General features: G+C 43.5%; 49 protein-coding genes and 1 riboswitch (1 of these 50 only partly in view). Of the genes, 25 read left to right on the top strand and 24 right to left on the bottom strand.

The features are described 5' to 3' along the window. The 6 genes from SY85_RS19400 to SY85_RS19425 all read right to left on the bottom strand — a co-directional run. A protein-coding gene (locus SY85_RS19400; RefSeq protein ID WP_066406659.1) for an MBL fold metallo-hydrolase crosses the window boundary here: on the bottom strand, positions 1–64 show its 5' portion. It extends 797 nt beyond the left edge of the window; the window shows 64 of its 861 coding nt (coding positions 1–64); the start codon lies at positions 62–64; the stop codon falls past the left edge of the window. A 56-nt stretch (positions 65–120) separates the two neighbouring features. Continuing rightward, a complete protein-coding gene (locus tag SY85_RS19405; RefSeq protein WP_066406661.1) occupies positions 121–1,446 on the bottom strand; it encodes an MFS transporter in 1,326 nt (441 codons plus the stop codon). A 188-nt stretch (positions 1,447–1,634) separates the two neighbouring features. Next, positions 1,635–2,048, bottom strand: coding sequence for a hypothetical protein (locus tag SY85_RS19410; RefSeq protein ID WP_066406663.1), 414 nt, complete (start codon positions 2,046–2,048; stop codon positions 1,635–1,637). 19 nt (positions 2,049–2,067) lie between these two features. Continuing rightward, entirely contained in the window at positions 2,068–2,934 is an 867-nt protein-coding gene (locus tag SY85_RS19415; RefSeq protein ID WP_066406664.1) for an undecaprenyl-diphosphate phosphatase, read from the bottom strand. Between the two features lie 18 nt (positions 2,935–2,952). Further along, on the bottom strand, positions 2,953–3,231 hold the full coding sequence (locus SY85_RS19420) for a DUF3098 domain-containing protein (protein ID WP_082886616.1): 279 nt from the start codon (positions 3,229–3,231) through the stop codon (positions 2,953–2,955). A 116-nt stretch (positions 3,232–3,347) separates the two neighbouring features. Beyond that, positions 3,348–4,172 carry a cell division protein FtsX gene (locus SY85_RS19425; protein ID WP_158513008.1) on the bottom strand — a complete coding sequence of 275 codons (825 nt, stop codon included), beginning with the start codon at positions 4,170–4,172 and terminating at the stop codon, positions 3,348–3,350. 375 nt (positions 4,173–4,547) lie between these two features. On the opposite strand from SY85_RS19425, the gene leuS reads away from it, so the two are divergent. Continuing rightward, positions 4,548–7,322, top strand: a complete 2,775-nt coding sequence (leuS, locus tag SY85_RS19430; protein ID WP_066406676.1) for a leucine--tRNA ligase — start codon at positions 4,548–4,550, stop codon at positions 7,320–7,322. An 83-nt stretch (positions 7,323–7,405) separates the two neighbouring features. On the opposite strand, the gene SY85_RS19435 is transcribed toward leuS, so the two are convergent. Next, positions 7,406–8,755 carry a TolB family protein gene (locus SY85_RS19435; protein ID WP_066406678.1) on the bottom strand — a complete coding sequence of 450 codons (1,350 nt, stop codon included), beginning with the start codon at positions 8,753–8,755 and terminating at the stop codon, positions 7,406–7,408. A gap of 295 nt (positions 8,756–9,050) precedes the next feature. Between SY85_RS19435 and SY85_RS19440 the strand changes: the two genes are divergently transcribed. The 4 genes from SY85_RS19440 (at position 9,051) to SY85_RS19455 (ending at position 14,759) form a co-directional block, all read left to right on the top strand. Next, complete coding sequence (locus tag SY85_RS19440; protein WP_226998904.1) at positions 9,051–10,010, top strand: sterol desaturase family protein; 960 nt, start codon at positions 9,051–9,053, stop codon at positions 10,008–10,010. A gap of 175 nt (positions 10,011–10,185) precedes the next feature. Then, on the top strand, positions 10,186–10,542 hold the full coding sequence (locus SY85_RS19445) for a hypothetical protein (protein ID WP_066406680.1): 357 nt from the start codon (positions 10,186–10,188) through the stop codon (positions 10,540–10,542). Between the two features lie 265 nt (positions 10,543–10,807). Further along, complete coding sequence (locus SY85_RS19450) at positions 10,808–13,036, top strand: cation:proton antiporter (protein ID WP_066406682.1); 2,229 nt, start codon at positions 10,808–10,810, stop codon at positions 13,034–13,036. A gap of 271 nt (positions 13,037–13,307) precedes the next feature. Then, positions 13,308–14,759: a S41 family peptidase gene (locus tag SY85_RS19455; RefSeq protein WP_066406684.1), complete on the top strand. Its 1,452-nt coding sequence runs from the start codon at positions 13,308–13,310 to the stop codon at positions 14,757–14,759. A gap of 75 nt (positions 14,760–14,834) precedes the next feature. On the opposite strand, the gene SY85_RS19460 is transcribed toward SY85_RS19455, so the two are convergent. After that, a complete protein-coding gene (locus tag SY85_RS19460; RefSeq protein WP_148661241.1) occupies positions 14,835–15,854 on the bottom strand; it encodes a hypothetical protein in 1,020 nt (339 codons plus the stop codon). Between the two features lie 859 nt (positions 15,855–16,713). Here SY85_RS19460 and SY85_RS19465 point away from each other — a divergent pair. The 4 genes from SY85_RS19465 to SY85_RS19480 all read left to right on the top strand — a co-directional run bounded on the left by SY85_RS19465 (position 16,714) and on the right by SY85_RS19480 (position 24,233). After that, a complete protein-coding gene (locus tag SY85_RS19465; RefSeq protein WP_066406688.1) occupies positions 16,714–19,668 on the top strand; it encodes a glycoside hydrolase family 9 protein in 2,955 nt (984 codons plus the stop codon). Positions 19,669–19,824: 156 nt separating this feature from the next. Further along, positions 19,825–20,223 carry a VOC family protein gene (locus SY85_RS19470; RefSeq protein ID WP_066406689.1) on the top strand — a complete coding sequence of 133 codons (399 nt, stop codon included), beginning with the start codon at positions 19,825–19,827 and terminating at the stop codon, positions 20,221–20,223. A 209-nt stretch (positions 20,224–20,432) separates the two neighbouring features. Further along, positions 20,433–20,621: riboswitch (cobalamin riboswitch) on the top strand. A gap of 109 nt (positions 20,622–20,730) precedes the next feature. Continuing rightward, complete coding sequence (locus SY85_RS19475) at positions 20,731–21,702, top strand: ribonucleoside-diphosphate reductase small subunit (protein ID WP_066406691.1); 972 nt, start codon at positions 20,731–20,733, stop codon at positions 21,700–21,702. Positions 21,703–21,848: 146 nt separating this feature from the next. After that, on the top strand, positions 21,849–24,233 hold the full coding sequence (locus SY85_RS19480) for a ribonucleoside-diphosphate reductase subunit alpha (protein ID WP_066406697.1): 2,385 nt from the start codon (positions 21,849–21,851) through the stop codon (positions 24,231–24,233). Between the two features lie 69 nt (positions 24,234–24,302). On the opposite strand, the gene SY85_RS19485 is transcribed toward SY85_RS19480, so the two are convergent. Beyond that, positions 24,303–24,923, bottom strand: a complete 621-nt coding sequence (locus tag SY85_RS19485) for an HAD family hydrolase (RefSeq protein ID WP_066406699.1) — start codon at positions 24,921–24,923, stop codon at positions 24,303–24,305. A gap of 139 nt (positions 24,924–25,062) precedes the next feature. Here SY85_RS19485 and SY85_RS19490 point away from each other — a divergent pair, with 139 nt between their 5' ends. The 4 genes from SY85_RS19490 (at position 25,063) to SY85_RS19505 (ending at position 27,983) form a co-directional block, all read left to right on the top strand. Continuing rightward, positions 25,063–25,578 carry a GNAT family N-acetyltransferase gene (locus tag SY85_RS19490; protein ID WP_066406700.1) on the top strand — a complete coding sequence of 172 codons (516 nt, stop codon included), beginning with the start codon at positions 25,063–25,065 and terminating at the stop codon, positions 25,576–25,578. 168 nt (positions 25,579–25,746) lie between these two features. Further along, positions 25,747–26,841, top strand: a complete 1,095-nt coding sequence (locus SY85_RS19495) for a glycoside hydrolase family 130 protein (RefSeq protein ID WP_066406702.1) — start codon at positions 25,747–25,749, stop codon at positions 26,839–26,841. 49 nt (positions 26,842–26,890) lie between these two features. Continuing rightward, positions 26,891–27,289, top strand: coding sequence for a hypothetical protein (locus SY85_RS19500; protein WP_082886619.1), 399 nt, complete (start codon positions 26,891–26,893; stop codon positions 27,287–27,289). A 211-nt stretch (positions 27,290–27,500) separates the two neighbouring features. Then, a complete protein-coding gene (locus tag SY85_RS19505; RefSeq protein WP_066406705.1) occupies positions 27,501–27,983 on the top strand; it encodes a hypothetical protein in 483 nt (160 codons plus the stop codon). 282 nt (positions 27,984–28,265) lie between these two features. Here the strand turns inward: SY85_RS19505 and SY85_RS19510 are convergent, their stop codons facing one another. Continuing rightward, on the bottom strand, positions 28,266–31,517 hold the full coding sequence (locus SY85_RS19510) for a S41 family peptidase (protein ID WP_066406707.1): 3,252 nt from the start codon (positions 31,515–31,517) through the stop codon (positions 28,266–28,268). 51 nt (positions 31,518–31,568) lie between these two features. On the opposite strand from SY85_RS19510, the gene SY85_RS26000 reads away from it, so the two are divergent. Both SY85_RS26000 and SY85_RS19520 read left to right on the top strand, forming a co-directional pair. Further along, positions 31,569–32,804: an endonuclease domain-containing protein gene (locus SY85_RS26000; protein WP_066406708.1), complete on the top strand. Its 1,236-nt coding sequence runs from the start codon at positions 31,569–31,571 to the stop codon at positions 32,802–32,804. A gap of 118 nt (positions 32,805–32,922) precedes the next feature. Next, positions 32,923–34,191: an OmpA family protein gene (locus tag SY85_RS19520; RefSeq protein ID WP_066406710.1), complete on the top strand. Its 1,269-nt coding sequence runs from the start codon at positions 32,923–32,925 to the stop codon at positions 34,189–34,191. Positions 34,192–34,329: 138 nt separating this feature from the next. On the opposite strand, the gene SY85_RS19525 is transcribed toward SY85_RS19520, so the two are convergent. Together SY85_RS19525 and SY85_RS19530 are read right to left on the bottom strand one after the other, a co-directional pair. Continuing rightward, on the bottom strand, positions 34,330–35,223 hold the full coding sequence (locus SY85_RS19525) for an NAD(P)H-binding protein (protein WP_066406711.1): 894 nt from the start codon (positions 35,221–35,223) through the stop codon (positions 34,330–34,332). Positions 35,224–35,458: 235 nt separating this feature from the next. Further along, positions 35,459–35,704: a MarR family winged helix-turn-helix transcriptional regulator gene (locus SY85_RS19530; protein WP_066406712.1), complete on the bottom strand. Its 246-nt coding sequence runs from the start codon at positions 35,702–35,704 to the stop codon at positions 35,459–35,461. 98 nt (positions 35,705–35,802) lie between these two features. Between SY85_RS19530 and ruvB the strand changes: the two genes are divergently transcribed. The 3 genes from ruvB to SY85_RS19545 all read left to right on the top strand — a co-directional run bounded on the left by ruvB (position 35,803) and on the right by SY85_RS19545 (position 40,221). Then, positions 35,803–36,840 (top strand): Holliday junction branch migration DNA helicase RuvB, encoded by a 1,038-nt coding sequence (gene ruvB / locus SY85_RS19535; RefSeq protein ID WP_066406713.1) that lies wholly within the window; start codon positions 35,803–35,805, stop codon positions 36,838–36,840. 305 nt (positions 36,841–37,145) lie between these two features. Beyond that, entirely contained in the window at positions 37,146–38,969 is a 1,824-nt protein-coding gene (locus SY85_RS19540; protein ID WP_066406714.1) for a T9SS type A sorting domain-containing protein, read from the top strand. A gap of 292 nt (positions 38,970–39,261) precedes the next feature. Beyond that, positions 39,262–40,221: an IS30 family transposase gene (locus SY85_RS19545; protein WP_066406439.1), complete on the top strand. Its 960-nt coding sequence runs from the start codon at positions 39,262–39,264 to the stop codon at positions 40,219–40,221. Positions 40,222–40,413: 192 nt separating this feature from the next. Here SY85_RS19545 and SY85_RS19550 read toward each other — a convergent pair whose 3' ends face one another. Further along, positions 40,414–41,118 carry a response regulator transcription factor gene (locus tag SY85_RS19550; RefSeq protein WP_066406716.1) on the bottom strand — a complete coding sequence of 235 codons (705 nt, stop codon included), beginning with the start codon at positions 41,116–41,118 and terminating at the stop codon, positions 40,414–40,416. 131 nt (positions 41,119–41,249) lie between these two features. Between SY85_RS19550 and SY85_RS19555 the strand changes: the two genes are divergently transcribed. Continuing rightward, positions 41,250–41,621: a co-chaperone GroES gene (locus tag SY85_RS19555; RefSeq protein WP_066410007.1), complete on the top strand. Its 372-nt coding sequence runs from the start codon at positions 41,250–41,252 to the stop codon at positions 41,619–41,621. Between the two features lie 124 nt (positions 41,622–41,745). Continuing rightward, positions 41,746–42,192 carry a DUF1569 domain-containing protein gene (locus tag SY85_RS19560; protein WP_066406718.1) on the top strand — a complete coding sequence of 149 codons (447 nt, stop codon included), beginning with the start codon at positions 41,746–41,748 and terminating at the stop codon, positions 42,190–42,192. A gap of 293 nt (positions 42,193–42,485) precedes the next feature. On the opposite strand, the gene SY85_RS19565 is transcribed toward SY85_RS19560, so the two are convergent. After that, positions 42,486–43,154, bottom strand: a complete 669-nt coding sequence (locus tag SY85_RS19565) for a coiled-coil domain-containing protein (RefSeq protein ID WP_148661242.1) — start codon at positions 43,152–43,154, stop codon at positions 42,486–42,488. A gap of 180 nt (positions 43,155–43,334) precedes the next feature. Further along, on the bottom strand, positions 43,335–43,823 hold the full coding sequence (locus SY85_RS19570) for an asparaginase domain-containing protein (protein WP_066406721.1): 489 nt from the start codon (positions 43,821–43,823) through the stop codon (positions 43,335–43,337). Between the two features lie 93 nt (positions 43,824–43,916). On the opposite strand from SY85_RS19570, the gene SY85_RS19575 reads away from it, so the two are divergent. Together SY85_RS19575 and SY85_RS19580 are read left to right on the top strand one after the other, a co-directional pair. Then, positions 43,917–44,348: a tellurite resistance TerB family protein gene (locus SY85_RS19575; RefSeq protein WP_066406723.1), complete on the top strand. Its 432-nt coding sequence runs from the start codon at positions 43,917–43,919 to the stop codon at positions 44,346–44,348. Between the two features lie 815 nt (positions 44,349–45,163). After that, complete coding sequence (locus SY85_RS19580; protein WP_066406724.1) at positions 45,164–46,906, top strand: PAS domain-containing sensor histidine kinase; 1,743 nt, start codon at positions 45,164–45,166, stop codon at positions 46,904–46,906. A gap of 23 nt (positions 46,907–46,929) precedes the next feature. Here SY85_RS19580 and SY85_RS19585 read toward each other — a convergent pair whose 3' ends face one another. After that, positions 46,930–47,823 (bottom strand): phosphate/phosphite/phosphonate ABC transporter substrate-binding protein, encoded by an 894-nt coding sequence (locus SY85_RS19585; RefSeq protein WP_066406726.1) that lies wholly within the window; start codon positions 47,821–47,823, stop codon positions 46,930–46,932. A 53-nt stretch (positions 47,824–47,876) separates the two neighbouring features. Here SY85_RS19585 and SY85_RS19590 point away from each other — a divergent pair, with 53 nt between their 5' ends. Continuing rightward, positions 47,877–49,139 (top strand): DUF763 domain-containing protein, encoded by a 1,263-nt coding sequence (locus SY85_RS19590; RefSeq protein ID WP_226998906.1) that lies wholly within the window; start codon positions 47,877–47,879, stop codon positions 49,137–49,139. Positions 49,140–49,464: 325 nt separating this feature from the next. Here the strand turns inward: SY85_RS19590 and SY85_RS19595 are convergent, their stop codons facing one another. Both SY85_RS19595 and SY85_RS19600 read right to left on the bottom strand, forming a co-directional pair. Continuing rightward, on the bottom strand, positions 49,465–50,436 hold the full coding sequence (locus tag SY85_RS19595; RefSeq protein ID WP_066406728.1) for an aldo/keto reductase: 972 nt from the start codon (positions 50,434–50,436) through the stop codon (positions 49,465–49,467). Between the two features lie 13 nt (positions 50,437–50,449). Continuing rightward, the gene (locus SY85_RS19600) at positions 50,450–51,493 is read right to left on the bottom strand and encodes an NAD(P)-dependent alcohol dehydrogenase (RefSeq protein WP_066406730.1); all 1,044 of its coding nucleotides are present in this window, start codon (positions 51,491–51,493) and stop codon (positions 50,450–50,452) included. 327 nt (positions 51,494–51,820) lie between these two features. Here SY85_RS19600 and namA point away from each other — a divergent pair, with 327 nt between their 5' ends. Beyond that, complete coding sequence (gene namA / locus SY85_RS19605; RefSeq protein WP_071891044.1) at positions 51,821–52,885, top strand: NADPH dehydrogenase NamA; 1,065 nt, start codon at positions 51,821–51,823, stop codon at positions 52,883–52,885. A 122-nt stretch (positions 52,886–53,007) separates the two neighbouring features. On the opposite strand, the gene SY85_RS19610 is transcribed toward namA, so the two are convergent. From SY85_RS19610 to SY85_RS19635, 6 genes are read right to left on the bottom strand one after another with little or no spacing between them, the layout of a single operon-like run. Then, the gene (locus tag SY85_RS19610; RefSeq protein WP_066406731.1) at positions 53,008–53,625 is read right to left on the bottom strand and encodes a hypothetical protein; all 618 of its coding nucleotides are present in this window, start codon (positions 53,623–53,625) and stop codon (positions 53,008–53,010) included. Next, a complete protein-coding gene (locus SY85_RS19615) occupies positions 53,625–54,140 on the bottom strand; it encodes an RNA polymerase sigma factor (protein WP_066410013.1) in 516 nt (171 codons plus the stop codon). Before SY85_RS19615 ends, SY85_RS19610 begins: the two co-directional genes overlap by 1 nt. A 60-nt stretch (positions 54,141–54,200) precedes the next feature. After that, a complete protein-coding gene (locus tag SY85_RS19620; RefSeq protein ID WP_148661243.1) occupies positions 54,201–55,037 on the bottom strand; it encodes a hypothetical protein in 837 nt (278 codons plus the stop codon). Between the two features lie 17 nt (positions 55,038–55,054). Beyond that, a complete protein-coding gene (locus SY85_RS19625) occupies positions 55,055–55,858 on the bottom strand; it encodes a hypothetical protein (RefSeq protein WP_066406734.1) in 804 nt (267 codons plus the stop codon). A gap of 9 nt (positions 55,859–55,867) precedes the next feature. After that, entirely contained in the window at positions 55,868–56,341 is a 474-nt protein-coding gene (locus SY85_RS19630; RefSeq protein WP_148661244.1) for a hypothetical protein, read from the bottom strand. A 52-nt stretch (positions 56,342–56,393) separates the two neighbouring features. Beyond that, entirely contained in the window at positions 56,394–56,843 is a 450-nt protein-coding gene (locus SY85_RS19635; RefSeq protein ID WP_066406738.1) for a hypothetical protein, read from the bottom strand. A gap of 556 nt (positions 56,844–57,399) precedes the next feature. Here SY85_RS19635 and SY85_RS19640 point away from each other — a divergent pair. Beyond that, positions 57,400–57,639 (top strand): LysM peptidoglycan-binding domain-containing protein, encoded by a 240-nt coding sequence (locus SY85_RS19640; RefSeq protein WP_066406739.1) that lies wholly within the window; start codon positions 57,400–57,402, stop codon positions 57,637–57,639. Positions 57,640–57,671: the final 32 nt, after the last annotated feature.

Consider the following 57,671-nt stretch of genomic DNA (forward strand, 5'->3'; position numbering starts at 1 on the left):
CCACACCAAACATAGCACCACCGTCTAATTTAAAATTGCCTGTGTTTATTGTAAAGAGTTGCATATCTACTATTTTCAAATAAATAGAGAGCGCCTGTAACGCTCTTTACCTGAATATTTTTATGATTTAAAGAACAGACTGCGTTTCTGCTTGTACAAGGTTATGACTAATCCATATAACCCAATACAGAAAAATAAAACCAGCGAAAGCACGCTGTTCTTCATACCCAGGAATTCGTCAATAACACCAAAGCTGAGCATGCCAATCACAATGGCCACTTTTTCTGTTACATCGTAAAAGCTAAAGAAAGAGGCGGTGTCTTTGGTAACAGGCATCAGCTTGCTGTAAGTAGAACGGCTAATAGCCTGAATGCCGCCCATTACAAGGCCTACTGCTACCGCCAGTCCATAGAAATAATATTCTGTATTGATGCCTTGCTCGGCCAGGTTGGCAATGAAGTAGGCACTTACACAAACCACTATCCAGAAGATCACAGCGCCAATCAGTACCTGGATGTTACCAAAGCGGGTAGATAAGCGCGCCATGCCTACGGCACCGGCAATGGCTACCAGTTGAATGAGTACGACTGTTACAATCAGGTTGGTGTCGGGTAGTTTTAATACCGTACTGCCAAAAAGTGTAGCCGCTAGCATTACGGTTTGTACACCCATGCTGTAAAAGAAAAAGCTCATGAGGAACTGTTTCAGTACCGGCATCGATTTTACCTGTCGCCATACTTTGCCCAGCTCAATAAAGCCTTCGGTTAAAAAGTTCTTGGTATGATTTTCTACAGCAGCCTGGCCCTTGGGCAGATGTTTGAAAGGAATTTGGGCAAATCCCATCCACCACAATCCTACTAAAAGAAACGTATACAGCGGGCCACTTGAGTTGTCGCCTTTACCACTAAAATAAAGGACAAGGCCAAAGCCTACCAATTGTAATAATACACTGCCAATATACCCCATAGAGAAACCCTTGGCACTAACACGGTCGCGGTCTTCCGGTGCGGCAATCTCAGGCAGGTAGGAGTTGTAAAATACCAGGCTACCCACAAAGCCAATGCTGGCCAGCATCAGACAGCCAATACCCCAGCCCACACTAGGCTGATCACCCTTGAAGAAGAACATGGCACAACAAGCCAAGCCGCCCAGGTAACAAAAGAACTGCATGAAGCGTTTCTTGTTGCCACGGCTATCAGCAATAGAGGAAAGTATAGGCAGCAGCAATACAATAATGGCATAGGCGGTGGCCAATGCGTAATCGTACAGCGATGAGTTCTTAAATGTGCGGCCTAAGAAGGGTACCGTTTCTTCGCCATAGGCCTGCTTGGTAACGGCGGCAAAATAGATGGGAAAGAAGGTGGTGGTAATTACCAGGTTGTACACACTATTCGCCCAGTCGTACATGGCCCAGGCATTGATCACTTTTTTGGGGGCAGTCTGCATGTTCGGTTTTGTGAGCCATAAATATAGAAAGACCTAGTGGATATTGAATTGTATTATGAAAATCTGAATAACAAATACCAAAATACAAGGTACAAGATACAAGGAGCAAGGTACAAGGTTCAAAATCCAAATTCCAAAAGCGAAATCCGAATGCGTTTATAGTACTACCTATTGAAATGAAACTGGTGTTAGGGATGCTGCAGGGTAGAGGTGCCGTCTATTTTGTATAAGGTGTGTTTCTGTTCATCGGCAATTATCACCAGGGTGGGTGAATAGCCAAAAGCATATTCTCGTAGCCAATCCTGCCACACTTTAAAACCTTGCACAAGGTTTTCCTTGTCGGAAAGAAAGAGTTCTTTGTTGATGATAAATGTTACCTGGTACTGGTTTTCTTTCTTATTGAGGTATACCGTGCGCTTGTCTATGGTATTAAAGTAGCCGTAGCTTAGTAATACATTGCCTAAGCGTTTTGCCTCTGCATGTGTGGTTGCTACTTTCTGATAGACAACAGTGCTCTTTTCGTTAATAGCCACTTTGTCTTCCAATAAGCGACAACCGCTTAGGAGCAAAAGAAAACAGGAAAGCCATAGCAGCAGCTTCACCAGTTGTTATTTTAAGCGATTAAAGATAGCCGGCCGCAATAAGGCCCAAAAGAATAATACCTACAATAATACGGTAGATGCCAAATACGCGGAAGCCATATTTCTTCAGGTAATTGATAAAGAACTTGATGGCCACTATAGCCACTACAAAAGCCACTACATTGCCAATAGCAAAGGCATAGATGTTTTGTTTGCTATCCAAGATCAACTCATAGCCCTTGTGTACAGTAGTACCGTCGGTATGCCATTTTTTTAAGAACAGCGAGTAGGCCGCTGCAGCAAACATGGTAGGTACCGCCAGGAAGAAAGAGAATTCGGCTGCAAAGTTGCGCGACAGGCGTTGCTGCATACCGCCAATAATAGAAGCTGCACTGCGGCTTACACCCGGTATCATAGCCAGGATCTGCCACCAGCCAATGATAAAAGCTTTTTTGTATGTCAGTTTCTCGTCGGCTTCAATGAATTCGCCTGGAGTCAATTCTGTAGCAAAAAGATCAGGCGATTGCTTGACCGGTTGCTTGAACCATTTGTCTACATAAAGCAGTACAACACCACCTACTAATAAAGTAATGGCCACGGTGAGCACGCTTTCCAGTAAGGCTTCAATAACATCATTAAACAAAAAGCCCACGATCAGTGGCAGCATTCCCACAAAAAGCTTGGCGTAGAATTCTGGTTTATTGAACTGGAAGAATTTTTTCCAGTACAATACCACTACCGCCATGATAGCACCCAATTGAATGGCTACTTCAAACAGCTTGGTAAACTCGTTCGATTCTATACCCAGTAAGGAACTGGTAATGATCATATGCCCGGTTGAGGAAATAGGCAAAAACTCGGTTAGCCCTTCTACAATGGCTATAATGATGGCTTCAAAAAAACCCATTACTGAAAAACTAAAGCGTTATTTATTTTTAGGGTGGCGGAAGATTGCCACAATTAGAACTACCAATCCGATCAGGATAACAATCGGTGCTACGGTAATACGGCGTGCGCTGTATACCTCATTTGGATCAAACACATTGGGGTTGTCGCTGCGGCCACCAGCCATTAGCAGGAATCCAATGATCATAATGGCAATGCCGCCCAGCATCCATACCAGGTTTTGCTTATCAAATAGGGCAATAGACCTGTTTGGTGTTGTATCTTTTGCGGGTGTAGCCGTGGTTCTTTGACTTTTCATGACAAAACTTAAAGGGGCAAGATAAGTAGAAAATGAGTAATGAATCGTGAGTGGTCAATGGTGAGTGGTGAGTTAGGAGTCGTTTGCCCCACTAACTACTCACCACTCACCATTCACTAATACAGTTCGTCCAGCTTCATACGCAGGTATTTACGTACGCTGCGGTAGGTGCTGAAGAGGGTAATGGCGATACCTATAATTAATAAGGCAATGAATAAAAGGATCAGCGTCTTGGTATCGTTCAGGGCCCTTAATTCCGGCAGAAAGCTTTCTGCTGCCAGGGTTAAGCAATACACCAATATAATGGCAATGGTAGCACTAATAGCCCCGTTGACGATGGCTCGTACATTGAGCGGCTTAGCAATGAACATACGGGTAGCACCCACCATTTGCATGGTTTTGATCAGGAAGCGGTTAGAGAACATAGCCAGGCGAATGGTGTTGTCGATCAGTATGATCACTACCACGGCTAAAATAACGGCCAGCACCAATAGGATCAGGCTAATGCGGTTGATGTTCTTATTCAGGTTGGTTACCAACTCTTTAGGGTATTGAACATCGGAGATCAGCGGGTTGGCCTCGATGGTTTTTTCAATATTCGCCAACGTGTCGCTCTGTACATATTCGTTTTTCAACTTAAAGTTGATGCTGTTAGGCAGTGGGTTTTCGTCCAGTACGCCGGCCCAGTCCTGATTACCATCTTCCAGGTACTGTTTCTTGGCGGCCTCCTTGGTTACATACGTATATTGACGTACATAGGGTTGTTGCGCTATATAGTTTACGATAGCCGTACTGTCTTGCGAAGTGACATCGCTGCTTCTTAAATAAGCACGTACTTCCACGCTTTCCCTGAAATACTGGCCCAGTTTGTTGGCGTTGATCACCAGCCAGCCAATGATTCCCAGGAGGAAAAGGACAAGGGTGACACCCAAAATTGACATAAAGTACGAAGGTTTTCCACGCTTGGAACCTGCTCTACCGATTTGCGCCATGCTATCTGTTTTTATAAGGAGGAAACAAAAATAACCCTTTGAGCCTAAACCCGGCATACCGCTTATTAAAGCTTTGCCAATTCTCTAAGGCTGTTTATGATTATTTTTGCCTTGAACGGAGATTGGCCAGGGAATATTGCGGAAGGAGTTGACAAGTTGAAAGGTTGACAAGTTGACAAGGGAAATCGTAAAGAATGAGCCCATTCTATTATGAACGCAGTCAACATGTTAACCACATTGCCTTTTCAACTTATTAACTTGTCAACTAGTTAACCCCAGCTTCTCGTCTTACAATGACAACTTAAACAGAAACCAAATATCCTGATGGAGTATAATTTCAGAGCGATAGAGAAAAGATGGCAGCAACAGTGGACCGAGAGTAAGGTGTATCAGGTGCCCAACACATCTGATAAGCCAAAGTATTACGTACTGGATATGTTCCCTTACCCCAGTGGGGCGGGACTGCACGTAGGTCACCCTTTAGGATATATAGCCTCTGATATATTTGCCCGTTATAAGCGCTTAAAAGGCTTTAATGTGCTGCATCCTATGGGCTACGATGCCTTTGGCCTGCCCGCCGAGCAATACGCTATTGAGCATGGCGTGCACCCGGCCGTAAGTACCGCTAAGAATATTAAAACCTTCCGCGGCCAGCTGGATAAGATCGGCTTTTGCTTCGACTGGAGTCGGGAAGTGAACACTTCGGATCCAAAATACTATAAATGGACCCAGTGGATCTTCCTGCAACTGTTCAAAAGCTGGTATAACAGGAAGGCCAACAAAACAGAGCCTATCGACGGCCTGATCAAGGTATTTGAAGCGGAAGGGAATACAAATCATCCAATTCCCGATACCCAATTTCAAATTCCCAATTTCAAATCTCAAACCTGCAACTTCACTGCCGCAGACTGGAAAGGCTTTGATGAAAAAACAAAGCAGACCATCCTGATGGAGTACCGCGTGGCTTATTGCGGCTACGGTGAAGTAAACTGGTGCGAGGCCCTGGGGACGGTACTGGCCAACGATGAAGTGGTAAACGGTGTGAGTGAGCGTGGTGGCTACCCGGTAGTAAAGAAAAAGCTGCGCCAGTGGTACCTACGGATCACGGAATATGGCGATCGCCTGTTGGAAGGCTTGCAGCGTGTAGACTTCAGCGAGGCCATGAAGGAAATGCAAAGCAACTGGATTGGAAAGTCTAGCGGCGCTGAGATCACTTTCTCTATTCACAACTCACCATTCACCATTGACGTATACACTACTAGGCCTGACACCATCTTTGGTGTGGACTTTATGGTGGTGGCGCCTGAGCATGAACTGGTAGAGCAGATAGCTTCTGCAGAACAAAAAGCGGCTGTGGAAGAATACATTGCCTATGTAAAGAGTCGCAGCGAGCGCGAGCGGATGGCGGAGAAAAAGATCAGTGGTGTATTTACTGGTGCGTATGCCGTACACCCATTCTCTGGTCGAGAAATTCCCATTTGGATATCAGAATACGTATTAGCAGGCTATGGTACTGGTGCTATTATGGCCGTGCCTAGCGGTGATGAGCGTGATCATAAGTTTGCCCAATATTTTAATATACCTATCACCAACATCTTTGGTGAAGCGTATACAGGCGAAGATGCGGTAACGTCTAAAGACCTGGTGCTGCACCAGAGTGCGTTTTTGGATGGCCTGACGTATAAAGAAGCCACGGAAAAAGTAATTAGCAAGCTGGAGGAAATGGGAATTGGTAAACGTAAGGTCAATTTCAAGATCCGGGATGCGGCGTTTAGTCGCCAGCGCTACTGGGGTGAGCCCTTCCCCATCAAATGGATCGATGGTGTAGCCTATCCGCTGGATGAAAGCGAGCTGCCTCTAGAACTGCCACATGTGGAAAGCTACAAGCCAGGACCAGAGGGTGAAGGCCCGCTGGCTAACATACCCGAATGGACCGCACAACAGCTGGAAACGAACACCATGCCGGGCTATGCCGGATCCTCATGGTACTTCCTGCGTTATATGGACCCGCACAATGAAGCAACGTTTTCCGATAAAAACATCAGCGCTTACTGGAACCAGGTAGACCTTTATGTAGGTGGTACTGAGCATGCCGTAGGGCACTTGTTATATAGCCGGATGTGGGTAAAGGCCATGTATGATCTTGGCTTTATCACGTTTGACGAGCCGTATAAGAAGTTGCTGAACCAAGGCATGATCCAAGGTTCATCCCGTTTTGTATATCGTGTAAGAGGTACTAATAAATATGTATCTGCAGGACTAAAGGACCAATATGAAACCGATGACCTGCATGTGGACGTAAATATGGTGGACGGCGTAGATTTGGATGTAGACGCCTTTAAAAAGTGGAAGCCTGATTTTGCAGACGCGGAATTTATTTTGGAAGACGGTAAGTACATCTGCGGTGTGGAAGTAGAGAAGATGAGTAAGAGCAAGGTGAACACCGTGAACCCCGATAACATCGTAGAAAAATACGGTGCCGATACCTTCCGTATGTACGAGATGTTCCTCGGTCCTGTAGAAATGAGCAAGCCTTGGGATACCAAGGGTATTGAGGGCGTACACCGTTTCTTAAAAAAACTCTGGCGCTTGTTTGCCAACGAAAATGGCCTGGTGGTAACTAATGATAAGGCTACGCCAGAAGAATGGAAGGTGTTGCATAAAACCATTAAGAAGATTGAAGAAGATACGGAACGTTTCTCTTTCAATACAGCAGTGAGTGCCTTCATGGTTTGTGTGAATGAGTTGCAGGATTTGAAGTGTAACAAGCGCGAGGTGTTGGAGCCAATGTTGATCTTGTTAACACCGTATGCTCCGCATATTGCTGAAGAACTGTGGCACCAATTGGGCAATACAACTACGATACTGGATGCAGCTTATCCGAAGTTTGAAGCACAGTACCTGGTAGAGAGCACAAAAGATTATCCAGTGTCTATTAATGGTAAAATGCGTACACAGATCACTATTGATCTGAATGCTACACAAGATCAGGTGCAGGAGATCGTACTGGCAAATGAGATCGTACAAAAGTGGATGGAGGGCAAGCCTTTGAAGAAGTTCATCTTTGTGAAGGGTAAGATGGTGAATGTGGTGGTGTAGTTCTTATTAAACAAGTATTTCATAAAGAAGCGGCCCTACCTGATCAGGTAGGGCCGCTTCTTTTATACTTGGGTTTGGCAAAGCTAGTACTCCATTTTTCGGAAGGCCCTTTCAGCGCCTTTTATTTCATCCCATAATACCAACGTTTGACCCAGTTTGAATTGGCCGGTATACTTGTTTGTGTGACTTTCTATCTGAAAGTTCCAATGCTTATAACCTGCGCTTTTAGCCTCGTCTGTTGATGTTATCTTAAGGCTGATCGGTTTAGTAAAGAGGTCGGCTTCGCTTACGGTAAGACCGAACGAGATCTTGTTATCATCAATAACCAGATCTCGCATATTAGTAACAAAGAACCCTGGTATATGCGGGTGTCCTTCTGGAACTTCCTCCGTGGCTTCTTCAAAGTCTGTTGATGGGCCAAAGTACAAGCCGGTAATACGTCCGTCCTCTTTCCAAAGTACAATGTAATGGTTCTCTTTTATGCCCTTTTTATTAAAGGGAAAGTTGTTGATATATTCATAGGTGCCCACATAGGACGGATACTTATTGTTGTTTTCTGTGTCCGTAGCTGCTGCTATTGTTTCGTTGGAAGTCAAGCGTGCGCTAGGGTTGCGGCCATTACGGATAACAGTAGTCATCTTTTTAGTAATGAGATCCAGTTTGTGGATATTCTCTTCCTTTTCATGATCATAAGAACCACAAAAGAAAAGTTCGTTCTGGTTGTTTAAAAACAAGTCGCCTGTACAGCTCATGCCTTTGGGGGAGAGACGCGTAAGGGCACTTGTTTTCAGGTTGTACATAAATACAGCTCCTACTGGCATGCCTGCTGCGTCAAAAGCATCGGCGGTAAACAGCAAGAATTGCTCGTCTGGCGTAAGGATAAATTTGGAGTCACTGGATGTTGAATAATCCTTGGTAATAGGGCCCAGGTTATAGTTTTTTACCAGCTGTCCGTTGCGCTCATAGATATAGAGTTTATTCATATCCTGTACAAGGATGCGCTTACTATCTGCTGCCCAGCTTGGTGCATAACTTTCATGCGCACGGGTGAGCAGGCGAAAGCTTTGATCAACAAAAGAGAATAAGCCCGTATACCAAACACCATCCACAAATGTTTGAAAGGCAAGGTAGTTGCCATCCGGCGACCATACCGGTGCATACGATGTATGATTGCCTACGTTTATAGTCAGGTGTTTTTTAGTGTCTAACGAATAAGCCACCACTTTTCTAGTGCCGGTAGTATTGCTGGTATAGGCGATTTTGGAACCATCGGGCGAAAGACAGGCATCGTTTCCCTGAATGACTGAAACGGCCTTATTGGCTTTTTCATCAAAAACAAAGATTTTATCAGCCCGTTGGAAAGCCAGGTTGAAAGTAAGCGTTTGTGCCTGGCAGTTGTAAGCCAATACCAGAAGAAAAAGAAAAAAGCGCATAGGATATTTTGAATGCAAAGTACTTGTTTAGAAAAATAGGCATATCTCACAACTATCTTTTTTGATGCGTTCTTTAAAAAAGGTGTGAAATACGGAGATGAGAAAATAAGTAGTGTGCTGATTTCTTTAAAGGGCTACTTTGTTAATTAATCCAACTGATGTCAGGTCGGTTACATACTTTTCCTTAAATTAGAGGTAATTACTATTAACCAAGAGTTACATCTTCACCTTTCATATTAATTGGAATTTGTTGGTACGGCTTTGTTGCTAACTGTTATATAAAAGTTAAGGAGGCATGATGTTATTATTTGCAGATGTTTTTGGTGCTCCCAAAATTCCCTTCGCGGGTATTGATAAGGTAAAAGATAATGTACCAGATGTTATTATCTGGGCCGCACCGGTTATGTTTTTCTTTGTACTCCTGGAGTGGGTAATCTCGCGTTGGCAACACCGTAAGTTATACGATAAAAAAGAAACAATTGGTTCCATTTGCGTAGGTATTGGTAATGTGGCCATCAATACAGTCCTGAAGCTAACCTTGTTGTATGGTTATATAGCGCTCTATAATTTATTTCCCTGGCGCATGCACTTTAGCTGGTGGAGTTTTATTCCCTGTTATATACTTTTTGACCTTTGTAGTTATTGGGCACACCGTATTTCGCATGAGCAACGCTTTTGGTGGGCCACGCATGTAGTACACCATAGCAGCGAGAATTATAACCTTACCGTATCCTTTCGGTTAAGCTGGGTGCAACAGATCAAATTGATCTTCTTTTTGCCAGTAGTATTCATTGGCTTTCATCCAATCATCTTTTTCCTGGTAACACAGGTAGCTATCCTGTTTCAGTTCTGGGTGCATACTGAATATATCCGCAAGCTGCATCCTGTTATTGAATACCTTTTTGCTACACCGTCTAACCACCGGGTACATCATGGTTCGCAGGAGAAGTATATCAATAAGAATTATGGTCCTACTTTCATTATTTGGGACCGGATGTTTGGTACCTACCAGGAAGAAGACGAAAAGCCGATATATGGACTTACTCATGAACTAGAACATAAGTCAAATCCTATTTACATCAACTTTCACGAGTTTGCCGATATGTGGAAAGATGTAAAGGCAGCAAAAGGCTTGCGTAAAAAATGGTTCTACCTATTTGGCGATCCTATTGATATAGCGAAGGAAAAAGGGCAGCAGTCGCAACAAGAACATGCGTTGGTAACTATGGTTACGGAGGATTCCAAGTCGGCGTAACCGTATTCTCCATATACAAGATTTAGGGATATCAATAAAGAGTCTGTTAAAAGTGAAGAAGACAGCTTGCTATTCCTTATCCTCATCAAGAATAGGGTAATACCTGTACTCCCGTTCACTATGTTGACAATTCCTTCACAAAAGCGTAAAAGGTGAATTCTCTATTTTTGCAAAAATGGGTAAAGGCATTCTCTCCATATTAATCCTCATCGCATCCTTCTTCTTTTCAGATGAAGCGCAGGCGCATGGGCTGTCTGGTGAGAGCAAAACAAAGATTATTGTTGAGCAGCATAACCATGACCTACTCTCCGCCATTGCCAATACACACCGTTTTGATCTTGAACAAAGTTTAATAAGAATAGTGCCGGCATCCCGCTGTGGCCAGGTATATAAATATGTTGGCAATAGTCATTGGTCGGTGTTGTCGTTCTCTGCTGCTACCTTTCCCTATCACGTACGGTGTATCAGGGCTAGTGTACCAGCTAAAAATAGCTATCTATCCCACATCTACCCCTCGCATAACTTCTGGTAATACCTACTCGCTTTCTTTCATTTATACTAGCAAGGCCAATGGCTTTGTGTAGCCGCCTATCTATTATTTCCTAACTCTATAACTATTTAGTATGCCTCCGCATATAAAAACCCTATTGGTATTCTTAGGCATTGTTGCCGCTGTCGTTGCTTTAATGATATATGTACCTACATCAAAGCGTGGGAATCGTGATACCGCTTCTCTGCCTGAGGATAAAATATAATTAAGCAATTTCTAAATACCAGTTTATCATTAAAAAGAAAGTATGGGTCATTTACCAAACCTTATAACCGATCTTGCCCTTATACTCGGGGCTGCAGCTATTAGTACAATAATTTTTAAATGGCTGAAGCAGCCTCTTGTTTTAGGATATATCATTGCAGGGTTTGTTGTAGGCCCTTACTTTCATCTTACACCCACAGTAGTAGACAGGGAAAACATAGAAACCCTAGCGGAGATCGGTGTGATCTTTCTATTGTTTAGTCTTGGTCTGGAGTTCAGTTTTAAAAAGCTGCTACGCGTAGGTGGTTCTGCGTCGATAACGGCGCTGGTAGAGATACTCTTTATTACCGTTGCCGGCTATTTTGTTGGTCAGTTGATGGGCTGGACCATGATGGACAGTTTATTCTTAGGTGGTATGCTTGCCAGCTCCTCTACCACCATTATTCTTCGCGCCTTTGATGAGCTAGGTGTGAAAACCAAAAAGTTTGCAGGTATTGTATTCGGTGTGTTGATCGTTGAAGACATCGTTGTGATCTTAGTAATGGTATTGCTTTCTACCGTTGCTGTTACCCGGGCTTTTGAAGGCTCAGAAATGTTGCTCACTGTTTTAAAATTATTGTTCTTCCTCGTGCTTTGGTTCCTGGCAGGTATTTTCTTACTGCCCACCTTCCTGAAAAAAGCAAAAAAGCTGATGAGTGAAGAAATGTTGCTGATCCTTTCTCTAGCTCTTTGCTTGGGTATGGTAGTGTTAGCAACGTATGTAGGCTTTTCTGCAGAATTAGGTGCCTTTGTAATGGGGTCGATTATTGCAGAAACAACTTCTGCTGAAAAAGTAGAGCACCTTTTAAAACCTGTAAAAGATCTATTTGGTGCTATATTCTTTACTTCCGTTGGTATGATGATCGATCCACAAGCTATGGTAGATTACGCGCAGCCAATTTTCTGGATTACGATGCTTACTTTATTGGGTAAACTTTTCAGTACCACACTAGGGGCATTGCTTTCAGGTCAACCATTGAAGCAATCGGTTCAAGTGGGGATGAGTATGGCTCAAATAGGTGAATTTGCCTTTATTGTGGCGGCCTTGGGTTTGTCGCTTGGGGTTACGTCTGCCTTCCTGTTTCCCGTGGCTGTAGGTGCCTCTGCCATCACTACTTTCACCACACCTTATCTTATCAAATCTTCGGGTGCTTTAGCCCAATGGCTGGAGAGGGTGTTGCCAAAAGGATTGCTTAACCGGATAAACCGGTATAGCACGGAAACCAAAATGGTGTCGTACACCAGCGAATGGAAAAAGTTTATCCGGTCGGCTGCTATCAATGCCGTGCTGCTGTCTATTGTTATTCTGTCTATTATATTTTTCTCCTCACGGTATGTGCAGCCTTGGATACAAGAACGCGGTGATTCCTTGGCGTTAAAAATTACAGCAGTGATGGTTACTTTATTAGCGCTTACACCGTTTTTGTGGGCGTTGGCCATTAAGAGTCCAACCGAGGTAAATCAAACGGTGATCGCCAATAGCCGATACAAGGGTTTATTATACACTATTCGCTTCCTGAAGCTTGGCCTAGCGGCTTTCTTTATTGGCTTTCTGTTGGATCGCTACTTTAGTATGTTTACTGGTATTGCTTTTACAGCAATATTTATAGCCTTACTCATTTTGCTTTCTGAAAGGATTCGAACGTTTTACAGCCAGATTGAACATCGCTTCTTTAGTAACCTGAATCAGCGGGAAATAGCAGCAGCACAAAGCAACCGCACTGAGCTGGCGCCATGGGATGCGCATATAGCCATGGTGGAAGTAGAACCAAGTGCACCTATTATTGGTAAAAGCCTGTTGGAACTTCGTTGGCGCGAAACAATTGGTATAAACGTAGTAATGATCAAACGGGGCGATCATCCTATTGCCGCCCCTGGTAAGGATCAACTTATTTTTCCAAGCGACCATTTGTTAGTGCTAGGTACCGACCACCAGATACAGCGACTAAAGGCTTCCATGCGTCCACAGAAAAAGACAGTGGAAGAACCTGGCTATAGCGAGGTAACCCTTCATAAACATTTCGTTGACAACACATCTCCGTTACGATCCTTATCGATACGGCAGACAGGGCTCCGAGAAAAAGCTGGTGCTTTAGTAGTGGGGATAGAGCGAAATAATGAACGCTTACTAAATCCGGAATCGGAACTGATACTGCAGGAAGGCGATACCGTATTTATAGTGGGTAATAAACGGAAGTTGTTCCAAACCTATCACATGGATCTGCATCGTTAAGTAGGCACAGAGCGAATAACTATTTGCCACCATTGTCAAAATGCATAGTGATCGTCCATAAGCTTGATTCAAATAAGCTATGCTATTTTGTACAGGAAGGCAAAGGACCCCTCTGATTTTCAGAGGGGTTATTTATGTTATGTATTACTAAGAACAATTGGCCACCAGAATTCTACAATCTATTAATGATCTCATTTTCTTAAAACGCAGCTAATGTAACTTTCTCTTTTAATTGACATCAGGAATGAATCAAATCATGATGCATAGTACCATGAAAAAAAGCATCGTTGCACTAACTGTACTTGTTAGCTCTTTAACTGGTAGCGCACAAACCTGCGACTGTCAGACTGCTTTTGATTTTACCGTACAAAAGATTGAAGCCAACTATTCTGGTTTCAAGGATAAGGTAACAGCAGCTAATCAGTCGGAATATCGCGCCTTTACAGATAGCCTGCGCAGTATGGCCGCCACTACTGTTTATCAGCGTCACGACTCTTGCCATTCGCTACTTACTCGCTGGTTAGGGTTTATGAAAGATGGGCATACCTATGTAAACATGTTTGCTAATATTCCCACCAATGTCAATCCAGATTCTGTGCGAGGATTGTATGCCAATTGGCCGGTGGTCAAGCATACGTCGGCCAGCTTTGCTACTTACTTGTCTACCCATAAAAAGCAGTTGAAGCCATTGGAAGGTGTGTGGCAAATGGAAGACGGTAATTATAAAGTGGGTATTATTTACCAAAAAGGAAAATACAGCGCCTTTGTTTTGAAAGCAGATAGTTTGTACTGGATGCCCGGGCAAATAAAGTTTGAAGTAACACCAAAAGGCAATGTGTATGAAGGAACTTTTTACTTACGCAATCATGTGGCAGAACCGGCCGTATATGATCTTAGCCACATTACCGATGGTTATATACAAACCGGTATTCGTGGCACCTGGTATAAGCTGGATGAAAACGGAAAGCTTTTACTCAAAAACTTTTATCAAGGTTATGGTGTAGCCAGTTTTAAGCAGCTTAGTCCTAAAACCAACCTGTTCACTATAAAGAGTTTTAATGGTAATTACCGCCGGCTGATTGATAGCCTCATTATTGCAAACGACTCCTTACTACGTCATACAGAAAATCTGATCATTGACCTTAGAGGTAATGGCGGCGGTAGCGACTATGCACACTATCCCTTACACAAATACTTATATACGAACCCGTATACAATTTATGGAATGGAGGTATATACTTCTAAGGATAACATCGATAAGTTTAGAGCATTGGCAGTTAATCCCAATATTAAACCGAATGAACAGGAAGATTACCGGAAATGGATAGCATTGATGGAACAGCATCCCAATCAATTTTATTCAAGGGAGCAAACGGTTTTTATGTCTGATACATTAGAAGTGTTGCCTTTTCCTAAACGGGTAGCAGTGTTAATTGATAAGGATTGTGCCAGCGCTACTGAACAGTTCTTAATAGAGCCTGTGCTAAACAGCAAGAAGGCTACGATCTATGGACAGGCTTCGGCTGGTATAAAGGATTATAGCAACCTACATTGGTTAGCTATTCCCAATACACCTTTTGAATTGAATTATCCTACTACGCGCAGCAAGCGGGTAGATCTGGGATTAGGTATAGATAACAAAGGGGTACAGCCTAATGTAAAGCTGGATAGTAATACAAAAGACTGGGTACGGTATGTACAGCAAGAAATGGAAAAGTCATAAATGGCACATGTAATAAATGAAAAGGCCTTATCCTGAGATAAGGCCTTTTCATTTATTGAACGGTTTGAATTTTTATTATTTCTGTTGAGGTTTGCTATCAGTAGTGCTGGGTTTTAAGAGTCGTATAACCGCACTGCTATTTTCTGTACTGGCAAGCTGGGCTTCATAACGTTTGTCACCCACCACAGCTACCATGAAAGAAGTATTGGGTGGGATAGAGCCTAAGTTCTCGGCCACCATGGTCAATTCATTCGAGCTGCCCATATCCGACACCGGTAGTTTAATGGTATATGCTTTATCGGTGAGGCGAATGTGTTCAAAAAGCAGTTTGTTGTTTAGGAACAGTGAAATGGAGTCGCCATCAATTTCAGCATTGTCATAAAAGCGCAATTCAATAGAATCGCCGGTTAATGGAATATCGGTCGTAAAAACTTTGCGGCGCGCAATAAACTTCTCTTCAATGGTTTGGGACTTAATGACAGCAGGCGGTTGAGGGTTTTCTTTTTTTGTTTCCGGAGGCATTGAAATCACAACCATGCCAGGAATAGGAGATTGCATAGGTGGTGCCTTAGGTTCCTTAACTGGTTTTCTTCTACCTGGTACGCTTGCAATCAGGTTTACACTATCAATAATGTCCGGGTCATTAGCACCAACCAGGTAGTTCTCAATAACATAGTCCCACTCGTCCCGAAAGGAAGGGCCTTTTACCTTGGTAAGCGCTACGGGCCCTTCGGTTTCCTGACTCTCTTTTGGAGTGGCTTTTCCATCCAGGTGCATTTCTCCGCCGCCGGGGCAGTTAAAGTCAGCTGTAGAAAGTAGCGGTGTTTTGCCAGGCGTACCCAGCAGGCCTCCCTTTTCTTCAATGAGCTGATCGTCCCACCAGATCACACTATTGGTGTTGGGGTCAAAATACCCTTTGATACTGTAGCGGCTATAGTTGCCAGCCGACGCATAGTAATAGGAGGTGCCGGTGAGACTGTCTCCATTCTGGACAATCTTCACTTCTACCTTTTCCTTTTTGACCTTGCCCTTCCACACACCGGTAACCTGTTGGGCCTGAAGGGAAGACAGGAATAGGATTAATGATATGGACAATAGGATTTTGCACGAGGCAGAGCGCAAATAGTTGCTGGAAGGCGACATGTTTATTAAACGCGTAAAGCGGAAATATATTTTGTGAGGAGGCGAGGACGCACCCCTAAGAGGGAGCGCTTCGCACTATATTATTTCACGCAGAGGCGCGGAGAACCCAGCGAAAAAGTTTCGCACAGAGGAAAGGAGAAAAGGAGAAGTATTTCAAGATTTTAGGTTCCAAGTTTCAGCCTTGCTTTCACAACCTACCCCTAGTGCAAACGCCTCTCGCTTTTGTCATTCTGAGCAATAGCGAAGAATCTCAGAGACTACGTTTATAGAACAAACTGCTATTGTAAGATCACTTGCTTGTCACCCTGAACTCGTTTCTGAGTCTGATCTTACATCAAAGACAGTTTAATCAACAAAGGCAAAGTAAATATTCAGGAAGGTAATCCTAATAATCCTTCTTTAAATCCCATTCATCCGCGGTGCCATTTTTATGGTTTTAGATAGTTCTATCCTTCATATGCGAATGTTGTGTTATGTAAAAGCGGCTAGCTTTCAAATGGTAAAATGTGCCTATTAAAAAACTAATTGAAATACTTGCAACTACAATCTTGCGCTATTATGTTTATGGCGCGTTTCACGCAATCCTTCTCTTCCAATTCCTGCTGAAGAAACATAGATAGTTCCGTTAGCCCGAGCCACTCCTTTATTAAGTGCCCGCCCTTGCGGTAATTATCACCTTTTCAGCATAAACGTTTATCAATAGATAGAAATAGCAACTGTTGCTGTTATTACTTTGATCCAACCCGTTGAAACAACTGCCGTTATCCAGTGTTCCTGACGAACTGTAATCCATTTGATTAAACGACAGGAAATGAAACAATTCAACCCCCGTACTCTTACCACAACCACTTATTTTTTGAGCCAAGCGCTCAAGCAAATGCTTGTGTTTATGTTGCTCTTTGCCACTTCCTTTTATTTAAAAGCAGCACCTGCACAAACCACCTATCATATCAAGGTAGACCAATTTGGTTATTTGACGGCATCCAAAAAAGTTGCCGTTATTGTTGATCCGCAAGTAGGCTACAATGCAGCTGAAAGTTTTCTGCCTGGCACAGGTACTAACCAATACCAGGTGCGCCGTTGGAGTGATGATGTAGTTGTATTCGCCGGAACGTTGCAAGCGTGGGGTAGCGGTACTACTCATACGCAATCGGGCGATAAAGGCTGGTGGTTTGACTTTACTTCCGTAACCACTCCAGGATCTTATTATGTGTATGATGTGGCGAATAATATAGGTTCTTTCCGTTTTGAAATTGGTGATAATGTATATGATGAAGTGTTGAAGCAAGCCATGCGTGTATTCTTTTACCAACGAATCAATTTTGCTAAGCAAGCGCCTTATACCGATACCAAGTGGGCAGATGGAGCGGCCTTTGAAGGTGCCAACCAGGATCGGTTTGCTACCAGCCGGTTTGCAAAAGGCAATATGTCTACCGCCAAGGATGTGCATGGTGGCTGGATGGACGCAGGTGATATGAACAAGTATACCACGTTTGCCAATAGTGCTGTTATTCAACTAATGGAAGCCTACCGTATCAATCCTGCTGTGTTCAAAGACAATTACAATATCCCTGAATCAGGTAATGGCATTCCGGATATACTGGATGAAGTGAAATGGGAGCTAGACTTTTTAAAACGTATGCAGGATGCTGCTGGCACCAATGGCTTTCTATTAAAAGTAGGTGTAGATAATTATAATGAAGTAACACCACCTAGTACAGACACCCGCCCTCGCTACTACCTGCCAGAATGTACAGCAGCTACACTTTCAGGCTGCTCCATGTTTGCGGTTTCGGGTATGGCTATGAAAAATGTAGCGGCCTTATCGACTTATGCGCAGGACCTTATTGCTCGTGCAGAACTGGCATGGGCCCGGGCTAAAGTAACTACCAACAACTTTACCAGCTGGCAAACGGCTTGTGATGACGGTGATATTAAAAGTGGTGATGCTGATAATACCGCTGAACAGCAATTGGATAATGCTTTTGTAGCTGCGGTGTATTTATATGAAGCCACTGGCAAAGCGGAATACAAGACCTTTGCTGAAACGAATTACACCAATGTAAATCCTTACAAGATCTATTGGTGGGGACCTTACTGGATGCCGCAGCAACTGGCACTTTTACGACTCACTACGTTGCCTAATGTGTCATCTACTGTAATTAATAATATTCTTAACCAGAAAGCCGGAATGGACTATCTCTATTCGGTTCAAAACTATACTGCCGCTACCGACCTATACCGGGCGCATATGGGAGATGATACCTACCATTGGGGACATAATCAGGTGCGTACCAATGCGGGTATTATGAACCTGGATTACATCACTTTTGGTTTAAACACCACAAAGCATCAGCAATATAAAGAGGTGGCGGAACAATACCTCCATTGGATGCATGGGGTAAATCCCATGGGAATGGTCATGCTTTCCAATATGTATGCTTATGGTGCAGAGAAATCCGTAAATGAGATTTATCACGCCTGGTTTACCAATGGCTCTAAATGGGACAATGCGTTGACCTCACCCAATGGCCCCGCACCAGGTTATGTGCCTGGCGGCCCCAACAAACAATACTCAGGTCCTGTAGCAGGTATAACAGACCAGCCGCATCAAAAGGCCTACAAAGATTGGAATACGGCTTATCCTGAAAACTCCTGGGAAATTACAGAGCCAGCTATTTATAGCCAGGCCTCTTATATAATGTTATTGGCCCGCTTACTTTCACCCACTACTACACCGCCTCCACCAGCGGATACTATCGCGCCCGCCGAACCAACGAATGTGATGGTCACAAGTACTACTGATAAAACAGCAACATTGAGCTGGACAGCCGCTTCAGATAATGTGGGTGTAACAGGGTATGATGTGTACCAGGGTGCAACACTGTTGCAAGCCAATGTAACGAGTACAACAACAACTATCAATAACTTAAACTGTGCCACTGCGTATGGTTTTTCAGTAAAAGCAAAAGATGCTGCCGGCAATCTATCTGCTTTCAGTAATATAGCCACAGCAACTACTCAAGCTTGTATAGTAGTAGCTAGTCCAATAATTTACGATGATGCGATAGGCGTAGACTGGAGTGATGTGTCGACTGGTTCAACAAGAAACTTTAACGCAACTAATATTATTAAGGTAGGAAGTAAATCAATAAAGGTTGATTATGCAGCCAGCGGCTTATTGGCTTTTCAAAAAGGAACCGCTGTTACCAGCAGCAGCACTACACAATTAAAGTTTTGGATATACAATGCCAGTAAAAATGGTATTCGTATCTATACAGAGTCCACTACTGGTGCAAAAAGTGCAGATGTATACCTGAAGACGGCTAGTAATAAATGGGAAGAAGTAGTAGTAAGTATGAGCCAGTTGGGTAATCCGGCAACGATTAAAAAAGTGGTGATTGGCAACAACTCAAAGCAAACCGGCACCATGTACTTTGATCAAATACAACTGACAAGTACTGCAGCCACTGCTCGAGCTGTTGAAAGTAATACTAATGAAACCGCTCCATCTCCTACACCATGGACAGTATACCCAAATCCTGCCAAGGATCAAGTAGTTATTCAACTTCAAACGTCTTCGGCTTCCTGGCGGTTACTATTCATCAGTGATAATACAGGTAAGGTGGTTTACAAACAGCGTGTTCACTTGTTGGAAGGTGCAAACAAATGGCTGCAAGCACTACCAAAATTGACCCCAGGTATTTATACCATCAGCATTAATGACGGTCAAACTTTGTATACGAAAGCAATAGTTATTCAATAAACGAAGGTTAGTTAAAAAGTAGAATTCAGCAATGCGTTCCTTTCAGTGCTATTGACCTTGAGCGCCATCCTTCCACTAGAGAGCCCCGGCCATTTGGTTGGGGCTTTGTTTTCTTAAAGTGGTACATTCAAGCTAAAACAATTAGGCCAATAAGTAATGAACCAACGAATAGCCCATATAGCCCTGGTGGTGAATGACTATGATGAAGCCATTCAGTTTTATACCGAAAAGCTGCATTTCACATTAATAGAAGATACGCCTTTGAGTGAAACAAAGCGATGGGTGTTAGTGGCCCCAAAAGGAGATACTACATGCTGTTTGCTGTTGGCGAAAGCCGCCAGTGAAGAACAAAAAAGCCGTGTGGGCAACCAAACTGGTGGACGGGTGTTCATGTTTTTATATACGGACAACTTTCAACGCGATTATCAGAACCTGCTGGATCATCAAATTAAAATCGTACGGCAGCCTTCGATGGAAGAATATGGCACAGTGGCTGTATTCGAAGATCTGTACGGTAATCTTTGGGATTTGATTGAGCCAATCGATCGCAAGTAGATGCTATAAAGAAAATAGGCATGTGATTTCTTTGAATAATTGGCTGAAGCAATTTAAGCAGTTGATTATGGAATCGATCATAATAGTTCCCTTAGCTGCTTTGTCCTAAATCAAATGTTTATCTATCTATAAAGTCTTGTGCCACAAGCGCTCAGAGGTTTTCAACATAGGGTGCATAACATCTGCTGCCGTTTTACGATTTCTGTTTTTCTTTTGTAGGGCATATCGGTTTCTACGCTTAACGCAAAGAATGAAAAGGGAATCAGGTGTAAATCCTGAGCTATCCCCGTAGCTGTAAGCTCCTTTACTTGTTTAATCTCCATGCCACTGTTGAAAAAAACGGGAAGGCCTTAAACAAGGGAGTAAGTCAGAAGACCTGCCGGTATCAAGTATTAAGTAACTACGCTTTCGGAGGAAAGGCATGGTACTGGTAGTTTATGCCTTTACCGGCTTTACTCTCGGCACTATACTATTCACCCGCAGGTAAAATGCTCCAATTATTTTACTATGCAACACAACAATGAAATTCTGTTGAAAGAAAACAAAGACCGCTTTGTTATTCTTCCTATCAATTATCCCAAGGTATGGGAGCACTACAAACGCCATGAAGCCAGTTTTTGGACCGCTGAAGAAATTGATCTTAGCAGTGATCTGAAAGACTGGGCGGCACTCAATGACGGAGAACGCCATTTTATATCGCACGTACTGGCTTTTTTTGCCGCCAGCGATGGTATTGTTAATGAAAATCTGGCCGTGAACTTCATGAGTGAAGTACAGTTGCCAGAAGCCCGCTGCTTCTATGGCTTCCAGATCATGATGGAAAACATTCATAGCGAAACCTATGCATTGCTCATTGATACCTACATTAAAGACCCGCAAGAAAAGCACAAACTCTTTCATGCTATAGATACGGTGCCCGCTGTAGCAAAGAAAGCAGAATGGGCGCTACGCTGGATCGAGAATGGCACGTTTGCCCAGCGATTGGTAGCCTTTGCAGCTGTCGAAGGCATCTTCTTCAGTGGTAGCTTTTGTTCCATTTTCTGGTTAAAGAAAAGAGGCTTGATGCCCGGACTAACCTTCAGCAATGAACTGATCAGCAGAGATGAAGGGTTGCACTGCGAATTTGCTTGTTTACTCTATAGTATGCTTTCCAACAAACTGCCAGAAGAAGAAGTAAAAGCTATCATTGGTGATGCTGTTACTATTGAAAAGGAGTTTATTACAGAAGCCTTGCCTGTGGACCTGATTGGTATGAATGCAAAGTTGATGCAGCAATACATAGAGTTTGTGGCAGACAGATGGCTAACCGAATTGGGGTATTCAAAGATCTTCCACACAGCTAACCCTTTTGATTTTATGGAAATGATTTCCCTGCAGGGCAAGACTAATTTCTTTGAGAAGCGCGTTGGTGATTATCAAAAGGCTGGAGTTATGGCTAACAAAGATGCACAGGTATTCTCCACTGATGATGATTTCTAATACGATTAGTTGTATCAAGGTCTGCCACGGTTACCAAGCAGTTTGCAAACAAGTAGTCACAGCTAAAAACCGTGGCAGACCTCAACGCTATCAACTCTATGGTGAATACAAAAACTATTTTTAAACAGCTTCTAAAAGATTAAATCATGTTCGTTATAAAAAGAAATGGTAAGAGCGAGTCGGTAAAGTTTGATAAGGTTACTGCCAGAATCGAAAAACTATCTTATGTTTTAAGTTCATTGGTAAACATACACGAGGTGGCAAAGAAAACAATTGAAGGAATCTATGATGGTGTTCCTACTACACAGCTGGATAATCTGGCTGCTGAAACGGCCGCTTCGTTAACCACCATACATCCCGATTATGCACGGTTGGCATCGCGCATTGCTATTAGCAATTTGCATAAGAACACCACCAAGCGTTTTTCTGCTACCATGCGTAAACTGCATCAATATACCGATGCCACTACCGGAAAGAAAATGCCGCTGATTGCAGATGATGTTATGCAGATTATCGAAGATCATGCCGACCTGCTTGATAGTACCATCATTTATGACCGGGATTATGCCTTTGATTATTTCGGTTTTAAAACATTAGAAAAGTCCTACCTGTTGCGTATTGACAACAAAGTGGTAGAACGCCCGCAACATATGTATATGCGAGTGGCTTTAGGAATACACAAGGAAGATATTGAAGAGGCTATTAATACATATCATCTGATGAGCGAAAGATGGTTTACGCATGCTACACCTACTTTATTTAATGCCGGTACACCCAAGCCTCAAATGAGTAGTTGCTTTTTACTAACGATGAAAGACGATAGCATTGATGGCATTTACGATACCTTGAAGCAGACAGCCAAGATCTCTCAAAGCGCAGGAGGTATTGGATTGGCCATTCATAACGTCAGGGCAACAGGAAGTTATATCAGTGGCACTAATGGTACAAGTAATGGTATTATTCCTATGCTGCGTGTGTTTAACGATACGGCACGCTATGTAGACCAGGGTGGGGGAAAGCGCAAAGGAGCCTTTGCTATTTATTTAGAGCCCTGGCATGCCGATGTGTTTGAGTTTTTGGATTTACGAAAAAATCATGGCAAAGAGGAACTCCGTGCCAGGGATTTATTTTATGCTCTTTGGATATCAGACCTGTTTATGAAACGGGTGGAAGCAGATGGTAATTGGAGTTTGTTTTGTCCGAATGAAGCGCCGGGCTTAAGTGAGTGTTGGGGAGAAGAATTTGAAGTCTTGTATGAACGATATGAGCGTGAAGGGCGGGCGAAGAGAACCATTAAAGCACAGGAGTTGTGGTTTGCTATCCTGGAATCACAGATTGAAACGGGAACGCCTTATATGCTGTATAAAGATGCGGCCAATAGTAAGAGCAATCAGCAGAATTTGGGTACTATTAAAAGCAGTAACCTGTGTACAGAGATCATGGAATATACGAGTGCCGATGAAGTGGCCGTTTGTAATCTGGCTTCTATTGCATTGCCGCGTTTTGTAGTAGATGGCCAATTTGATCATCAAAAATTATTTGAAGTCACTTACCAAGCCACGCGAAACCTGAATAAAATAATCGACAATAATTATTACCCTATTGAAGAAGCAAGGAATTCTAATCTTAGGCACCGGCCTATAGGTTTGGGCGTTCAGGGCTTGGCAGATGTATTTATTTTACTACGCCTTCCTTTTGAAAGTGAATTGGCCAAAATGCTGAACCAAAACATTTTTGAGACCATCTACTTTGCAGCTATGACGGCCAGCAAGGATCTGGCAAAAGTGTCTGGACCTTATGAAACATTTGCAGGTTCGCCGGTATCGAAAGGTATTTTCCAGTTTGATATGTGGGGTGTAACACCTACCAATCGTTGGGACTGGGCAGCCTTGAAAGATGAAGTAAAGCAGTACGGTGTCAGGAACTCCTTGCTGGTGGCACCCATGCCAACAGCGTCAACCTCACAAATACTAGGCAACAATGAATGCTTTGAGCCTTATACGTCTAATATTTATACAAGGAGAGTATTAAGCGGTGAGTTTATTGTGGTAAACAAACACTTGTTGAATGACCTGGTAGAACTGGGTTTATGGAATAATGATATGAAGAACCGAATTATTGCAGCGAATGGTTCCATTCAACACATACCAGAAATACCTGCCAGTATAAAAGAACTCTATAAAACAGTTTGGGAAATAAAACAGCGAAGCATTATTGATATGGCTGCCGATAGAGGTGCCTTTATTTGTCAATCGCAGTCGTTGAATTTATTTATAGATACCCCTACCACATCAAAACTTACGTCTATGCATTTTTATGCGTGGAAGAAAGGATTAAAAACGGGTATGTATTACCTGCGTACACAAGCTGCGGCGCAAGCCGTACAGTTTACAGTACAGAAGCAGACAGAACAACAGCCTGCTGCCTCACAGATTCAAGTGAAGGATCCTATGGTTATAGCTGAAGGAGATGCGCAAACAGATGGAGCCACATGCAGTATGCAGGATGGTTGTATCAGTTGCGGTTCTTAAAATACGCTAACCTGCCATGCTTATGTAAAAGAAGCCTGGCAGGTTTCTAATTAGTTACGTACAGTAGTTTTATATAAAACGGTTAAGTTCTTTAAAGTCAGAAATTTTATTGGTGGCGTTGTAGGTTGGATACCGGTTAAACTTATCATAGAGTACTGTGTCAATGCCCAGTTCGGTTCCAGCTTTTATTTCAGACTCGGGATCATCACCCACCACTAACGCGTCAGAAGGGGTAAGGTTGTATCGTTGTAAAATATCTGCAAATACGGTCTTCTTTGTTCGTTCACCCGTATTAGGATCAACAATATGTATTTCTTTGAAATCCTGTTCAATGCCCATATTCTTGATCTTGCTGGTCTGTAAATTTTTAAAGCCTGTTGTGACTAGAAATCGATCTGCTGGTAATTGTTTTATTTCATGGTAATCCGGAAAAACATCGATCGGCTCATTGTACGTAAGGCCTTGTAACAGCTGTGTTGTCGTTTGCAAAAAGGAATGATCAAACTGGTATCGTCGCACTACTACCTGGAAAGGTTCACGCATAACGGCATCTTTGATTTCAGTAATTTGATGAGCTGGCAGTCCGCTTGCATCTATCTGTTGAAAAAGGGAGGCAAACAACTTTTCTCCAATAGAGGCAACCGAATAAATAGTATTATCCAAGTCGAGAATAATTGCTTTCTTGGCCATTTTATCTATTGTATGATAAGGATGTAAAGTTAAATCTGTTGCTCAGAAAATGCTTTATTGTATCTGCTCTATGAAAGGTTTTGACTTTGTATTCCCTTTAAGTAATCGATCTTTGCTGCTTTAAGAAGAAGCGAAAGAAATGATATCGATTGTAAAGGCACAAGTGGCAGATGCTCCCTTACTGGCACATATCGGGAGACTATCTTTTATTGAATCGCATGGTCGTAGCGCTACGCCAACTGTCATCGACGAGTATGTAAACGATAAGTTTAACTTGGAGGTGATGCAGCAAGAGTTGCGTGACTTTGCTAATATTTATTACATCATTTATCACAATGAGCAGCCAGCCGGCTATTCAAAGATCATTTTTGACGCTAAACATCCAAATATCTCACTTCCACATGTAACCAAGCTGGAACGACTTTATTTGCTGGAAGCTTTCTACGAGTTAAGGCTGGGCGCTGAACTAACGCAATTTAATATCGACCTCTCTAAAGAGCATCATCAGAATGGTATGTGGCTGTTTGTCTGGACAGAAAATGAAAGAGCGCTGCGCTTTTATAAAAAGATGGGTTTTCAGGCTATAGGTAATTTTGATTTTAAACTTACCGACGCGCATGCCAATCCTAATTATCAGATGTTACTTACATATTGATCAGCTGCATGTTTTCGTAAGCGTTTGTCATTAGTAGTTATCAATAAACCAAATCTGTTTCTATAACGCTGGTACTTTACAAACCGGGTTCTTCTAATTAATTTTAGAGTACAAATTCATTGCCTTAGAGGAAAGGGTCTTTTGGTGTTCTATACTAAAATGATCAAAATGAAGCAGTACTATCTCTTGTTGATTGTATTACTGTTTGTTAACTGCAATCTGAAACAGACAAAGCATCCGCTAGCTGAAGCGGATAGTGATTGGACGCTCCTTGGTTTTGTCAAAATGGACCGGCTTAATCCGATTTTGCAACCCGATTCTACTTCTACTTTTTATTGCCCTATAAGTCGCAAAGGTGTTCAGTGGGAAGCAAGAAATGTATTAAATCCTGCCGCGGTAGTAAGAGAAGGAAAGGTCTATATGCTCTACCGGGCGCAGGATCAGGCCATGACGTCACGTTTAGGGTTAGCTGTTAGTGATGATGGTTTGCATTTTAAAAAAGAGCGCTGGCCCGTGTTGTTTCCTCAAAGCGATAGTTTGAAAAAGTATGAATGGAAAGGCGGTGTTGAAGATCCCCGTATTGTAGAGCGGGAAGATGGCATGTATATTCTTACCTACACTGCCTACGATGGTAAAACAGCCCGGCTTTGCCTGGCCACTTCTTCTGATCTAAAGTCGTGGACAAAGCATGGGTTAGTGATTCGCGGCGAACAGTATAAAAACCTATGGTCGAAGTCAGGCGCTATCCTGGCCCGGTTGCAAGGCAATCGGGTAGTGGCTGCCAAGGTAAAAGGCAAATACTGGATGTATTTTGGTGATAGCAATATTTTTATGGCTACTTCTGATGATCTCATTCATTGGGAGGTGGCTACCAGTGAAGAAAGCAAACAGATGGTGCCTGTACTTAATCCACGTCCAGGTTATTTCGATAGTAGGCTGGTAGAACCAGGCCCTTTTGCGCTCTTGTACAAAGGAGGCATCCTGCTTATCTATAATGGCAGTAATGCGGCTAATTATAATGACAGGGCAAAGCCGCGCTTTGCATACAGCGCCGGACAAGCTTTATTTGATAGCAGTATGCCTTATCGATTGGTTAAGCGTATGGATATGCCTTTTATTTTCCCCGACAGGTCTTATGAGCGAACAGGCGAAGTGAATGAAGTCTGCTTTGTTGAAGGATTGGTATACTTTCAAAACCGGTGGCTGCTTTATTATGGAACAGCCGATTCAAAGATTGCTGTGGCAATAAAAGAAGAGGGATAAGTATAACCGTTTTACCTCTTCCATACGCCATACCTTTGTAGCAGCAATTATGAATAAGCTATTTACCAAACGCACTGCCAGTTACTGCATCCTTATTACATTATCGCTGATTGTGCTATTTCACCTTCTGGTTTTGGTCAGTATTGTGCCTTTCCAAATTGTTTGGGGTGGACGGCTAACCAATCATTCGCAAATGGTGCGATTTGAAATGATATCGATTGCGATCAATCTGATAATGCTTGCTGTTGTTGCTATCCATACTGGTATTTTAAAACTTCGCATTAAGCCTTTGCTGATCTATATTGTTTTATGGTGTATGGGTGGTCTCTTTCTCTTGAATACTATAGGCAATTTGTTATCTATAAATACTTTTGAAAAAATGGTATTTACCCCATTAACGCTGCTACTATCCATCTGTTGCTTTCGCTTAGCGTTGGATAAGCAATAAAAGAAATAATAATTGATTAGGAACCTAGTATTCAATAAATGTTTTGATTGCCATGAAATATAGCGGATTACACCTTTCAACTTCTCATATCACTATGGCAGCTGGTTAGCAAGTTTCTTTTCTACTCATCAGTTTAGTACAATGCATCATATCTAGCCCACTCAGAACAACAAAAAGGCGCTGTTTTTGTGCGAATAATAAAAACGATGTTATGGCTTACCCAAACCTGACTTTGATTGGCGCTTTGCGTCAGGCTGCTAAACAATTAAGAGAAGGCGCTCACTATGCCTGGGGCCATCATGGAGCTTGTAATTGTGGCCATTTATTGCAGGTAGTTACGCATTTATCAAAAGAAGAGATACTAAAGCATGCTCATACCGGTATTGGTGAATGGACAGAAATTGCAGAAGATTATTGCGAAGTAACCAGCGCACCGGCTTACTTGCTTATTGGTAAATTGGAAGCAATTGGGCTTACGCCTACTGATATTCATTGCCTAGAATACCTAAAAGACCGGGCAGTGTTGGAACGCTTGCCTGGTGGTTTTCAATGGCTGCAAAAGAATAAGGGGGAAGATGTAATTCTTTACTTTGAAACGTTCGCTAATTTGTTGGAAGAACAATTGCTAAAATATATTGATCTGCCTGAAGTGAATACGCTGCAACATAGCGCCCTGAGGCAGTCCGTTTCGTGAAAAAAAACCTGCCTCCGAAGGGGGGAAGGCCCTCCTAAATCCTCCCGAAGGGAGGACTTAGCTGCCGCACAGCACCAGAAGATTATAGAGTAATATATAACAAAAGCACTCCTTCAGTGGAGTGCTTTTTTGTTTATTGCTCTAATTGTAAAAGTAAAGTATCGTGGCAAAGCTGGCCTCTGTGCGACGGTATTCTCCTCTTTCGGGGGAGTTAGAGGGGGCCGGTCTCCTCCCCTTCGGGGAGGCCGGGTGGGGCCTTACCCTTCCGGGGACAGGGGGCCGCTAGAACCCTTTTTTCTCTTTTTCTTTTTTGATCTCATCCAACATTTCTTTCACGGCTCTTTCCAGTTGAGGATCTTTACCTGCCAGCACCGACTTGTAATCATTTGGCACTTTAATATCTGGCTCTAGTTGCAGGTTTTCAGTAGGACGTCCTTCTTTTCCAATAGTGGCAATCATTGGAATACCAAATACTATTGTGGGGTCAATCTGTGTTTCCCACCATACGGCAGTACCTGTACCAGGAACAGGCATACCAATGGTTTTACCAATACCCAGGCTCTTATAAGCATAGGGGAAGATGAAGGCATCAGAATAATTGCTTTCGCTCATGAGCACAGTAGATGGCGCCGTCCATTTATTACGTGGTTCACCCACCATAGGCTTTACACCCTGCGGTGAAAAGTCTAAGTATTTCTTACCACTCAGGAATGTTACCAGGTCGTCGTGCAGCCAGCCACCGCCATTGAAGCGTGTATCTACAATCAGTGCTTCTTTATCAGCAGCCTTACCTAGCACGTCCTCATATACGGTGCGATAGCTACCATCGTTCATACCTTGGATATGTACGTAGCCTACTTTACCGCCCGATAGCTCTTCTACTTTTTTGCGGTTCATAGCTACCCAACGGTTATACAACAGGTTTTGCTCTTCACCTTGTGTGATGGGTTTAGTGGTTTCTTCCCAGCGTTGTTTTGTCGTTGGATCATAAAGGCTTAACAGAACATTCTTGCTATTTTTTCGATTAAGTAAGTAGGCCCAATCTGTATTATCAGGGATAGCTTCTCCGTCGATCTTTTCAATGATCACACCTTTTTTGATCTTGGTGCGTGCATTGATAAATGGACCACCTTCCAATACTTCCATAACCTTAACGCCTTCACCGGCATAGGTTTCATCATAGAGTAAGCCAAGCGAAGCGGTTGCGTCTGTATTCTGTTGCGGAGGTGCGTAGCGGCCACCTGTATGCGAAGCATTCAGCTCGCCAAGGAACTCACTCAATAACTCCTGGAAGTCGTAGTTGTTGTTGATATAAGGTAGGAACTTGGCATAGTCTGCGTGGTACTTATCCCAGTTCAATCCATGGATTTTCGGATCATAGAATTTCTTAGCTACCTGGCGCCAAGCGTGATCAAAGATGTAAGCTCTTTCTTTATCAGCCTTCAATACCATTTCACCATTAACTGTAACAGGGCTTACTTTTCCTGCATCAGCATCCACTTTCATGATCTTGCCATCACTAACTACAAACAATGATTTGCCGTCTTTAGAAACATCAAGACCAGCAGGACCGCCATCTAGCTTCGCAATCAGTTTGGTTTCTTTAGTGCGTGGATTGGTCATCCACAGATCATAACCTTTCTCCATTCTTGCTAAGAAGTACAATTTCTCGCCATCATTGCTTAGCATAAAGTCAGAAATATTGCCCGAATTAATCGTCAGGCGCATCTTACGATTATCCAATCCTTCAAACAGTGGCTCCCAGTTTTTATTTGGTGCAGCGATCTTCAGGCTGGTATCTTTCTTGGCAGCTTCTTTATCCTTGTCCTCTTTTTCTTTCAGTAAGGAAAACTCGTCTTTGGTCAGACGGAATTTATCATACGCTTCCTGGTCAAAGAACATAGCATATACATCCACTTCACGAGCACCTTGGAAAGCCAGTGGCTTTTTACCATCGCGGTCGGTTGTCCATAATAAGGCTTTACCACCAAAGGCCCACTTGGGAGAACCATCAAAGAAGCCGCTGGTAGTTACGTTCTTACGCTGGCCACTGCCATCAGCTTTCATTAAGGCTACTTCAGAAGAGCCCCAGCGGCCTTCTGCTGAATTAAACGCCAGCCATTTGCCGTCGGGCGACCAGGTATAGTACTGGTCTCCATCGGCATACGAAAAGTTAACACCAGCAGGTACAATGGTTCTGCTTTTTTTAGTAGCGATGTTATATACTTTCAAAACATTTCGTTCTTCTAAGTAGGCGATCTCTTTTCCATCGGGAGAGATGTCGGGCTGAAATTCTTCAGCTTCTGTAGCCACTACCGGTTCTTCCTTGATCACTGTGGATGTATAGAAGTAAGGTTCTTCTTTACGCTCAATAGTAGCACGGTAAATATCCCAGCTATTGCCGCGCTCTGAAGCATAATAAAGGGTACGGCCATCAGGACTGAATTCAACACTACGCTCTTGTTCAGGCGTATTGGTAATACGTTTAGTAAAGCCACCTTCTACAGAGGTTACAAAGACCTCTCCACGCACCACAAAGGCAATCTCCTTTCCGTTGGGGGAAAGAGCTGTTTGTGTAACACCTGTATTGATTGGTAAGATCTTTTCGGCGTTAGTGCGGGTATCTGTTCCAATGCGGATGGCTACCTTTTGTGGTGAACCACCTTCTTTCAGCGTATAAATTTCACCGTTATATGTAAAAGATAATGTACCGTCATTGGCCCGGCTTAAGTGACGTACCGGGTGGTCTTTTAATTTGGTAAGCACCTGTGTTGAGCTTTGTCCGCCCAGTACAGATTTATAAATATTCTGAGAACCGTCTTTTTCACTCAGGTAGTAGAATGTGTTATCATCGCCACCCCATACCGGCTCACGGTCTTCGCCTTCAAAAGCCGACACTTGTGTGTATTCATCTTTCTTGGTATCGTATACCCAGATGTCGCGGGTAACGGAAGATGTATGTCGCTTGCGCCAGGCGTCTTCATAACCTTTGCGGTCCTGGAAGATCACCTTATCACCTTTGCTATTAAAATGGGCAAACTCAGAGCCTGCCGATAAGAACATTACAGAGCGGCCACCGGTTACAGGTACCTGGTATAACTTCTGGAACAAACCCTTTTGCGGGAATCGAGCAGATGTATAAACGTCATTCCGGTTAGTGCCAAACAAAACCGTCTTTCCATCAGGCGTAAAATCATAAGGGTAATCATTAGCCGAATGATAGGTTAGGCGACGGGCTTCACCACCTGCAGCTGGCATTACATACACGTCAAAATTGCCATAGCGGTCAGATGCAAATGCAATCCATTTGCCATCGCGGCTCCAAACGGGCATAAAATCATGCGCTTCGTGCAAGGTTAAAGGGTAGGCCTCACCACCACTGGCGGGCACCTTGTATAGATCACCTTTGTAGCTAAACACAATGGTTTTGCCATCCGGTGATATGGCAGGATAGCGCATCCAAAGGGGTGTTTCCTGTGCGGCGCTACTCAAGCTTACGGCTAGTGCAGCTGCAGCCATCAGTCTTTTCATCATGTGCTTTAATTTAGTTTTGTGGGATGTCCTTAAAATTATTGAAGACTTGTTATGGTTAAAAATAAATTTGAAGAGCGGTTAAATGCATGTAAGGTTGATTTTCACGCGGTTGTACCTGTACAGAAAACAGACAAACTTTTACGCTTAGACTTTACGGCTAACAACACAGAATTAACGCCTGAGATCTTATCCAATACAATCCTTTTCTCTGAATATGTAGACAAGCAGCTGAAACAAGCCGGTGCTACTTATGGTATTGGTGGTTACAATGAGCACCGGACTATTTATAGCAGGAGTGAGGTTTTTGATGGAGCAGCCCCCTCAGTGGCCCCTCCTTGCCTCCCCGAAGGGGATGACCTCAACGCACAAGGCCAGCTTGAGGAAGATGATGAGGAGGATTTGGATAGTTTATTAGGCGAGAGGGAAGGTAGCTATGGCTGCCAATGGGCGGATCCATTTTATTATAAGCAGTTGAAAGAATATGCTTTAAGCCATAGAAAACAGCCTACGCATGCTGAAGCAGTTTTATGGTATGCTTTGAAGGGACGACAACTAGGAGGATATCGCTTTAGGCAACAACATATTATTGACAAGTATATCGCCGATTTTGTGTGTTTAGGCAAACGTCTTATAATTGAAGTTGATGGTTTGATTCATCAACTTCCAGATAATAAAGAAAGTGGTCAAGCTAGAAGTGAGGCGCTAATACAAAAAGGCTTTACCGTTATCCGGTTCACAAACGACCAAGTGTTACATCAAAAAGATCAAGTCCTTCAAACTATTCTCTTACGTTTAAGCCAATTGCCAAGTATAAAGGAACAATCTGACCTAAGTTCCCCCTTCGGGGGAAAGGGGGCCGAGCCGCGTCGATTGCATTTAGGTACTGACATTTGGGGACCAGTAGATACGCCGATATATGCGCCTTTAGCAGGAACCGTCCATAGCGTAGGTTTTAATGATGCCTATGGCGATTATGGTGCAACCCTGATCCTGCAGCATGAAATCAATGGCTTAATCTTTCATACCTTATATGGTCATTTAAGCTTAAACTCTATCCAGGATAAACAGCAAGGGCAGGAGATCGAGAAGGGGGCCTGGATAGCGAGTTTTGGTGATATAGCTGAAAATGGTAACTGGCCGCCACATTTACATTTTCAGTTGATCTTGGATATGCAAGGCTATAATGGTGATTATCCCGGCGTTTGTCGGTTTTCCGAAAGGGAAAGCTACCTCTACAACTGTCCGAACCCTGAACTCATCCTTGGTATGGAACAGTTTGTTTTATGACCTTCTTGTCATTTTGGGGTTGTAAATTGAAAGTATAAAAGCTAATTTTAGACTTCTCGCCATACATGCACTGTATCTAATGATAGCTACTTTTTTTAAACAGCTAAAATGAACAGTTATGGCATTCAATCTTCTGGATACCGTTCGCGGCTATCTGTCTCCAAGTTTAGTGGAAAGAGCCAGTAGTTATTTGGGTGAATCTCCAACTGGTATTAACAAGGCACTTACTGCTATCATTCCCACAGTGTTGGGCATGTTTGTCAATCGTGCTGAAACAGGTAATGCGCAAGGCTTATTAAATGATGCCTATGAGGCTGCTGACAGTAATGTATTAAGCCAGCCGCAGCGTTTGTTTACTGGTGAAATGAGTTCTTTTCTGACTGGAGGTTTGGGTCGACTTGAGAATTTGCTAGGTGGTAATGCCTCAAATATCCTTTCATCTATTGGCAATTTTGCTGGCATAAAGTCAAATGCCGTTCAAGGACTTATGGGTATTATTGCTCCTATTGGTTTAGGAGTTATAGGAAGGCATGCAAGAGAAGAAAATTTGTCTGCTCAGGGGTTGACGTCCTATCTGTCTAGTCAAAAAGCTGATATTGGCAATGCGTTGCCATCAGGATTTTCATTAGATAGCTTTCTTGGCGAACCACTCAGAGCTGGCCGTACAACAACTATTACAGGCGAAACACCTCGAATGGCACGTGTGGAGACCGTGCCCGAGCGGCGAAAGTCTAGTATGATGGCCTGGTTACTGTTAGGACTTGGAGCTATTGCTTTGATTTGGCTCTTAAATCGTAACAGAAACGATAATACAACATCAACTGCAAAAACCAATATTACTACTACGGAAAACCGTGCAGCAAAAGCGCCAACAACTACAACAACAGAAGCACCGATAACTACAACAACGATTGAAACGAATAGAGCTGCGGTAAGAGTGCGGTTGACAAATGGAGTGGAAATAGATGCCTATAAGGGAGGTATAGAAGATAAGTTGGTGAACTGTTTAAATGACGCTAGTTGTACTGCAGGAAAAGAAAAGTGGTTTGACTTTGATAATATCAATTTTGAAACCGGTAGTGCACAGCTTACACCATCCAGCCAGCTGCAGGTCCGTAACATTGTATCGATCTTAAATGCCTATCCAAATGCCAAAATTAAAATAGGCGGTTATACAGATAAAACTGGCAATGATGCGGCTAATAAGACCTTAAGCCAGCAGCGCGCTGATGCTGTATTGAATGCCATAAAAAATTCTGGTGCAAATACAAGCCAATTAGTGGGGGCTGAAGGCTATGGGTCTGCCTTTGCGAAAGTACCAGCAATTGCATCAGATGAAGAAAGACGACAAGATAGAAGGATTGCTGTGCAACTGCGCAGTAAATAAATGGTTTCGTAGAGAAGCATGAAAAAGAAAGGCAGGTGGCTCTTATTGTTACCTGCCTTTCTTTTTTATGTAGTAGTGAACGATATTGAAATTGAAAAGCAATTATCACAATTTCAGTAAGAGAACTGCTTGTAAGTTTTAGCTCTTATTATATACGGCTGCAAAGGTTTGGGCAAAATCTTCCAGTTTAGTTTTTCCAAAGCTGGAAGGACGGTTTTTCCAATAGTCTTCCGCCATAATTCCAGTGCGCAAACCTGCACCCATTTCTGTATAGTTCTTGGCAATTTCCTCTGGTAAGCCAGCTTGCTTTAAACCCTCTACGGCCTGTTCATCGGTAAAGATTATCCAAGGCAACTCGGGTTTGTTAACCGCTTTTCCTAATACAGAAGCAATATCTGCAGTATTGCGTTCATCGCTGGTAATATAACGCACGGTGTGTCCTTTGAAGTCTAATTTTAATAATGCTTCAGCAGCTACTGCAGCAATATCACTAGGATCGGCTAAAACCAACTTGAAATCATCACCACCGAAATTGCTGCCAATGATGTTCATGTGTTTTACCATATCAATATTGCCCAGGAAATTCTGAAAGAAGTAACCGGGGCGTAAGTGTATGATATTGACATCTGTTAGTGCATTCAAAGCACCTTCTGCGCGGTATAAGCCACTGACGGGGCCACAACCGTCTGGTCTATGCGCGCCAAAGCTACTTAGGTTCACTACGTACTTTATGTTGTTTGCTTGAATAGCATCGGCGTAGTTTTTACCAACCTTTCCAATATGAGCCTTCCAGTCAGTTACATTAAATATGGGCGGTACCATAGTGTATACAGCATCCGCGCCGGCAAAAGCTTGTTTTAAAAAAGCAACATCCTCTATAGACCCAATTGCTGCTTTTGCTCCCTTATCCGTTAATTCTTTTAAATGTTCTGCGTTTCTGCCTATAACAGTTACTTCATGGCCGGCCGCCAATAATTGTTCTGCCAATGGCTTTGATATGTGTCCTGCACTTCCTGTAATAACGTATTTCATGATTCATGGTTTTGAATGATGTTTGTATATACAAACATTGGTATAAAAATTTTTAACTCCTATAGTTGGTCAGTGATAGTGGCAATTTGCTGTACGGCCACTGCACTTTCTTTTTCACCCAATAAGCGCATGTAATGGCCTGAGAATTCCTCTACACAGGTTTTCATCTTTGGTAGTAATTCTTTTGCTTTTGGCGTAGGGTAAACATTGGTAATCTTTCCTTCCGTAGTACGGATTACCAGCTTTTTTCTTCTAGTTTCTCAATTAAACGGGTAATGGTGCTGGGTTGCAACTGTAGCTGCTCCGCTAAGGCGGTTGGTTGCATGCCTGGCTCTTCTAAGATGGACATTAATAAATAGCCATGGCTGGGAGAGAGGTCTACTTTCTTCCAGCTGGCTTGTGCCAATTTCTCCACTTTGCGGGCTAGTGCAGCAGAAGTAAAGTAAAGGCATTGACCATATTTAGAACCGCTTACTTTCATTTGAGGACACAAAGGTAATATCGTTATTTGTATATGCAAATATATTTTTTCTACACCTCTTTAACACTCCATCTAGCTGCTGTTTTGTATATTTACGCATGTCAAATCCTAATCTAAAAAGTGGGCAGGAGGGGTTATCAGCAGCCGATAAAGAGTTTGAGAATAATATACGACCAAAGGATATAGAGCAGTTTTCAGGGCAGGAGCAGATCATTGAAAACCTGCGCATTTTTATTAAGGCCGCTAAGATTCGCGGTGAGGCATTGGATCACGTGCTGTTTCATGGCCCTCCTGGTTTAGGTAAAACCACCTTATCACGCATCGTTGCCAACGAGTTGGGCGTAAACATCAAAGAAACTTCTGGTCCAGTCATTGAAAAACCAGGTGATCTGGCAGGCTTGTTAACCAACCTGGGGCCAAGTGATGTATTGTTTATTGACGAGATTCACCGCTTGAGTACAGTCGTAGAAGAATATCTGTATTCCGCTATGGAAGATTATAAGATCGATATCATGATCGATAGCGGTCCTAATGCCAAGAGCATTCAAATCAATTTAAATCCCTTTACGCTTATAGGTGCTACCACACGTAGCGGTTTGTTAACAGCACCGTTGCTATCCCGCTTTGCCATTAAGTCGCGCCTGGAGTATTATGATTCTACAACCTTACAAAAGATCATTTTACGGGCAGCACATATCTTAAATGCCCAAATTGATACTGACGCTGCTGGTGAAATAGCCCGCCGCAGTAGAGGTACGCCTCGTATTGCTAACGGGTTATTGCGCCGGGTAAGAGACTTTGCCCAGGTATTGAACGATGGACAGATCGATATAGGTATTACCCAACACGCCCTACGTGCTCTGCATGTTGACGAGCATGGCCTGGATGAAATGGATAACCGCATTCTGGCAGCTATTGTTGAAAAGTTTAAAGGTGGGCCTGTAGGTATCACCACCATTGCTACATCTGTTGGTGAAGAAGCGGGTACGCTGGAAGAAGTGTATGAACCGTTCCTGATCCAGGAAGGCTTTATCAAGCGCACGCCTCGTGGCAGAGAGGCTACTGAAAAAGCGTATGAGCATTTGGGTAAAACGCCACCGGCTTATGGAGCTACAGGCACACTATTCAGTTTGTAGAACCAGGATGATTAAGATTCTATAGATTAAAAGCATATAAGCGTATTTATTATAAAGCAAAAGGATTGAGTTTTAACTCAATCCTTTTGCTTTTATGCCTGGTGTATGCTGCTGGTGCATATACACTATAGCGTTTTTGCAAAGTGCTTACAGGCATCAGCTTTTATTAATGTTGCCTATCATATGAGAAGTTTCAATCAATACATACAGCTAAACTGTTATTCCATTCATTGTTACTTATAAGGGCTTATAAGCGCAAAATACTTTTGGCTTCTTAACCACTGCTAACAGCTATTAAAACGCTTATGAAACAACATTACCTTAAAGCATCATTTTTCTTTCTTTTTCTTTTAGCAATTAAAACTGGATTTACCCAAACAGGTCCTGGTGGTGTAGGAACCACCGACGGCACTTCTTCCTTAAAAGTATGGTTGCGTGCTGATAAAAATGCGTATACCAATGCAGGTGTTACTGCAGCTGCCAATGGACAAGCCGTGCAACAATGGAATGATCAATCCGGTAGTAACCTGTACGCAAGGCAAACAGATGCTGTAGCACTAAAGCCTACGTATAAGGCATCGTTTAGTAATGGACAGCCAGCTTTAAGCTTTGCTAATAATCAATTAGTAGTACCATTTGACATCAGTCCCGCGGTAACTCCCAATTTTACCGTGTTTGCTGTGGCATCTCATAAGACTGCTTTAAGAGTAAAATCGAAGTTGTTTGGTCACGATAATGGTGGATATGACCGGACCATTGGTTTTGATGATAGAGCGACAAAGAAGTTCACCTACTTTTCAGGTAGCTCTGTCGGTGACTTTTCTGATCAGCCAGTTGCTAATACGCCCTTTCTTATTACTGCAAATTATACTACCACTACTTTTTCTGGTTGGATGAATGGTGCACAGGAAGTAAGCGGTGCTAGTGTGTCGAACGGGGCTGGGGTAAATTATTTTGGCATCGGGAACCTTACAGGCACTGCAGGATCGGGTGCAGAGTATTGGAACGGCGATATAGCCGAATTCATCCTTTTCAATAGGTCTGTAACCAAGGCTGAACGCATACTGGTAGAGAACTACCTGTCGGCCAAATATGGTACTACACTTAGTGCTGATGATTTCTATACGAAGGATAATAATGGGTACGATTTTGATGTAACCGGTATTGGGCAAGCCGATGATAATTCACAAGTGACAAGTGCAGTAGGGGCCGGTATAATCAAAATCAGTATGGACAATCCATCAGGTTTGGCTGCTGGTAGCAATTTTCTATTCATTGGCCACAATAATGGAAGCCTTGCAGCAGATGCGGCAGATATACCAACCGGCTTGGTTAAGCGTATGAACAGAACATGGGCTGTTTCTGAAACAGGAGAGGTAGGCACTGTTACTTTAAGCATTGACCTTGGTGACCAACCGGTAGCTAGTGCAGCTGACTTACGTTTATTGATTGACACTGATAATGATGGCGTATTTAGCGACGAAACGGATGGAGTTGGTGTTATAGGCGGAGCCATACAGTCTGGAACAGTTTATACATTTAATTCTGTTAACTTGGCAGATGGCACCCTCTTTACTATTGGTTCTACTACCCCTGTTACCCTTCCACTCACACTTACCAGCTTTGAGTTAATAAAGGGCAGTACGAATCAATTAGTGTGGCGCACTGCATCCGAGCAGAATACTGCCTTCTTCGAAGTGCAAAGAAGTACAGATGGAAGGAACTTCAACACGATAGGTAAAGTCGATGCCGCTGGTAACAGTACATACGAGCGTAGCTATTCTTTTACTGATGCGGCTAACGTACAGGGAAAAATATATTACCGGTTAAAGATGGTTGACGTAGATAACAAGTTTGAGTATTCAGCTGTTGTAAGTGCTTCCAACGACGCGGCTACTTACACACTACGCCTGGCTCCAAATCCAGTAGTGAATAATATTGTTATTAGCGGGCTGAAGAACGGTACTTCCTTTATACGTGTTCTTAATGCAAATGGAGAAGTGGTAGCACAACAGCAAACTACTAAAACCCGAACTGAAATAGACTTTACAAAACAGCCTGCTGGTTCTTATTTCATACAGGTTACAAACAATAATAAGGTGCTTACAGAGAAGATTATTAAGAAGTAAAGCCCGGCACGCCCCGGCCCCTAAAGGGGAGGCCCACGCACAAGCGTCTCCCACAGATAGCGCAGATAAATAACAGAAAACAACTGCTATCCAATAAAAGAAAAAGCACTCCACCAAAGGAGTGCTTTTTCTTTATAGTCTTTTCTTCTTTTCTTATTGCTCATTGAATATTGAACGTTGAGCATTCCTAGATTCAACTCATAAATGCAAAGTTGATTTATTAAATTCAAAAGGGAAACATCCAATCATTTGCGGTGAAGATGTCTCCCTTTTACTTAGTAAGTAACTTAGTATGGATAAAGTTAGATCATTTAACCAACTGGGACAAGATGAACGCACCCAAATTGAAGTTCTTTTACAACAGGGATTGTCTTTCAGCGCCATTGCCCTGGTGTTGAACCGTTCGGTGTCCACCATCTGTAGGGAAGTGAAAAGAAACCGGGTAGGCAAGGCCAAATATCTAGGCCAGGTGGCGGAAAGGCGGTGCCGCCTGCGACACCGGCAAAAGAAAAAGCACGAGCTTTTTTCGGCCTCGATGAAGGCGTTTGTTTTCGCTCAACTGAAAACCAAAAGACTCTCTCCGGAACTCATTGCGGTGGAAGGCAAAAAACACTTTTGCGGCTTTGTCTCAGCAGAATGGATTTACCAGTGGATCTGGCAGATGAAGTTTTCCAAAAGCCGTAAAGACCAGTGTTACCAGCAGTTGTACCGGTACCTGCGGCATGCAGCAAGAAAGCGAAAACGAGGCAATAAAAGAAAGATGCGGGGCAATATCATTGACAGAAGGTGGATCGAGCTGCGGCCTAAAAGGGCTGCACAAAGAAGCCAAAAGGGCCATTTGGAATGCGATATCATGCTGGGAAAAAACAGAAAACCCGGGTTGTTGGTGGTGCTGGACCGCAAAACCCGTAAGACCTGGATCCGGCACCTGAAAAACAAGGACAGTGTTTATGTGATTGGTAAAATAAAGCGGATTGTACAAAGCTGCGGGGCAAAGACGATTACCTTTGATAACGACCAGAGCTTTGCCCTACACTACAAGCTAAAGGTTCCCACCTTTTTTACCCATCCTTACTCCTCGCAGGAAAAAGGATCGGTGGAAAATCGTATCGGTTTGATCCGCATGTTCTTTCCCAAGCAGACCGACTTTTCGTTAGTCAGTCAGGCGGCAGTCAAAAAAGTAGAGGATTTGATCAACAACCGCCCTTTGAGAATGTTTGGCTATCAAACACCTAATCAACTACACCTTTAATCCTAACCCTTTTGAATAACTCCGCCGGAGGCACAATCCCTTTACCTTTAAAACAACCTTTGCATTTATGAGTTGAACACGGCATTGAACATTTCCGCTACTTCTTCTTTCATCATTCCTTGTTCCTTGTTCATTATTCTGCCTGGCTTTGTGCGCTGCCCTCCCCTTTAGGGGCCGGGGGCGTGCGCTGCTCTACGCCGGATTCTGCACTACCAGACGGAAGCCATTACCATGAATATTGACAATCTCAATATTGGAGTCTTCCTTCAGATACTTACGCAGTTTGGCAATGTACACATCCATACTACGGCCATTGAAATAAGTATCGCTACCCCAAATGCGTTTTAACGCTTGCTCGCGAGGTAACAGATCATTCATGTGCTCGCACAGCATTTTCAATAACTCATTCTCTTTTGGAGAAAGGGTTTGTGTTTTGCCAGCATGCGAAAGTTCACGCAGTTTTGGGTTAAAATGATAGCCAGCCAGGTCAAACTCTTTATTTTCAGCTTCTTTGTTCAGCTCTTCATTGCGCTTTAAGATCGCTTTGATCTTGTGCAGCAATACTTCACTGTCAAAAGGTTTGGTGATATAGTCATCAGCACCCAGCTTGTAACCTTGAATAATGTCTTCCTTCATAGTTTTAGCACTCAGGAAAAACAGGGGTACATCGGGGTTTATATCGCGAATCTCTTCTGCTAGTGTAAAGCCGTCCATATTTGGCATCATTACATCCAACAGGCAAAGATCAAATTGTTCACGTTGAAAAGCGGCCAGACCCAAACGGCCGTCTCGTTCCAGGGTTACATCATAATCATTCAATTCCAGGTAATTCTTTAAAACAGAGCCTAAGTTGGGATCATCCTCGCATAACAAGATTTTTGCTTTCTTTCCTTCCATATAATGGGTTTTATTAGTTGCCTAAAATTAGTGGTTTCCGCTCGAAACACTATACCGTTCTTATAGATCATTAATATGCAAAAACGTTACCACTATCTGATTTACCTTTGCAGCCTGAATTTGAAGCTGTTATGCGAATTACTCCAGACAACAAATTGCAGAAACTCATTATCATTGGCGACCGTCTGCTGATTCGCCCTACTACACCACACGAGCGTACCCAAAGCGGTCTTTACCTCCCACCCGGCGTTCAGGAACGTGAAAAAGTACAACAGGGGTATGTCATAAAAACTGGCCCAGGTTACGTATTACCGGTACCCGCAGAAGATGAGCCTTGGAAGAATACGGAAGACCAGGTCAAGTATATCCCGCTACAGGCGCGTGAGGGCGACCTGGCTATTTTCCTTCTCAGCGGTGCCACCGAGGTCATGTACCAGGACCAAAAATATTTTATTGTACCACAAAGCGCGATCCTCATGCTGGAAAGGGAAGAGGATCTATAAGATGACAGATGATAGAGGGCAGTTGACAGCTTTGTTGTCCTTTTATTAATTAGACTTAATCTTATAAAAAATAGATGGTGTTGAAGACTGTCATCTGTCAACTACCAACTGCCAACTAATAATTATGAAGAGCTTATTTGACAAAACAGCAGCAACGGAAATTACACAGCGTATTGAAAAGCTAACGTCAACTACACCGGCGCAATGGGGCAAGATGAACGTGGGCCAGATGATGGCGCATTGTGGTATTGCGCTGGAGCTATACTTTGGACAAAAGACTATCAAGAGGCCCCTTATTGGAATCTTGATAGGCGGTATTGCTAAAAAGCAAATGTTGAGTAATAAGCCTTGGGCAAAAAACCTGCCTACCGCCAAGGAATTAATACCATCTGCTAACACTGACTTTGAAAATGAGAAAAAGCAGTTGTTGTACTGGCTTAACCGGTTTGTGCAACAGGGATCTGCCCTACCACCTGTACCGCACCCTTTCTTTGGCAAAATGACCACTAACGACTGGGGCCTACACCAATACAAACATCTTGATCACCACCTGACCCAATTTGGTGTATAGCTGCCAATAGTGAATTACAGCACAACTAAGACTATAGCTAAATTAAAAGAGGGCAACAGAACTGTTGCCCTCTTTTAATTTAGCTAAGAAAAATTGTTGTCTACACTTGAATTACTTTTCACCACTCACCACTCACTTTTCCTTCTGTCAACTGTCCTCTGTCAACTGGGACCTACTCTCTCTCGGCTGTTTCGCTTGCAGCTTGCAGCTTACAGCTCTCTACTCACCACTCACCACTCACCCCACGGCTGTTTGGCTTGCAGCGTGTAGCTTGCAGCTTGCAGCCTCTCTCACTATTTCTTCACCTTACCTTTCAATTCAGCCAGTTTCGCTTTTTCTGTTTCAACTACTTTCTTCTGGTTATCCTGCTGTAGTTTGTTCAGGCGGATTTCTTCCTGTAACTGTACAATTTTCTTTTGTAACTCTTGTTCGCTCTCTTGGGTTTTTGTCAACTTCTTTTCGGCTTCTTTTACCACACCATCCTGATCCTCAATTTCCACTTTAAGCTTATAAGCAGCCGACTCATCCACCAACTTATTCAAGAACTTCTTAGCATTGCTATGAATTTCTTGGTCAGCTTCCGGTGTAATAAACTTTTCATCGCCTTTACTTACCAAAAAATAGACAGTGGCTGTTTCGTTTTCCTTTTTTCCCCTTGGCTCTACTTTAAAATACAGGTCCAGTGGGCTTTCATATATGTCTTTTAATACAACACTTTTGAATGTATAGAAGCCATTTACCTTGTTTTGTTTCCAAAATGCTTTGCCTTTTGTTTCCGGGTCATAGCCATTGTCGCGCAGTTTTTGTAGAATAGCGCCTTCGGTTATGCTTTCCGAATAGGGTAGTAACAGCATTATGGCGGGTTGTGTGCTTTTGTTGAAAGAAACTCCGGTGGAGATCGATTGTGCCGAGGTTGTGAGGGTTAGTATACAACCAGCTAGCAGTGTAGAAATGGCTTTCATGTACGAGATTTTAAAAAGGTAAATTAAAAAAGATTTAGCTACCGCTAAATGAATTTTCAGGCACTGTCCTTCTTCACTAAAAGAGACAGGCTTCAGCAATATAACCACAACCTATTGGTTTTGCAACCAATGATGATGGTTATAGGTAATAGACTACAACATAATAGAAATGCTAAGCTTTTAGCGCAATTCTTCAAATACGCCGCTTTCTTTATTCTTTCTTACATTATTGGCATGGAAGTAACGTCCGTTCATAGCTACATAAACGCCGGGTGGCAGTGTTTGTACAAATGCCATAGCGCTGCCCAGGTTAAATAACCCGTCAGACGAGCCGAACTTATAAGGGATCATAGCACCCGTAAGTACAATGGTTTTATCTTTTATTCTTTCTGCCAGCAGTTGTGCCGTTAAGGCCATGGTATCGGTACCATGCGTAATAATGATCTGTGTGGCATCTACCTCCTGGCAATGACGAACAATCAGCTCGCGGTCCATATCGGTCATATCCAGCGAGTCAATCATCATCAGGGTGCGGATGTCTACAGGCACCAGGCAACGGCCCAGGTCCAGCATTTCCGGAAGGTGGGAGTCTTTAAAAAACAATTGACCACTGAGTTCATTATACTCCTTATCGAAAGTGCCACCTGTAACAAAAATGCGAATGCTCATGTTGTATATTACTTGGGCGCTAAATTAAGGAACTACATGTCGTGTCAACAATAAATTCAGTTTTGGGCCATGCAAGTTTCCTACATTTGAGCCATGCACTCATTACCAATTGAAACCGAGCAGGAAGCGGCCGTTGCTATATTATTTGCCAGTGTCTTATTTACGGGACAGCAACTTACCCAAGCCCAGATTGAACATTTGTCCCGCATGCTGGTAATGTCAGCCCGTTTTCGTGGCCATTCCCTAAACGACCTAACCCGTAAGGCCCTTTCACTACAAGCTGAACATGGTAGTAAAAAGCTCATTGAAGAAGCGGCTCCATTAGTAGATGAGGAGTTTAAAGAAACGCTCTTTGCCATGGCTTGTGAGATCATGACCGCCGATGGTAAGGTAGATGAAAAGGAGAGTGAGATCATTGCCATGATCGCTATCTACCTGGGTCTATCCATGGAAACCATGAAAATGATCCTGACTACCTATATGATCCGCAATCGCTGGAATATCCAGATTATTGAACGGGAGTAAATGGTGTGAGTGGTGAATGGTCAGTGGTGAGTTGTCGTGAAACGTCAAACGTGAGACGTGAAAAGGGCCCAGCGCATGCAACCTGTAGATCAATCGCTGTAAAATAGAAAGCACTCCTTTGACGGGAGTGCTTTTTTTATAGGTAACCCCCATCCTTTAAATAATAAACGCCCCTAATATTTCCCTTAAATTTCTCCCTTTTACCGTTCTTCCTTCATGGTTCCTTCATGGTTTCTTCATAGTCTCTTCCTACTAACGTCATACTAACTTGTAGGTGTCCTGTAGGTTCACCCGTACCTCACCCGTACCTCATCCGTACCTCATCCGTACCTCGGCCCATACCCACCCGATACCTCACCCGTATCCTGCCCCTTCAAAGCCGGTAGAAATCCAATAAGAAATAGTAAAGAAAAATGTAATAAGAAGAGCAGAAAATCTCACCAAAAGAAGTCCCTAAAGATACAAAATGGCCCCTGTAGAGCAAGTCTTTTCTTTACTTGTACCTTGATCATTGATCATTGAAAATTGAGCATTGAACATTTCCTCACTTCTTCCTTCATCATTCCTTGTTCCTTGTTCAATATTCTTTTCTCCCTCATCCCTAAATCTCCCCAAATCCCGGTTCAGACAATCTTCTCTGTGTCCCCCTGTGTTCCCAGTGCCTCCGTGGTTCCTCCCTCTGTGTTCGCTGCGCCTCTGCGTGACACATTCAGCGCGAAGCGCCCTAATAGGATCCTTTCCTCATTTCCAGCACACATTTTGCTAGAATAGGATGCGCTAGATGTAGCCATATAACGACAGCACCGGACGGCACTATGAATAAAAAAGCCCTATACTCTTTCTTTATTGGTTTTTTTCTTTTGGTAGTAGTTACCATAATTAATCAGTGGAGCTTCAAATCCATGAAGGAGTATACTGCTGCCGTTGATCATTCTCGTGAGGTGATCAATTCCTTTGAACGTTTATCCAATCATTTTAAAAGTGCACAGATCTACTCACCCCAACATGAGCAGGCTTATGATAAATTCTTCTACCTGTATAAAGTAGATGCTGAGGGCCTGGATAGGGAAGTAGGCCGGTTAAAGCGCCTGGTGCAGTACAACCCTGAACAGCGCAACCGGGTCGATTCAATCGGCCTCTGGATACAACAGCAGTTAGGTACCCTCTTACAAAAAGGAGTGGTAGGCATTGTAGCGGACAAGGAAGATTGGCGTTTGAAGCAGCTTTTTATTATTCATATGGCTATCAATGAAGGGGTGGTGTATGAATTGAACCTTTTAGCCGAACGGGAAATTGAACTACAGCAGCTAACACACCTTACTAGCATTCTTACCCTCGTTTTTACCATTGTAGCCATTGCTCTCATAGTCTGGACCCTGATCTCAAACATTTTATTGGTCAGGAAACGAAATTGGTTAGAGGGCTTCCTTGGCTCAGTATTAAACACTACACAAAATGGCGTGGTATCATTTAAAGCTATTCGGCAAGGGGATACGATCAGTGATTTTGAGATCGAGTACGCCAATTATGCCATTAAAAAGTTTTTAGGAGCGACGCCAGATAAATTGGTGGGCCAACGGCTAAGCGGCATGGATGGCTTTGTGCAGGAATACAAGCTAATGGAAAGGTTTAAGCAAGTGGTGGAAAAGGGTGAAATGCAGGAACTGGAGGTATGGTATAAAGAAAACAACCGGAACGGCTGGTATTATGTATTGCTGGCGCAACGCGATGATGGCATTACTGTCACCTTCCATGATATCTCTGATTTGAAACGCTATGAAGAAGAGTTAAAGAAAAAGATTGAGGCACTGGAACACTCCAATACGGAACTGGAGCAATATGCCTATGCTGCCTCGCACGATCTGCAGGAGCCACTGCGAAAGATCCAGATATTTAGTGACTTTCTCAACGAAACACAAAGTGATCGATTAGACGAAAGCGGAAAAGTGCACCTGACACGCATTGCGAATGCCGCTGCCCGCATGTCAGGTTTAATTAAAGATGTTCTCAGCTTTTCCAGCATCCGGCAAGAAGATGCTTTTGTAGAAACAGATCTAAAAGGAATTGTGCAAAAAGTGCTGCGGGATCTGGATTTACTCATTGCTCAAAAGGGTGCTACAATAGAAGTGGAGCCTTTGCCAATTATAGAAGCAGTTCCTATTCAAATGACGCAACTGTTTTATAACCTGATTAATAATGCGTTGAAGTTTAGTCATCCCGACCGCGAGCCTTACCTGCAAATCAGGGTACAAAAACTTTCTCCAGAAGCCGTAATAGCACAGGCCGGGTTGAATCCACTGCTTTCTTATTTTGAAATTACATGCTCCGATAATGGAATAGGCTTTGATCAAAAAATGGCAGATAACATTTTTGGTTTGTTCAAACGCTTAGGTGATCGCAACGACTATCCGGGCTCTGGAATTGGGCTGGCGCTTTGTAAAAAAGTAGTGCTCAATCACCAGGGAGTTATTGTTGCTGAAGGTAACCATGGCGAAGGAGCTTGTTTTCGTCTGTTCTTACCAGAAAGGCAATCGCCTGTTACAGAAGCTAGCACCTGACTTGTACTAAATAGTGCGTTGACTTAATTAGCAAACTGTTTTAGTATAGGTTCAATGGATTTCATGCTACCAAACTGATTCAGAAAGGGTAGGTAAGTTTCTCCATGTGTCTTATCAAAATGTGTAGCTTGTTTAGCCTCTGTCCAGGCAGCTTTTATGGACTCTAAAACAGCAGGCGCCTGCTCGTGCACTGTTAGCAGAACTTGCTCTATTTGTTGCTGTAACGATTTGCTTAGCTTTTTATTAAATAGTACAGGGCCTAGCGGAATTTCTGTAGAGATCCAAATAGGTCTTAATTGCAGCTTGCTTATGCTATCCAGTTTGGCATATTCGCTATTGCCCATTGCAGCCAGGTCTACCTGATTGCTTAATAGGGCCTGAATGGCTTTGGCATGTGTGCCAGTATACATAACGCTTTGAAACTGTTGTTCAGCATTTGTTACACCAATGCGGGTTAAGGCCAGTCGCGGTACCAGGTTGCCACTGGTAGAGCCAATGGCAACCAATCCCAGCCGGGTTTGTTTACCAAAGGTGGTTACATCTTTAAGCTGTTGAATCGGCGATTGTGCTCTGGCAATGAAGACTGTTTTGTAATTGTCGTCTGGGTCGGGAACAGTAAGGGCTACTTTAGGCTCCATAGGATAGTGCTTGCTACTAGCTTGCAACAGCAGGTAGCCAAACGTATTGATGAAGGCAATGTCCACTTCACCTTTTTGAATGGCTTCTATAAAAGCGGGTACTGTAGGATAGCTTTTTACAGATGCCTGTATACCTAATTTTTGCTGTAGCAGATCTGCTAGGGGTTGTATGTTTTTAATGCGGGGATTATCGGCGTATTGATAAACAGCTAAGCGTAAGTTCTGACTGAAGCCGGTAAACGTTATCAATACCAATAGGGTAACCAATATCTTCTTCATGAATACAAAGATGCAGTTACTATGCCAAGGGGTAATCCCAAAAGCTGTATGAATTGCTGTTTCTTATCATTTCCTTTGCACCCTTTTTGCGATCTTTATTGGCTATGAAGCGTAGTGGTTCTGCAGATCTTCCCTTACACAATGGAGCCGTACCCAATTGGTTATACGAGCGCATGGGGAAGTTGGGCTTGGCTATCACGGAAGCCATTTTGGTGGAGTATGGAAAAGAAGAATTTCTACGCCGCATGAGCGATCCTTTCTGGTTTCAGAGCTTAGGGGCGGTGATGGGAATGGACTGGCATTCATCGGGTATTACCACATCTGTCTTAGGGGCTTTACGCCGTTCTATAAATCCTCACTCCAAAGAACTGGGCTTGTATTTCTGCGGAGGGAAAGGCAAGTTTTCCCGGCAAACACCAGAAGAACTATTGGCCATTGCTGATAAAACCGGCTTGAACGGACATGAGCTGGTACGTAGTTCTAAACTCAGTGCCAAGGTAGACAATACCGCTGTGCAGGATGGCTTTCAATTATACATTCACAGTTTTATTCTTTCTGATAGTGGGCAGTGGACCGTAGTGCAACAAGGGATGCGCGAAGTCGATGCCATGGCGCGCCGCTATCATTGGCACTCTGCCGATCTGAAATCATTTGTTGAAGAGCCTCATGCTGGGGTGCATGGCGCAAACCAGGGGTTGATCCTGAACTTAACAGCTACCGACGCCAATATCACACGGGAAGGTATTCTGCAGATCGCTGGTGAAAAGCCAGAGACCATGATGCAGGAGATTCAGCATTTGATCATGCCTTCTCATCATGATGTGCGTAGTAAAGATGTTGACTTAAAACGTTTAGGTACCGTACTATGGTTAGCCCATGACAAGCAACCCAAAGACTTTGAAGAGCTGTTATTGCTGGAAGGTGTTGGTCCTCGTACGCTGCAATCCTTAACCTTAGTGAGCGAGGTGGTACACGGTACACCGTCACGTTTTAAAGATCCTGCCCGCTTTTCGTTTGCCCATGGCGGTAAGGATGGGCATCCATTCCCTGTGCCTACCAAGACCTTTGATGAAGTGATCCATACCATGCAAAAGGCAGTGGAGCGCGCTAAGATTGGTCAAACAGATAAAGCACAAGCGCTGAAGAAACTTCATGAAATAGCCGCCCGCGCAGAAAAAGACTTCACGCCAACGGATAAACTGCAGGAAGTTATTCAAAAAGAAATAGAAGACAGTTGGAAATACGGTGGCAAAACCATCTTTGGCGATGCCAAACCACCCAAGCGTTCGAAGGGAGTGCAGCTGCGTTTATTTTAAGGCCCAGCTCACACCCCCGGCCCCTAAAGGGGAGCGTCAGCGCGGCGGAAGCCTAGGCCGTGAGACGTCAAACGTGAAAGGGCCAGCGTGCAAAGCCAGAAGATCAAACTGCTTAATAAATGAAAAGCACTCTGTTAAGTGGAGTGCTTTTCATTTATAGTCCATCAATTCTTTGCGTCTTTTCCTCTTAGCGCCTTTGCGTGAAATCCTTCTGCCTTGTCAACCTAACTTCATTTGCTAATCTTCACTTCAGCTAATCAGCCATTTCCTCTGTGTCCCTTCGTGCCTCTTTGCCTCTGTGGTTCAAGAAGCCTGGGCCTCCCCTTTAGGGGCCGGGGGCGTGCTGGGGTTCGCTCGCCTTATTTAATTTCTCTATCGCTTCTTTATCCAACTCTATCTGAAACGCTTTCGCCAGCTCTTTCACTTGCTCCACGCTGGTTGCGCTGGCAATGGGTGCTGTAATACTCGGGCGGGCCAATAGCCAGGCTAACGCAATACTGGCTTGGTTAGTCTGGTACTGTGCAGCCACTTCATCCAGTGCTTTAAGGATGCGCAAGCCACGTTCGTTCAGGTATTTATTGACTATACCACCACCACGCACACTTTTATTCACGTCTTCTTCCGTACGGTACTTACCACTTAAAAAACCGCTGGCTAATGCATAGTAGTTGATCACACCCAAACCTTCCTGCAAACAGATCGGTTCATACTGCGTTTCAAATGTTGAGCGGTTGTACAGGTTGTACTCTGGCTGCAAGGTTTGATACGCTGGCAGGTTTTTCTCCTTGCTGTATCGTAGCGACTCCTGTAAACGCTCTGGACTCAGGTTTGAGGCTCCGATAGCTCTTACCTTACCTTCTTTAACCAGTTGCCCAAAGATTTCGATGGTTTCACCAACCGGTGTGTCCAGGTCATCCCAGTGCGATTGATACAGGTCTATATAGTCGGTTTGCAAGCGCTGTAAGGAATCCTCAACTGCTTTTCGGATATACTTGGCCGAAAGGTCTTTTTTGCCTTGTCCCATATCACCACCTACTTTGGTAGCTATAACTATTTTATTACGATTGCCTTTTTGCTTAACCCATTTGCCAATGATGGTTTCCGATTCTCCGCCTTTATTACCCGGCGCCCAACGGGAATACACATCGGCAGTATCAATAAAGTCAAAGCCGGCATCTTCAAAGGCATCCAGTAACAGGAAAGAGGTCTTTTCATCTGCTGTCCAGCCAAAGACGTTGCCGCCAAAGGCCCAAGGCATTACCTCCAAACCGCTGTTCCCAAGTTTTCTTTTTTTCATTATGCTCCTCCTTTTATAATGTGGCCATATCAATTACAAAACGGTAGCGCACATCGCCTTTCATCATACGCTCATAGGCGGTATTGATGTCTTTAATGGCAATCACTTCCACATCGGAGGTAATATTGTTAGCGGCGCAATAGTCCAGCATTTCCTGTGTTTCTTTAATGCCGCCAATCAACGAGCCGCCAATGCTTCTGCGCTGGCCAATCAGGTTGAATGCTGGAATTTCTGCAGGTGCAGGTGGTGCACCTACACAGATCATGGTGCCATTTGTATGCAGCATACTTAAATATGTATTGTAATTGTGTGGCGCTGATACAGTATCAATAATAAAGTCAAAATAGTTGGCGAGTTCATTAAGGGTGTCTGCGTTGCTTGTCAGTGCAAAGCGATGTGCACCCAAGCGTTTAGCATCGGCTTCCTTAGAAGGGGAGTGGCTCAGCATAGTTACTTCAGCTCCAAACGCCACGGCAAACTTTACAGCCATATGTCCCAGGCCGCCTAAGCCAAGTACACCTACTTTATGACCTTTACCTACTTTCCAGTGGCGCAGAGGGGAGTAGGTGGTAATGCCAGCACATAACAATGGCGCTACACCTTCCAGTGGTAGGTCTTCTGATACTTTCAGTACAAAGTCTTCATGGGTAACAATCATATTGGAGTAACCACCATAAGTAACCGCGCCAGTTTTACGCTCGCGGCTATTGTAGGTGCCTACAAAACCAACTTCGCAATATTGTTCCAGACCTTCTTTACAGTTTCTACATTCCCGGCAAGAGTCTACCAGGCAGCCTACACCTACCAGGTCGCCATTCTTATATTTCTTTACATGGTCACCTACTCTCGACACACGGCCTACAATCTCATGGCCGGGTACAATGGGGAAAATGGTGCCGCCCCACTCATCACGAACCTGGTGAATGTCGGAGTGACAAACACCGCAGTAGATGATCTCAATCTGTACATCATGTGGTCCGGGCTCGCGGCGTTCAAAGCTCCAGGGGGCTAAATCTGATTTTGGGTCTTGTGCAGCATATCCTTTCGTTGGGGTCATATGTTTCTGATTTTAGGTTGAATAACAAAATTAGTTGATCACTTAGCTGATAAGAGGCCCTGTTATCCACAACAAGTGTTCCAGTATCGGCGGCTAAACTTAACGATGTGCATGATGTTATCGGCAATCGAGAATTGGCAATCGCTAATTGGATTTACTTTTTAAAGCCAGGAGCGTTCAGATTTTAAAGAACGATTCGCTACTTGCCTTTCTACATGGTTTCAATATTCTTTATTTCCATTTGCCGATTCCCGATTATCGATTGCTGATTCCCGGCTCCCAATTATGGTCAGTTATTTGTAAACTTTGAACAATAAAACAAGTAGAATGGCTTTGTTATTTGAACCATTAAAGATTCGATCGATCACTTTGAAGAACCGTATCGCTGTCGCACCCATGTGTCAATACTCTGCAAACGATGGCTTTATAAACGATTGGCATGTGGTGCACTTAGGTAGCCGTGCAGTAGGCGGCGCAGGATTGATTATTCTGGAGGCTACGGCTGTGACTCCAGAAGGGCGAATTACACATAAGGACCTGGGTATTTGGAAAGATGAACATATTGATGGCTTAAAACGAATAGCCACATTTATTGAATCCTTCGGTGTGGTGCCGGGTATACAGCTGGCACATGCAGGCCGTAAAGCCAGCAGTCATAATCCTTGGGAAGGAGGTGAGCCCTTAACGTTGGAAGAAGGCGCCTGGCAGACAGTAGGGCCTAGCGCTATTCCGTTTAAAGAGGGGACTCCAACTCCTGTTGAAATGTCAAGAGACCAGATTGCAAAACTGGTGCAGGATTTTAAAGCAGCTACACAGCGTGCTTTGCAGGCTGGGTTTAAGCTAATTGAATTACACGGCGCACATGGTTATCTCATACATGAGTTTTTATCACCGCTCAGTAATCAGCGAACAGATGAGTATGGCGGCTCCTTTGAAAATCGAACTCGGTTAGTTATCGAAATAATAGAAGCCGTTCGGGAAGTATGGCCCAAGGAGTATCCGCTGTTTGTACGTTTCTCTGCTACCGATTGGGTAGAAAACGGTTGGACTGTAGACGACTCTATAGCATTGGCTAAAATAATAAAGACAAAAGATGTTGATTTGATCGATTGTTCTACCGGTGGTAATATCACGGGTGTGCGTATTCCATTAGTGCCACTGTACCAGGTGCCGTTTGCTGAACAAATAAAGAAAGGCTCAGGTATTTTAACTGCGGCCGTTGGTCTCATTACTACACCACAGGAATGCGAGCAGATTTTGCAAGACCAACAAGCCGACCTCATCATGCTGGCCCGGCAAATGCTGCGCGATCCTTACTTTCCGTTGCATGCAGCTAAAGCACTAGGGGTGGATGTGCCCTGGCCATCGCAATACCTGAGGGCTAAGAAATAATAACAATTCAGTTATACAGTCGTATAGCCGGTGATGGTTGACAGTTGACAGAGGGTGGGTAGTTTAGTGCCAACTGTCATCTGCCAACTGTTCTCTGTCAACTAAAGAAAGTATAGTTACGCTTAATTCTTACGACCGCTATCGGGCTTTGCCGGTGTTATGCGGTAATCATCGTTTGTGATACCACTTACTCCCCGCTTCTTTTTGGGAGCTAGGGAATCAGTCTTCTGAGTTTGGGATGGCGGTGCCTGTACAAGCGGTGGTGCTTGCTGGTTGGTATTGTCTGTAACTGGCGGAATAATATCAGCTACGGGTACAGACGATGAATCAGTGCTGTTGGGAACAGTACTGATGGGAACATTGGTGCCCGGGTAAACAACCGGGTTTTTCTTATCAGGAATAATGGCTTTAGTGTCTATTGGTGGTGGCGACGCTGCCGGTGTAGTAATGATGGTCTGAGTGGCTGGCGTAGTAGCAGGGATCTTATTGGGTTTTGAATTCTGTTTATTGATTTTTATTAGAAACAATGCAATGATAATAACAACAATGCCGGGTAGCGCGTAAGGTAACACCTGACCGCCGCGCGGAGAGGATGGCGGTGTATCACCTCCATCATCGGTAGGCATATCTGCATCCAGCTCACCTTCAATGCGCGCCCATATAGCTTCCCGCAAATCAGGAATCGGCAGCTGGTTCAGCTTGCTGGTGATGGTTACTTCATATGTTGTTTTCTGATTCATTACGTGTTTAACTGTGTCAGTTGTTGTTGTAAAGTTTTCCGGGCTTCGCTCAGGTGCCATTTCGAGGTGCCTTCGCTGATGTTTAGTCGTTCGGCTATCTCTCGGTGGTTATAGCCTTCTACAGCATAGAGGACAAAGACGGCGTGCGTTGCTGGTGGAAGTTTCTGTATCAGTTTCATGATCTCTTCTGCTCCCATTCGCTCCAGCACACTGTTATTGATACCAGGCTCGGCTACGGTTTCCAGTTCCACATTTTCACTAAAGCGGTTTCTGGATTTGATATGATCCAAGCCCTCGTTCACTACTATCCGTTTGATCCAGGCATGTAGTGATCCTTTGGAAGAATCAAACGTGCGGATACTCTTGAATACTTTTACAAAGGCATGGCTCATAATGTCGGCAGCATCCATCTCATCGCGCGAGTAACGCAAGGCAATGGTCATGGCAAACTCATAGAGATGCTCGTACAGCAGCTTCTGCGCTTTGCGGTCGTTGGCCAGGCAGCCTTCGATCATGTTTTCAATATCGTACTCCAGGAGCGGCACTAGCTGTAATACTACATGGTTTCTCTGAAATTATTTAATGCTTTTGATCTTGCGTAATAGAAGCGATGAAGCAATTGCACTTAATACAAGCTTTGTCGGTTCATCTAAGTCATTGTAAAACCAGATCTCATGGTTCCATTGATTAATAATACCTACTACACCACCATCCATGCGCAGTTCATAACCTCCTGGTATTTCAAAGGGCATAGTTGCCTCTCTTCCTTTAGGTGATGTAGAATGCGTTACGCGTATTTGGTTAATGGTAACGGTATCTATGCCATTAGTAGCCAAGCCCAATTCCAACGGGTACCTAAAGACGGCTTTCCTCCCCATAGAATCAACAGGTGGATGTTCTCCATTATATACCGCCAATTGCCACACGCTGGTATCCTTGTTGGTTACGGGAATGATCACTGCTGAAAAGGCATACTGGTAGTTCTTTGTTTGGCTAAAGTCGCCCAGCCAACGAACGCCTGTTTTTACTTTTAGCATGTCGTGTATGCTGCCTTCTGTAGCCAGCACTTCGGCTACTTGGTTGCCATCGCTGATGGTATACTGGAAATGGTCTTTCGAACGCTCGGTCACACTGCTGGCTTCTACATCAAAAATTCTACTCACTCGGTCAGCAGAAGTTACAGGGGCTCTTTTGCTACTGCGACTGTTCTTTGTTAATAAACCTCTTTTTACTTTGGAGGTTTGATAGCTACCAAAGCGCAATTGTTTATAACTGTTCCAACCCTTTACTTCCATGCGGGTAGATTGTTCGCTAAAGCGGTTAGGTATAGTTAATTGATAAGGTTTGCAACTGCTTAAGCTTAAGATCAGCAATAGCAGGAATAGTATAAATAGAGGGATATAAACTCTCATGGAATAATTAGGCTTCATTATTTATAAATGGTTCGTCTGGTGGTAAGGATGGCTATGGTGCTGGCAATGGCATCAGCAATATCGGCGTTTAAGACTTCTTTCATCCAGGTTTTTTTATAGCGGCCGCTTTCATCTACTGTTACGGCCGCAATTATTTCCTGCTGGTAAGTAAACGCATATACCTGATGCAGGCTGCTAAGCAGGCTTTTGGCATTGCCTGCTTCAACAGGGCGGTCTCTTAACAGGGCTGGTGTTCGTATGAATTCAATGGTTATGCTGTCTTTTCGGATAAGGCCTTTCTGCGCTTCTCTTTTGGTGCCGTTTAAATTGGTAGCTACCACTTCCCAAAATTGATTGGTTTGGTTTGCCAGTTGTATGCGGGCTTCCAGCAGATCTTCATTACGTGATCCAAAGAAAGAAGAATCCTGTCGTAACCGGAACAGGGAAAACGTTTCATTGGTTAGCAAGGTCGCCCTGCATTCTACGGTACTTATTTTTTGCCCGTCTTTCTCTACGTCAAAGCGAAAGACATCTTTCGACCAGCGTAGCTTGTGGCTATACAATGGGATGCCACTAATACTGATAAGGTTTGCTGGCTGTAAGGGCTTTGCAGCAAAGAAAGACCCTAGCGTGCGGTGAAAGTGCCGTGTTTTGTAATCTGCAAAGGATAGATTCTTGCGTAAGAAGTGGCCTCCTTTCAGTCGACTTGGTTGCAGTTGTGCGGCCATTTTGGGAATGACTGTTTGCGACTGTCCGGCAATAGGTCGACCTAAAAAAATAAGCAGCGTGAAACTAAGTTGTATCGTAAAGTAGATTTTCATAAGGCTGCGTTATTTATGGCCAGTTGTTTCACTTGCTTCTACAGGGCCAAGAATAAAGATGGTTCCACTATTGTCTTTATAAGAGTATTCTGTTGCACCAATACTAATAACATTGTATATATCGATGCAGGGAGGAGAGCACACCTGTATCTTCCGGTTGTCAAGCAATGTATAGCAGGTGTTGGCAATGCTGCCTTGCCAGGTGTTACCTGTAAGAGTACCATTTTCTTTATAGAGATAACGGGCAGTAGCAAAGTCTTTACCGTCAGTTAGTACACCTCTCTTATAGCGCGTACCTGAAAAAGGGTCTATTACTTCATTTATTTGCCAGGGGTGCGCTGTAAGCAAGTTTTTTACTTCACTGAAGCTGGTATCATTACTGCAGGAGCAGGTATTATCTTTTAGCACTTGCTTTTGACAAGATAGAAGCACTAAGGATGCTAGTAACAACAAGCAAATTGACGGTTTGAATAGTTGAAACATAAACTAATAATGGAATTAAAGTATAAGGATGTAGCAAAAAGGGCTATGGATGTTATTGCACAGGACTGAATGTAAACTGTGTATACCCGTCTTCATGTACCAGCCGATAGGAAAAACTGTTCTCCCGAATAACAACATGTTCTACTATATTGGTAATGAATCCCCAGCTTAGGCGCAGCATATTATTATCTAGCAATTTGTAGTGGCCATTACTACCAGATTCTCCTTCCTGGTCGATGAAAGTAATCGAGCCATCTTTTTTGAAAGATTGACGTACTCGAGAAAAATCATCTTCATTATTGGCCGCCCCTTTTTTATAGGTAACGTGCGGTGGCTCTCCATCTGTTACTTCTGCTACTTCTTCTATCTGCCAGGTTTTTGCAGTTAACAGCTGTACTTCAATAGGCTCCTTTTTAAATTCATCATCCTTATTGCAGGAGGTAGCAGAAAATAACAGGGTTGATAAAAACAGGGCAGATGCCAGGTGAATGATTTTTTTCATAAACAATGGTTTAATAGTTAGGTTTTGGTAAACGCTTTCTAACAATACCCCAGGTGAAGACAAAACCGTTGGGTCATTTTCTGTCCGTTAACAAAACTTTAGCAACCTCATCCTTTGAGGCGCTTCGCGCTGCATGTTTTCGCGCAGAGGCGCAGAGCACATGGAGAGGGGAACCACGGAGGCACGGGGACACAGAGGGGCACGGAGAATAGGGTTTCCAATTGTATTTATAGCTCACCATTTCTTAGCATCTTTTCATCTTAGCGTTTTTGCGTGAAACCCTCCTTTGAGTATTGATCGTTGAGCATTGAACATTTTTCTCTACTTCTTCATTCATCATTCCTTGTTCCTTGTTCAATATTCCCTCCCTGTCAACTTATCAACTTGTCAACCTGTCAACTCAAATAAGCCATCAGCCATCCTCACATCTGCCATTTCTCCAAATTCTGCTAATCCATTCCAAATCCCACCAATCTGCGGTCTCTAGTGAAGAGCTGGAATCCATGTAATTATGAATGTGGCATAATATTTTGGCGTACTTGTGTAAACAATTGTTATGCAGGAAAGAACCAATAGAAACACTGACGCGGAATACAACCGTCAGATGGCCGAAGGCCGTGTAGGAGGCATTATAGACGAATACATAATTGAGGAAAGAGACACGCTGCAGAATATTGCCGACCGGTATGGTGTATCCCTGGAAGAAATTGTTGAAGCCAATCGTGATGCCATCCGAAATGCTTCTGAAATGATTCAGCCAGGTATGCGAATATTGATCCCGCAAAAAAGAAGGTGAGAACCATAGGAGAACAGCAATTGTCTTTTAAA

This window comes from Flavisolibacter tropicus, assembly GCF_001644645.1.
GTDB lineage: Bacteria > Bacteroidota > Bacteroidia > Chitinophagales > Chitinophagaceae > Flavisolibacter > Flavisolibacter tropicus.

Coding starts and splice junctions, on each gene's coding strand:
- SY85_RS19425 (WP_158513008.1), bottom strand. CDS start 4,172: ATGTCAATTTTGGGTGTCACCCTTGTCCTTTTCCTCCTGGGAATCATT.
- SY85_RS19450 (WP_066406682.1), top strand. CDS start 10,808: ATGGGTCATTTACCAAACCTTATAACCGATCTTGCCCTTATACTCGGG.
- namA (WP_071891044.1), top strand. CDS start 51,821: ATGGCTTTGTTATTTGAACCATTAAAGATTCGATCGATCACTTTGAAG.
- SY85_RS19540 (WP_066406714.1), top strand. CDS start 37,146: ATGAAACAACATTACCTTAAAGCATCATTTTTCTTTCTTTTTCTTTTA.
- SY85_RS19545 (WP_066406439.1), top strand. CDS start 39,262: ATGGATAAAGTTAGATCATTTAACCAACTGGGACAAGATGAACGCACC.
- SY85_RS19525 (WP_066406711.1), bottom strand. CDS start 35,223: ATGAAATACGTTATTACAGGAAGTGCAGGACACATATCAAAGCCATTG.
- SY85_RS19585 (WP_066406726.1), bottom strand. CDS start 47,823: ATGAAGAAGATATTGGTTACCCTATTGGTATTGATAACGTTTACCGGC.
- SY85_RS19520 (WP_066406710.1), top strand. CDS start 32,923: ATGGCATTCAATCTTCTGGATACCGTTCGCGGCTATCTGTCTCCAAGT.
- SY85_RS19550 (WP_066406716.1), bottom strand. CDS start 41,118: ATGGAAGGAAAGAAAGCAAAAATCTTGTTATGCGAGGATGATCCCAAC.
- SY85_RS19600 (WP_066406730.1), bottom strand. CDS start 51,493: ATGACCCCAACGAAAGGATATGCTGCACAAGACCCAAAATCAGATTTA.
- SY85_RS19490 (WP_066406700.1), top strand. CDS start 25,063: ATGATATCGATTGTAAAGGCACAAGTGGCAGATGCTCCCTTACTGGCA.
- SY85_RS19505 (WP_066406705.1), top strand. CDS start 27,501: ATGGCTTACCCAAACCTGACTTTGATTGGCGCTTTGCGTCAGGCTGCT.
- SY85_RS19530 (WP_066406712.1), bottom strand. CDS start 35,704: ATGAAAGTAAGCGGTTCTAAATATGGTCAATGCCTTTACTTTACTTCT.
- SY85_RS19630 (WP_148661244.1), bottom strand. CDS start 56,341: ATGTTTCAACTATTCAAACCGTCAATTTGCTTGTTGTTACTAGCATCC.
- SY85_RS19575 (WP_066406723.1), top strand. CDS start 43,917: ATGCACTCATTACCAATTGAAACCGAGCAGGAAGCGGCCGTTGCTATA.
- SY85_RS19595 (WP_066406728.1), bottom strand. CDS start 50,436: ATGAAAAAAAGAAAACTTGGGAACAGCGGTTTGGAGGTAATGCCTTGG.
- SY85_RS19565 (WP_148661242.1), bottom strand. CDS start 43,154: ATGAAAGCCATTTCTACACTGCTAGCTGGTTGTATACTAACCCTCACA.
- SY85_RS26000 (WP_066406708.1), top strand. CDS start 31,569: ATGGTTAAAAATAAATTTGAAGAGCGGTTAAATGCATGTAAGGTTGAT.
- SY85_RS19480 (WP_066406697.1), top strand. CDS start 21,849: ATGTTCGTTATAAAAAGAAATGGTAAGAGCGAGTCGGTAAAGTTTGAT.
- SY85_RS19615 (WP_066410013.1), bottom strand. CDS start 54,140: ATGATCGAAGGCTGCCTGGCCAACGACCGCAAAGCGCAGAAGCTGCTG.
- SY85_RS19465 (WP_066406688.1), top strand. CDS start 16,714: ATGAAACAATTCAACCCCCGTACTCTTACCACAACCACTTATTTTTTG.
- SY85_RS19455 (WP_066406684.1), top strand. CDS start 13,308: ATGAAAAAAAGCATCGTTGCACTAACTGTACTTGTTAGCTCTTTAACT.
- SY85_RS19610 (WP_066406731.1), bottom strand. CDS start 53,625: ATGAATCAGAAAACAACATATGAAGTAACCATCACCAGCAAGCTGAAC.
- SY85_RS19495 (WP_066406702.1), top strand. CDS start 25,747: ATGAAGCAGTACTATCTCTTGTTGATTGTATTACTGTTTGTTAACTGC.
- SY85_RS19440 (WP_226998904.1), top strand. CDS start 9,051: ATGATGTTATTATTTGCAGATGTTTTTGGTGCTCCCAAAATTCCCTTC.
- SY85_RS19640 (WP_066406739.1), top strand. CDS start 57,400: ATGCAGGAAAGAACCAATAGAAACACTGACGCGGAATACAACCGTCAG.
- SY85_RS19570 (WP_066406721.1), bottom strand. CDS start 43,823: ATGAGCATTCGCATTTTTGTTACAGGTGGCACTTTCGATAAGGAGTAT.
- SY85_RS19500 (WP_082886619.1), top strand. CDS start 26,891: ATGAATAAGCTATTTACCAAACGCACTGCCAGTTACTGCATCCTTATT.
- SY85_RS19485 (WP_066406699.1), bottom strand. CDS start 24,923: ATGGCCAAGAAAGCAATTATTCTCGACTTGGATAATACTATTTATTCG.
- SY85_RS19625 (WP_066406734.1), bottom strand. CDS start 55,858: ATGAAAATCTACTTTACGATACAACTTAGTTTCACGCTGCTTATTTTT.
- SY85_RS19560 (WP_066406718.1), top strand. CDS start 41,746: ATGAAGAGCTTATTTGACAAAACAGCAGCAACGGAAATTACACAGCGT.
- SY85_RS19580 (WP_066406724.1), top strand. CDS start 45,164: ATGAATAAAAAAGCCCTATACTCTTTCTTTATTGGTTTTTTTCTTTTG.
- SY85_RS19635 (WP_066406738.1), bottom strand. CDS start 56,843: ATGAAAAAAATCATTCACCTGGCATCTGCCCTGTTTTTATCAACCCTG.
- SY85_RS19445 (WP_066406680.1), top strand. CDS start 10,186: ATGGGTAAAGGCATTCTCTCCATATTAATCCTCATCGCATCCTTCTTC.
- ruvB (WP_066406713.1), top strand. CDS start 35,803: ATGTCAAATCCTAATCTAAAAAGTGGGCAGGAGGGGTTATCAGCAGCC.
- SY85_RS19435 (WP_066406678.1), bottom strand. CDS start 8,755: ATGCGCTTTTTTCTTTTTCTTCTGGTATTGGCTTACAACTGCCAGGCA.
- SY85_RS19420 (WP_082886616.1), bottom strand. CDS start 3,231: ATGAAAAGTCAAAGAACCACGGCTACACCCGCAAAAGATACAACACCA.
- SY85_RS19475 (WP_066406691.1), top strand. CDS start 20,731: ATGCAACACAACAATGAAATTCTGTTGAAAGAAAACAAAGACCGCTTT.
- SY85_RS19470 (WP_066406689.1), top strand. CDS start 19,825: ATGAACCAACGAATAGCCCATATAGCCCTGGTGGTGAATGACTATGAT.
- SY85_RS19620 (WP_148661243.1), bottom strand. CDS start 55,037: ATGAGAGTTTATATCCCTCTATTTATACTATTCCTGCTATTGCTGATC.
- SY85_RS19555 (WP_066410007.1), top strand. CDS start 41,250: ATGCGAATTACTCCAGACAACAAATTGCAGAAACTCATTATCATTGGC.
- leuS (WP_066406676.1), top strand. CDS start 4,548: ATGGAGTATAATTTCAGAGCGATAGAGAAAAGATGGCAGCAACAGTGG.
- SY85_RS19415 (WP_066406664.1), bottom strand. CDS start 2,934: ATGGGTTTTTTTGAAGCCATCATTATAGCCATTGTAGAAGGGCTAACC.
- SY85_RS19510 (WP_066406707.1), bottom strand. CDS start 31,517: ATGATGAAAAGACTGATGGCTGCAGCTGCACTAGCCGTAAGCTTGAGT.
- SY85_RS19405 (WP_066406661.1), bottom strand. CDS start 1,446: ATGCAGACTGCCCCCAAAAAAGTGATCAATGCCTGGGCCATGTACGAC.